The 42,686-nt window shown below is 34.3% G+C and carries 35 protein-coding genes and 1 pseudogene; 26 read left to right on the plus strand and 10 right to left on the minus strand.

Annotated features, from left to right (window positions below; translation table 11 throughout):
• Positions 1 to 156 precede the first annotated feature (156 nt).
• Both KO502_RS01390 and rpsT read right to left on the minus strand, forming a co-directional pair.
• Complete coding sequence (locus KO502_RS01390; protein ID WP_216020762.1) at positions 157 to 2,079, minus strand: PKD domain-containing protein; 1,923 nt, start codon at positions 2,077 to 2,079, stop codon at positions 157 to 159.
• A 222-nt stretch (positions 2,080 to 2,301) separates the two neighbouring features.
• Positions 2,302 to 2,562: a 30S ribosomal protein S20 gene (gene rpsT / locus KO502_RS01395; protein WP_101342964.1), complete on the minus strand. Its 261-nt coding sequence runs from the start codon at positions 2,560 to 2,562 to the stop codon at positions 2,302 to 2,304.
• A gap of 333 nt (positions 2,563 to 2,895) precedes the next feature.
• Between rpsT and murJ the strand changes: the two genes are divergently transcribed.
• The 22 genes from murJ (at position 2,896) to KO502_RS01505 (ending at position 28,571) form a co-directional block, all read left to right on the plus strand.
• The gene (murJ, locus tag KO502_RS01400; protein WP_216020763.1) at positions 2,896 to 4,521 is read left to right on the plus strand and encodes a murein biosynthesis integral membrane protein MurJ; all 1,626 of its coding nucleotides are present in this window, start codon (positions 2,896 to 2,898) and stop codon (positions 4,519 to 4,521) included.
• A 319-nt stretch (positions 4,522 to 4,840) separates the two neighbouring features.
• The gene (gene ribF, locus KO502_RS01405; protein ID WP_216020764.1) at positions 4,841 to 5,761 is read left to right on the plus strand and encodes a bifunctional riboflavin kinase/FAD synthetase; all 921 of its coding nucleotides are present in this window, start codon (positions 4,841 to 4,843) and stop codon (positions 5,759 to 5,761) included.
• A 166-nt stretch (positions 5,762 to 5,927) separates the two neighbouring features.
• On the plus strand, positions 5,928 to 8,789 hold the full coding sequence (ileS, locus tag KO502_RS01410; RefSeq protein WP_216020765.1) for an isoleucine--tRNA ligase: 2,862 nt from the start codon (positions 5,928 to 5,930) through the stop codon (positions 8,787 to 8,789).
• 127 nt (positions 8,790 to 8,916) lie between these two features.
• Complete coding sequence (lspA, locus tag KO502_RS01415) at positions 8,917 to 9,459, plus strand: signal peptidase II (RefSeq protein WP_216020766.1); 543 nt, start codon at positions 8,917 to 8,919, stop codon at positions 9,457 to 9,459.
• A gap of 2 nt (positions 9,460 to 9,461) precedes the next feature.
• The gene (gene fkpB / locus KO502_RS01420; protein ID WP_216020767.1) at positions 9,462 to 9,899 is read left to right on the plus strand and encodes an FKBP-type peptidyl-prolyl cis-trans isomerase; all 438 of its coding nucleotides are present in this window, start codon (positions 9,462 to 9,464) and stop codon (positions 9,897 to 9,899) included.
• Between the two features lie 495 nt (positions 9,900 to 10,394).
• Complete coding sequence (tsaB, locus tag KO502_RS01425) at positions 10,395 to 11,117, plus strand: tRNA (adenosine(37)-N6)-threonylcarbamoyltransferase complex dimerization subunit type 1 TsaB (protein ID WP_216020768.1); 723 nt, start codon at positions 10,395 to 10,397, stop codon at positions 11,115 to 11,117.
• A gap of 30 nt (positions 11,118 to 11,147) precedes the next feature.
• On the plus strand, positions 11,148 to 11,816 hold the full coding sequence (locus tag KO502_RS01430; protein ID WP_216020769.1) for a M50 family metallopeptidase: 669 nt from the start codon (positions 11,148 to 11,150) through the stop codon (positions 11,814 to 11,816).
• Between the two features lie 60 nt (positions 11,817 to 11,876).
• A complete protein-coding gene (locus tag KO502_RS01435) occupies positions 11,877 to 12,848 on the plus strand; it encodes an alpha/beta fold hydrolase (protein ID WP_216020770.1) in 972 nt (323 codons plus the stop codon).
• 140 nt (positions 12,849 to 12,988) lie between these two features.
• Positions 12,989 to 14,644, plus strand: a complete 1,656-nt coding sequence (fadD, locus tag KO502_RS01440; RefSeq protein WP_216020771.1) for a long-chain-fatty-acid--CoA ligase FadD — start codon at positions 12,989 to 12,991, stop codon at positions 14,642 to 14,644.
• Between the two features lie 585 nt (positions 14,645 to 15,229).
• On the plus strand, positions 15,230 to 16,963 hold the full coding sequence (locus KO502_RS01445; protein WP_216020772.1) for a hypothetical protein: 1,734 nt from the start codon (positions 15,230 to 15,232) through the stop codon (positions 16,961 to 16,963).
• Between the two features lie 140 nt (positions 16,964 to 17,103).
• Positions 17,104 to 17,931: a thioredoxin domain-containing protein gene (locus KO502_RS01450; RefSeq protein ID WP_216020773.1), complete on the plus strand. Its 828-nt coding sequence runs from the start codon at positions 17,104 to 17,106 to the stop codon at positions 17,929 to 17,931.
• Between the two features lie 263 nt (positions 17,932 to 18,194).
• Positions 18,195 to 18,632, plus strand: coding sequence for a type II secretion system major pseudopilin GspG (gene gspG, locus KO502_RS01455; RefSeq protein WP_216020774.1), 438 nt, complete (start codon positions 18,195 to 18,197; stop codon positions 18,630 to 18,632).
• Positions 18,607 to 20,334 carry a GspE/PulE family protein gene (locus KO502_RS01460; RefSeq protein WP_216020775.1) on the plus strand — a complete coding sequence of 576 codons (1,728 nt, stop codon included), beginning with the start codon at positions 18,607 to 18,609 and terminating at the stop codon, positions 20,332 to 20,334. Before gspG ends, KO502_RS01460 begins: the two co-directional genes overlap by 26 nt.
• A complete protein-coding gene (locus KO502_RS01465; protein ID WP_216020776.1) occupies positions 20,331 to 21,530 on the plus strand; it encodes a type II secretion system F family protein in 1,200 nt (399 codons plus the stop codon). The genes KO502_RS01460 and KO502_RS01465 overlap by 4 nt, the downstream gene beginning before the upstream one ends.
• 12 nt (positions 21,531 to 21,542) lie before the next feature.
• Positions 21,543 to 22,082 carry a prepilin-type N-terminal cleavage/methylation domain-containing protein gene (locus tag KO502_RS01470; protein WP_216020777.1) on the plus strand — a complete coding sequence of 180 codons (540 nt, stop codon included), beginning with the start codon at positions 21,543 to 21,545 and terminating at the stop codon, positions 22,080 to 22,082.
• Entirely contained in the window at positions 22,082 to 22,537 is a 456-nt protein-coding gene (locus tag KO502_RS01475) for a prepilin-type N-terminal cleavage/methylation domain-containing protein (protein ID WP_216020778.1), read from the plus strand. Before KO502_RS01470 ends, KO502_RS01475 begins: the two co-directional genes overlap by 1 nt.
• On the plus strand, positions 22,485 to 23,243 hold the full coding sequence (locus KO502_RS01480; RefSeq protein WP_216020779.1) for a prepilin-type N-terminal cleavage/methylation domain-containing protein: 759 nt from the start codon (positions 22,485 to 22,487) through the stop codon (positions 23,241 to 23,243). The genes KO502_RS01475 and KO502_RS01480 overlap by 53 nt, the downstream gene beginning before the upstream one ends.
• A 65-nt stretch (positions 23,244 to 23,308) precedes the next feature.
• Complete coding sequence (locus KO502_RS01485; protein ID WP_216020780.1) at positions 23,309 to 24,163, plus strand: type II secretion system protein GspK; 855 nt, start codon at positions 23,309 to 23,311, stop codon at positions 24,161 to 24,163.
• 76 nt (positions 24,164 to 24,239) lie between these two features.
• Positions 24,240 to 25,436: a hypothetical protein gene (locus KO502_RS01490; protein ID WP_216020781.1), complete on the plus strand. Its 1,197-nt coding sequence runs from the start codon at positions 24,240 to 24,242 to the stop codon at positions 25,434 to 25,436.
• Positions 25,429 to 25,977 carry a hypothetical protein gene (locus tag KO502_RS01495; RefSeq protein ID WP_216020782.1) on the plus strand — a complete coding sequence of 183 codons (549 nt, stop codon included), beginning with the start codon at positions 25,429 to 25,431 and terminating at the stop codon, positions 25,975 to 25,977. Before KO502_RS01490 ends, KO502_RS01495 begins: the two co-directional genes overlap by 8 nt.
• The gene (locus tag KO502_RS01500; RefSeq protein WP_216020783.1) at positions 25,970 to 26,467 is read left to right on the plus strand and encodes a hypothetical protein; all 498 of its coding nucleotides are present in this window, start codon (positions 25,970 to 25,972) and stop codon (positions 26,465 to 26,467) included. The genes KO502_RS01495 and KO502_RS01500 overlap by 8 nt, the downstream gene beginning before the upstream one ends.
• Positions 26,454 to 28,571, plus strand: coding sequence for a hypothetical protein (locus tag KO502_RS01505; RefSeq protein WP_216020784.1), 2,118 nt, complete (start codon positions 26,454 to 26,456; stop codon positions 28,569 to 28,571). Before KO502_RS01500 ends, KO502_RS01505 begins: the two co-directional genes overlap by 14 nt.
• Positions 28,572 to 28,981: 410 nt before the next feature.
• Here KO502_RS01505 and tnpB read toward each other — a convergent pair whose 3' ends face one another.
• A complete protein-coding gene (gene tnpB, locus KO502_RS17285) occupies positions 28,982 to 29,248 on the minus strand; it encodes an IS66 family insertion sequence element accessory protein TnpB (RefSeq protein WP_216020895.1) in 267 nt (88 codons plus the stop codon).
• An 80-nt stretch (positions 29,249 to 29,328) separates the two neighbouring features.
• Between tnpB and KO502_RS17290 the strand changes: the two genes are divergently transcribed.
• The 4 genes and pseudogenes from KO502_RS17290 (at position 29,329) to KO502_RS01530 (ending at position 35,155) form a co-directional block, all read left to right on the plus strand.
• Positions 29,329 to 31,230: an acyltransferase family protein gene (locus tag KO502_RS17290; RefSeq protein ID WP_354668291.1), complete on the plus strand. Its 1,902-nt coding sequence runs from the start codon at positions 29,329 to 29,331 to the stop codon at positions 31,228 to 31,230.
• Between the two features lie 306 nt (positions 31,231 to 31,536).
• Complete coding sequence (locus KO502_RS01520) at positions 31,537 to 33,483, plus strand: acyltransferase family protein (RefSeq protein ID WP_216020785.1); 1,947 nt, start codon at positions 31,537 to 31,539, stop codon at positions 33,481 to 33,483.
• Between the two features lie 5 nt (positions 33,484 to 33,488).
• Positions 33,489 to 33,671, plus strand: a pseudogene (locus KO502_RS01525) (ATP-binding protein); the annotation flags it as partial.
• Positions 33,672 to 33,736: 65 nt separating this feature from the next.
• Positions 33,737 to 35,155 (plus strand): BspA family leucine-rich repeat surface protein, encoded by a 1,419-nt coding sequence (locus tag KO502_RS01530; protein ID WP_216020786.1) that lies wholly within the window; start codon positions 33,737 to 33,739, stop codon positions 35,153 to 35,155.
• Positions 35,156 to 35,282: 127 nt separating this feature from the next.
• Here the strand turns inward: KO502_RS01530 and KO502_RS01535 are convergent, their stop codons facing one another.
• From KO502_RS01535 to KO502_RS01565, 7 genes are all read right to left on the minus strand, one after another.
• A complete protein-coding gene (locus KO502_RS01535; RefSeq protein WP_216020787.1) occupies positions 35,283 to 35,993 on the minus strand; it encodes a WecB/TagA/CpsF family glycosyltransferase in 711 nt (236 codons plus the stop codon).
• Positions 35,986 to 37,008, minus strand: a complete 1,023-nt coding sequence (locus tag KO502_RS01540; protein ID WP_216020788.1) for a hypothetical protein — start codon at positions 37,006 to 37,008, stop codon at positions 35,986 to 35,988. The genes KO502_RS01535 and KO502_RS01540 overlap by 8 nt, the downstream gene beginning before the upstream one ends.
• Entirely contained in the window at positions 37,001 to 37,786 is a 786-nt protein-coding gene (locus KO502_RS01545) for a glycosyltransferase (protein WP_216020789.1), read from the minus strand. Before KO502_RS01545 ends, KO502_RS01540 begins: the two co-directional genes overlap by 8 nt.
• Positions 37,783 to 38,934, minus strand: coding sequence for a hypothetical protein (locus KO502_RS01550; RefSeq protein WP_216020790.1), 1,152 nt, complete (start codon positions 38,932 to 38,934; stop codon positions 37,783 to 37,785). Before KO502_RS01550 ends, KO502_RS01545 begins: the two co-directional genes overlap by 4 nt.
• A gap of 8 nt (positions 38,935 to 38,942) precedes the next feature.
• Entirely contained in the window at positions 38,943 to 40,142 is a 1,200-nt protein-coding gene (locus tag KO502_RS01555; protein WP_216020791.1) for a glycosyltransferase family 4 protein, read from the minus strand.
• A gap of 70 nt (positions 40,143 to 40,212) precedes the next feature.
• Positions 40,213 to 41,166, minus strand: a complete 954-nt coding sequence (locus tag KO502_RS01560) for a polysaccharide pyruvyl transferase family protein (RefSeq protein WP_216020792.1) — start codon at positions 41,164 to 41,166, stop codon at positions 40,213 to 40,215.
• Positions 41,167 to 41,418: 252 nt separating this feature from the next.
• Positions 41,419 to 42,686 (minus strand): flippase (locus KO502_RS01565; RefSeq protein ID WP_216020793.1); only part of this gene is annotated, 1,268 nt, incomplete at its 5' end.

Consider the following 42,686-nt stretch of genomic DNA (forward strand, 5'->3'; position numbering starts at 1 on the left):
ACCTAAACAAATTCGCCTTGTTATTGCACATCGAGCATAGCTCTGAGTTGGGAAGAAATTTAATCAAATTGGTATTACACTGATTAATTTAAAGCATGAATAAAAAAAGCTTAGTGATTAAAATCACTAAGCTTTTTATGTATCAATTGTTTTAGATTATTGATTATCGATAAATTCAGTCACATCAGGCAGGCTAGTAAATGCTATTTCGTCATCGGTGTCTAATGTACAATCAAGAGCTTCTTGGTGAGTTTCTTCTACGCATACATTCATATAACCTAACTCATTATTAAAAGCCAAGCGTCTTATGTGGTCACCATCGTTATCTAGAGAAAGCACGCCACTTTCTAGAACAGTAAAACCTATACTCGTCAAGTCAAAGGTATCGTAGTACCATTCCCCATCTTCGTATTCAGCGACGTAAAGAGTTACACCATTAAGTTCTTCTTCTGTAAAGGCAAGCTCTGTCTTATTCGGCTCTGTAATACCATCACTTTGAGCCTCTATAAATTCAGTTACAGCAGAAAGACTAGTAAATGCTCTTTCATCATCGGTTTCCAATGTACAATCAAGTGCTCCTTGATGAGATCCTTCAATACATACATTCATATATCCGATATCATTATTAAAAGCTAAACGTCTTATATAATCACCGTCGTTGTCGAGAAAAATAACACCATCATCTAAGATGGTAAAACTTATACTCGTTAAATCAAAAGTATCGTAGTACCAAGCCCCATCTTCGTATTCAGCTATGTAAAGAGTTATGTCATTAAGCTCTTCTTGCGTAAACGCATGAGCTTCTTCATTTGATAAAATAGAAGCTGCGCCTAAAACGGCAAAATCAGCACTATCATTTTGTTCATCAGGTGTGATTACTTGAATTAGGTGATCTAAATTTGTATTTTCGTTGTTATCTAAACGTGTAATAGTCCATGTCCATTGATCTCCATAACTATCTGATTCTACATAAACTACTTCACCATTAGCGTTAATACTCCATGTGATAGGATTAAAATCACTATCATTAAATTTAATAGTACCAACACCAGCAGTATTAAAAATAACAGTATGCTCTAAAAATAAAGCATTAGAGGCAATATAATTACCTGCTATATGGTAGCTTTTACCAGCAATCTCAGTATTGAAATATTTATCTCCTCTTGTTAGGTTTTCTGAAGAGGTTGATTCATCATCTTTTAACGTAATATTTAATGTTGTCTCAGAAATGTCTGAATTTGAATAAAGTGTTTCTTGAAAGTGGGCAATAGCGTCATCGGTGCTAATAAGCGTGTTTATCGTACTATCATCTTGACCAGCGTTCGCTATTAATGAAGTAATAGCAGGTAAAGCTTCAAACTCTGATTCAGAGAGTGAAAAGTCAACAGGTGTTGCGACTGAAATGGCAGTATCTGTTATCGTTAACCCATTAGCTGGGTCACTATCTTGATCTAACGTTTGCAGTAATCTAATAATATTCACAACGGTTGTATCATTAGTTTTATCTGTTTCTGCTAAGTCTAAAGGCGTTACTGTACCTTTTGCGGTAACAGCTGGAAATTCAAGATCTCCAATAAAAAAAGTAACTGTCTCTCCTGGCAAGTAATTATATTCACCTAAAGAGTTTGTTACTCCTTCAAGTGTTTCTGTACGATAACCAATATTAATAACAGCACTATCGAGGAAAACTCCAGTACTTTTAGTTAAGGAAATAATATTAACAGTGTCAGCGGTACTATCTTCGGTACCATCATTAACTATTAATTGTGCAGTGTAAGAACCATCTATATCTACTGTAAAGCTGGGGGTTATATCGGTAGAATTTATTAATGTGGCTGTACTGCCAGAAGGTATATTTACCAGTGACCATTGATAAGTGAGAGTATCTGTATCGGCATCTGAGCTGTCACTGCCATCAAGTGATATAACGTCACCAGTCGTTGCGTTTTGATCTATACCGGCATTAGCAATAGGTGCTTTATTTTGAGGAGTTTGTTCTTCATTTGACTCATCGGAGCTAGACCCCCCACAACCAGATAAAACAGATATTAATACTAATCCTTGCAATATTTTTAACATATTCTTCTCCATACATTTTATTGAATAATAATAAATTAATACTAGTATATAAAAAGAATAGATTATATAGGAAGAATTGGTGTATATAATTACAAGAATAATGAGTTTATGAATATAAAAGACATAAAAAAACCGACATAAGTCGGTTTTTAAATATTTTGTATTATCAAATAAATTAATAATACAAAGCGTTATTCATAATAACTACAGCGAAAGCAAAAATTAAAGTGCTTTGATTGCTGCGTTTAAACGGCTCTTAGAACGAGCAGCTTTGTTTTTATGAATAAGACCTTTACTTGCGTAACGGTCTAAAACAGGTGTAGCAGCAGCGAATTCTTTTGCTGCAACTTCTTTGTCACCAGCTTCAATAGCTGATAGTACTTTTTTAAGTAAAGTACGCATCATTGAGCGACGACTTGCGTTATGTTGACGGCGCTTTTCAGATTGTCCTGCGCGCTTCTTAGCTTGCTTTGAGTTAGCCAAGGTGATCTCCTAAAAGATTGATTATAAGCTTAAATTTAAGGCGACGAAATATGCCTGTTTTTTAGCTGGTTGTCAAATGTTTTAATTGTTTAATTTACGCAAAAGGATAAAAATATCGCTAGAGGGCTTATAAAAGCAATTAAAAAGAATATGGTCGATGTTTACGACTAAAAAATAGTCGATAAAAACAAACACGTTGTGAACAGCGTAAGTATACATTGTTTAAATAGGTAAAATCATCACATAATACGCATTATTTATTTTTGTTTGTTTACTACATATTAAAATCACCCATAAAACAGTTTATAACTTAGTAAGCTATAGGATTATTTCTTGAGTAAAAAATTAATTAAATCGGGACTCATTGTCAGTGTAATGACTTTAGTGTCGCGGGTTTTAGGATTAATACGCGATATCGTTATTGCTAATGTGATGGGCTCTGGGGTGATGGCTGATGTTTTTTTATTCGCCAATAAAATCCCTAATTTTTTACGTCGTCTGTTTGCTGAAGGAGCTTTTGCTCAAGCATTTGTACCAGTATTAAGTGAATATCAGGTAAAAGATGAATTACATGCCGAGCAAGCGCAAACTCAAAACACCTTTGATGAAACACGTTTATTAATTGCACAAGTTTCAGGAACATTAGGTGTTATTGTTACCGCGGTTACCTTATTTGGCATGCTCGCCTCGCCACTATTTGTAATGCTGTTCGGTTTCGGTTGGTTTATCGATTGGTTTGAAGAGGCTCCTGGCGGTGAAAAATTTACTTTAGCGCACAACCTACTAACTATTACATTTCCGTATTTATGGTTTATTAGTTTTACTGCGCTCTCGGGTGCAATACTCAATACCATGGGGCGTTTTGCTGTCTCTGCTTTTACGCCAGTTTTACTTAATGTTGCCATTATTAGTATGGCTATTTATGGTGCTCCTTATACGCAAAGCCCTGCACATGCATTAGCATGGGGTGTGTTTTTAGGTGGTTTAATTCAATTTATCTTTCAAGTGCCTTTTTTGTACAAATCAGGCATGTTGGTAAAACCCAAATGGGCTTGGCATAGTGCTGGCGTAAGTAAAATTCGTAAATTAATAATCCCTGCGTTATTTGGTGTGTCGGTTACTCAAATTAATTTATTACTTGATACTTTAATTGCTAGTTTTTTAATTACCGGTTCAATCAGTTGGCTGTATTATGCAGACCGATTACTTGAATTTCCGTTAGGGTTATTTGGTATTGGTATTGCCACCGTTGTCCTGCCGAGTTTGGCGAAATTACACAGTAAAAATAATCCTGCAGAATTTAGTGCAACGCTTGATTGGGGCCTTAAAGTGGTTAGCTTGTTTGGTTGGCCGGCACTTGCCGGCTTAATGGTTTTAGCGCAGCCAATAATTATGGTGCTTTTTATGCGCGGAGAATTTAGCCAGCAAGATGTACTGCAAGTCTCTATGGCATTATTCGCCTATCTTTCTGGCCTATTAAGTTTTATGTTTATCAAAATATTAGCGCCTGGCTATTACGCCCGTCAAGATACCAAAACCCCCGTAAAAATAGGAATTATTGCTATGCTTGCTAATATGGTTTTCAATTTAATGTTGGCACCATTTTTTGGTTATGTAGGTTTAGCCATTGCCACAACTATGTCGGCAACCTTAAATGCCTGTTTGTTGTATCGTGGCTTAAAAGCGCAAGGGGTTTATCAATTATCAGCCCCTACTATTATTTTTATGGCTAAGTTGATAATTAGCGCTGGCGTGATGGCTTTAGTAGTTGATCAATTATCGAGTGATTTTGATGTTTGGTTGGCAATGAATTTTTTCGAACAGGTACAACAGCTTACCTTATGTATTGTGGCGGGTATTGGCAGTTATTTAGTGATGATTATTCTATTGGGCGTACGTCTTGGTGATTTTAAAGTGTTAATAAAAAGCCCGCAGAAGCAGTTAGACATAGAGTCATAATTAGAATCGAGTGGCGACCAATCATTAATTAATATTTAGCTATTACTTCGTCAATATACGTATTGAAATAAAACAGTTTAAATAAGCATAAAAAAAATGCGCTAACTACTGATTATTCGTACGTGCTGGTATATAATTCGTCGGTTTATTTTATGCGAGTGTCAAAATTGACATTCGTCAGAGGCTTATTTAGCCGTTTTATTAGTGGAATTTTACAGTGTTCAATGGCTGAAAACTCGTTTTTTTCGGTGTTTTTCCTATTGATTTTAATATGTTAATTTTTCCATGCAGTGTGATAATGAAGGCAGAATAATAGCTAATGCAGTTAGTTCGCGGGTTACATAACATTCAATCAGCAGATCATGGTTGTGTATTAACTATTGGTAATTTTGATGGTGTGCATTTAGGGCATCAGCAAATAATAACAACACTGGTAGAAAGAGCTAAAGCCTTAAATTGTGTGGCGGCGGTGTTGGTTTTTGAACCACAACCGCAAGAGTTTTTTGCCCCAAATACGGCTCCCGCACGATTATGTAGATTACGTGATAAATATAATTTATTAGCAAAACTGGGCGTACAACGCCTTATTTGCGTCAACTTCAATGCTAAGTTTGCTAACCAAAGTGCCGAGTATTTTATTGATAATTTACTGGTTAAAAAGTTAGGTGTTAAACATCTTATTGTCGGTGATGATTTCCATTTTGGAAAAAATCGTAGCGGTGACTTTTCCATGCTTTGCAGAGCTGGAGAAAAACACGGCTTTGCGGTAACCGATACAAAAAGTTTTAAAGTACTTGATGCACGTATTAGCTCAACAGCTATACGGCAAGCACTAGAAGATGATGATTTAGACACTGTTAAACAAATGTTAGGTAGAGAATACGCGATTATTGGTCGAGTATTTCATGGCGACAAACGTGGTAGGCAATTAGGCTTTCCTACCGCTAATGTTTTGCTAAAAAGAACTGTTTCACCACTTAACGGGGTTTTTGCCGTTATGGTAAAAACACTACAAGGTGAGTTTAAAGGTGTTGCCAATATAGGTGCAAGACCAACGGTTGCCGGTATTAGACAGCAACTAGAAGTACATATATTTGATTTTGATAACAATATATACGGACAAAACATTGAAGTGACAATAAAACAGAAATTGCGCTCAGTGATGAAATTTGAAAGCCTTGAAGCGCTAACTGCGCAAATACATCAAGACAGCGAACAAGCAAAACGAGTACTGGCTTAGCCGTTACTTAAACAATTGCAGTAAATTGTTGCTTTAATAGCACGTTAGCAATTGTAATGATTAGAAACAAAGAATTAAATTCACATAAATTAACAGTTATAAATCTGGTTGATCTTTATAACTACTTATTACATTTGTCAGCCAACATAAACGGATAATGATTTAAATGAGTGATTACAAACAGACCCTGAATTTACCAGCCACTTCTTTCGCGATGAAAGGTAATATGGCTAATCGTGAACCTAATATGCTCAAAGATTGGGCGGCTAAAGATCTTTACGGCAAAATTCGTGAAGCTAAAAAAGGCAAAAAGTCATTTATTCTTCATGATGGCCCTCCTTACGCTAACGGTAATATTCACTTAGGTCATGCTGTTAATAAAATTTTAAAAGACATTATTGTTAAATCAAAAACCCTATCAGATTTTAACTCGCCTTTCGTACCGGGTTGGGATTGTCATGGTTTACCTATCGAATTAATGGTTGAGAAAAAAGTCGGTAAACCCGGTCATAAGGTTAGTGCGGCTGTTTTTCGTGAAAAATGTCGTGAGTACGCGGCTAAACAAGTGAACGGTCAACGTGAAGACTTCAAACGTTTAGGTGTTTCAGCTGACTGGGAAAACCCATACTTAACGATGAACTTCGATACCGAAGCGAATATCATTCGTTCGTTAGGTAAAATTGTTGAAAATGGTCATATTCATCAAGGCTTCAAACCTGTGCATTGGTGTACAGACTGTGGCTCGGCTTTGGCCGAAGCTGAAGTTGAATATCAAGACAAACAGTCTCCTGCTATTGATGTTAAATTTACAGCCTTAGATCAGTCTATCAGCAATAAATTCTCTCATCCTGATGGTCATGAAGGTGAAGGCGAAATTGCTTTTGTTATCTGGACTACAACACCTTGGACTTTACCTGCTAACCGTGCAGTAGCACTTCATGCTGATGTTGAATACACACTAGTACAATGTGAAACATTATCTGCGGGTGAAGAAGGTAAGCAACGTTTGGTTATCGCATCAGATCTCGTGACTTCTTGTATGGATCGTTTTGGTATCACTAAATACCATGCGTTAGGCTTCTGTAAAGGTGCTGATTTAGAGTCGCTACAAGTTCAACATCCGTTTTATGACTTCTCTGTACCGGTGATTTTAGGTGAGCATGTAACAACTGATTCAGGTACTGGCTCTGTGCACACTGCTCCTGGTCATGGTGTAGAAGATTTCGTGGTTGGTAAAGAATACAACCTCGAGGTAGCTAACCCTGTTGGCGCCAATGGTGTTTATTTAGATGATACGCCATTACTTGCTGGACAACATGTGTTTAAAGCTAATGCGAGCGTTGTTGAATTATTAAAAGAAAACAATGCCTTGATACATCATCATGCGATTGAGCATTCTTACCCGCATTGTTGGAGACACAAAACGCCAATTATTTTCCGCGCTACGCCGCAATGGTTCATTTCTATGGATCAAAAAGGTTTACGCGATGCGTCATTAAAAGAAATTGAACAAACACAATGGATCCCTGATTGGGGTCAAAGCCGCATTCAATCAATGGTTGAAGGTCGCCCTGACTGGTGTATTTCACGTCAACGTACGTGGGGCGTGCCAATGGCATTGTTCATTCATAAAGATACTGGCGCGTTACATGAACGTAGCCTTGAACTGATTGAAGAAATAGCACAACGTGTTGAGAAAGAAGGTATTCAAGCGTGGTTCGACCTAGAGGCGCAAGAGCTTATCGGCGATGATGCTGAAAACTTTGTTAAAGTGCCAGACACTCTTGATGTATGGTTTGACTCAGGTACTACGCATTTCTCAGTAATTAATGAGCGTGCAGAATTTGATGGTATTGCTGACTTATACCTTGAGGGCTCAGACCAACATCGTGGTTGGTTTATGTCGTCAATGATCTCTTCAGTGGCTATGACCGGTGAAGCGCCATACAAAGAAGTACTTACTCACGGTTTTGTAGTTGATGCTAAAGGTCACAAAATGTCTAAATCAATAGGCAATGTGATCACTCCAGGCGAAATTACCAAAACTTTAGGTGCCGATATTTTACGTTTGTGGGTTGCATCTGTTAACTACACGCAAGAAATCACAGCTGGCGATGAAATATTTAAACGTCAAGCTGATGCTTACCGTCGTATTCGTAATACTTCACGTTTCTTATTGTCTAACTTAAATGGCTTTGAACCAGCTAATCATTCAGTTGCGTTTGATGACATGGTAGCACTTGATCGTTGGGCTGTTGAAAAAGCTGCACAATTACAAGAAGAGATTATAGCCGCGTACGATAAATATGAGTTACATGTAGTTGTACATAAGCTTATGAATTTCTGTACTAATGAGCTAGGTGGCTTCTATCTTGATATCATCAAAGACAGACAGTACACAGCGAAGAGTGATTCAAACGCACGCCGTTCATGTCAAACTGCAATGTATTTAATTGTTGAATCAATGACCGCATGGATGGCGCCAATACTGTCATTTACTGCACAAGAGGTTTGGGAAGCATTACCATTGCCTGTAAGTGGTGAGCGTGATGATTTTGTATTTACCGGTGTTTGGTTCGATGGTTTAGCAAAACACCTTGCTAATAGCAGCTCAGAGAATGAGCTTAATAATGCATATTGGTCAGAATTACTGAATGTTCGTGGTGAAGTTAACCGTGCCTTAGAGCAAGCCCGTAAAGAAAAAACAGTGGGTAAAGCATTAGAAGCACAAGTGACTTTATACGCAACGCAAGATTTAGCTACTAAGTTAGCTAAATTAGGTGAAGAACTACGCTTTGTATTAATTACTTCAAAAGCCACTATTGAAACAGTTACCGCTGCACCTGAAAACGCACAGGCAACTGATATTGACGGTTTGTGGTTATCTGTTGCCCCTGCAGAAGGTGCTAAATGTGACCGTTGTTGGCATGTAACCACTGACATTGGCGAAAGCGAAGCGCACCCTGAATTATGTGGTCGTTGTATTACCAATGTTGATGGCGACGGTGAAGTAAGACAGTTCGCCTAATTTACTTTGTTAGTAAAACCAAACATTCACTTACAGAATGTTTGGTTTACTTGACTGACTAGCTTAATGACTTAGGTTAAGCTAATCAGTACAAAATGATAAGTAATTACCTACCTAATTCCGCTAGATGAGATTACCTTCAGTGAAAAAATTATTTAAAGATACTGGTTTAAGTTGGTTATGGTTAACCATACTCTTTTTAATCATCGATCAAGTAACAAAACAATGGGTCGCTAATACCTTTGACTACCGCGAAACTTTAGCCGTATTCCCTTTTTTCAATCTAACGTATGTTCATAATCCAGGTGCAGCATTTAGCTTTTTAGCTGATCAAGGTGGTTGGCAGCGTTGGTTTTTTACCGCTATTGCTAGCATCGCAAGTATTGTCTTTATTGTGTGGATGGCAAAAACCCCGAAACAACAAAGTTTATTATGTATATCATTTGCATTTATTTTAAGTGGTGCGCTTGGTAATTTAATTGATCGAGCAATGTTTGGCTACGTAATAGATTTTCTCGACTTTTATTGGGGCGATAAACATTTTGCAGCTTTTAATGTTGCTGACTCGGCTATTTTTGTTGGTGCTGCATTAATGATCTTTGAATCCTTCACTAATAAAGAGTCTAGTAAAGAAAATAAAACAAATAACTCAAATAAGGCGGAAAGCTAACAATGACCGGCTCAACTCAAATTCAAAGTGACTCTAGTATTCTTGTTCATGTAACAATGAAACTAAGTGATGGCTCGGCGGCAGACAGCACTAAAGTAAATAATAAACCTGCTAAAATAATCATGGGTGATAACAGCATTTCACCGGCATTTGAAGCTGAATTATTAGGTATGAAACAAGGTGATTCAAGAGAATTTACTTTAGAAGCTAAAGACGCTTTTGGTGAGCCAAACCCGGATAACATTCATTACATGGATGCAGATAAATTTACCGCAGAAGTACCGGCTGAAGTAGGCAATATCATTACTTTCTCACAACCAGGCGGTGAATTGCCGGGTATGATCAAAGAAGTGAATGGTACATCGGTGACTATTGATTTTAACCACCCTCTAGCAGGACAGACTGTAACCTTCGTCATCGACCTAGTCGAAATACTATAATTTATCCGCTTAAATACTCTTTTTCTTTGTTGCAAAGTATTCACATAGAAAAAACTATGCTTCATACTTAGCGCCTCGAGAACGAGCATTTAATTCGAATAAATGTTTGTTCGCCTAAATGTCGTTTTTCGGCGTTGCTTGGCGCTCGCATAACTTTTTATTCTTATAGTAAAGTATGCGTCGCTTCAAGCGCCTTGAAAAACAAAATTTATTTCGAACAAATGTTGTTTGGTTTGAAGCTGTTTTTATAAATTAAAGACCCTAAATTCGCGTCGTCATCCCCGAGATGTCTTGTCGGGGATCCAGGTTCTAATCGGTTGTTAATTAAATGCTTTGCAAAAGCTACTTTATAAACTAACAGCTCTAAAGTCGCGTCGTCATCCCCGAAGTGTCTTGTCGGGGATCCATGCTCTTAAAGGTAAACGTTAGAGTAAACCACAGTAAGTATATCGATAGTTTATTTTTACTCGAATCATTCTATAGGAAATTAGTATTGTGAATTATTTAGCACTTGATGCTTCCACCGAAGCTTGTTCTGTTGCATTAGAAGTGAATGGGAAAATGTATTCTCATTTCGAACTTTGCCCGCAATCGCATAGTTTACAATTGTTGCCTATGATTGATGGTTTATTAAAAGAAGCAGGAATAAAGTTAGCTGATCTTGATGGCCTTATTTTTGGTCAAGGGCCAGGTAGTTTTACTGGCGTTCGCATTGGTGTTGGTGTTGCACAAGGTTTAGCTTTTTCGGCTAACTTACCTGTTGTAGGTGTATCTAGCTTGCAAGCTATGGCACAGGCGGCTTTTATCAAACAGGGTGAAACTAAAGTTATCGCGACAATAGATGCGCGTATGGCTGAAGTTTACAATGGTTATTTTGAGCTTGATGAACATAATATTATGCAAGCACAACTCGCCGAAGCGGTAACGCCACCAGAGCAATTTGCTGAGCATTTAGCTAAGCAATTACCTCGTGTGATTAACGATACGTTTTATGCGGTGGGTACTGGTTGGGATGCATACCCAACTGAGTTAGGTGAAAAATTACTATCATTAAAAACCAATCAAGCAAGTCCTGAAATATTATTTCCTAGTGCTGAGGCTATGTTAGTTATTGGTAAAGGAAAGTTAACACAAGGGCAGGGCGTATCAGCAGAAAATGCTCAGCCAGTTTATGTACGTGATACTGTTTCATGGAAAAAGCTTCCAGGTAAAGAATAATCATTTACTCAGTTATTTAACGGAACAATAATGGCCAATAATTCACAAATCACCAGTGCCAGTTTTTGGCAAAAATATCAGCTATATTTCCTCCTCATTGCCGCTGTTGTCATTAGACAAATCCCTATTGTTTCTATTCCGCTTAATTGGTTAGAAACTTATTTTCATGAAATTAGCCATGGTATTGCTGCTTTACTTACTGGCGGTGAAATTATCAGTATTCAATTATTCTCTAATGGCTCAGGGCTTTGTACAACAAGAGGTGGTATTGGTTTTTTTATTACCTTTTTTGGTTATGCTGGCGCTACATTGTGGGGTTGGTTGCTGTTTAAATTAGCTAAAAGTCATCAACGAACGGCACAAATAATCTCAGCCTTAATGATTGCGCTGTTGGTTGCTTCAATTATATTGTGGGCAAGGGATCTTTTAACTATCATCATTATTGTGTGTTTAGTGATAATTTTTATTTTCACTATAAAAGTACGCCGCTTACATTACTTGCAATTATTGTTAAAATTTTTCGGTTTAAGTATTTTATTAAATAGCTTATTTAGTCCAATCTATTTATTCGATGGGCGCGCCTTAGGTGATGGTGCTGCATTAGCATCAATGACTTTTATCCCTGAATTTATATGGGTGATAATCTGGTGTGTGATAGCCCTTGCTGCACTTTATTCGTTAATTAAATCTAATAAATAAGTTACATTGAATAAAATTGACTCCTGAAAGTTCAACACGCCCTAATCTAAGGTTTGATTTATGGTTAGTAATACAGACGTTAATTCGGAACAACTAAACAATACTCAGATTGAAGAAATAAGCTATCAACTTGATGACATCAAACTTACTGCCCTTGCTTGCGGAAGTGAAAATCATCAACCTATATTATGTTTACATGGTTACCTCGATAATGCGGCTAGCTTTTTGCCATTAATGCATGAAGTTACACAAGCAAGTATGCACGAAACCATCCCTAAAAATAATCTACTAACTAACAGGCGTATTATTGCTTTAGAGTGGCCAGGTCATGGTCACTCATCTCATCGTTCTAATGGCGCGCATTATCACTTTGTCGATTATGTAAGTGACTTACTTGCTTTGTTTACACTGAATAATTGGCAGGCAATAGATATTGTTGCTCATTCTATGGGCGCTATGATCGCAAGTGCGTTTGCCGCAGCGTTTCCTGAAAAGGTTAAATCATTAACACTAATAGACTCGTTTGGTTTTGTTTGTGCACCTGTAGAGCAAACAACTAAGCAGTTGCGCGAAGGATTATTGAGTCGTTATCAATCACCAGTAAATAAACGTGTTAAACCTACTCGACAGTTTACCGAGGCAATAGCTATAAAAGCGAGAATGCAGGTTTCAGACTTACCAGCCAAATATGCAAGGTTAATTGTACAAAGATCATTAGTGTTAGTTGAAGAAAATGGAATTAAAAGTTTATACCGTTGGCGTTCAGATCCGCGTTTGCGGACAATCTCGCCTTATCGATTAAGTTTAGCGCAAGGCCAACAGTTATTTAGTGATATTAAATGCCCTATACAATTAATATATGGTGATCATGGCATGAAGATGGTGGCACAAGGTTTAGATAATTTCTCAACTACGCAAAAAAAAGTAACCACTATTAAGTTAGCGGGCGGTCACCATGTTCACATGGAGCAAGCGAAAGCATTAGCGACTATGCTTAATAGTTTCGTTAATCGCATTAGCCGCCATGTGTAAATTATGCTTTAATGATAAAAATTTGATAAAACAGTTTCTTACAATAATAATAACAAAAGCGTTTATATAATAAGTGTTGCTAAAATATAAAGTAAATCTACATCATAAATAGCAACATAATCACCTATGAGGAAGCCACCGTGGAAAAAATCTGGTTAGATAAAAGTTATCCTAGTGATGTGCCATTCGAAATAGATGCAGATAAGTACCCATCTATTGTGGCTATGTTTCACAAATATACGACAAAGTTTAGTGATAAAACCGCTTTTATTAATATGGGAGCATCTATTACTTACACTGAGTTTGCAGTTCAAGCAACGGCTTTTGCTGCGTATTTACAACAAGACTTAGGTTTACAAAAAGGCGATAAACTGGCCATTATGGTACCTAACTGTTTGCAGTACCCAATTGCTTTATTTGGTGCACTTTTAGCTGGTTTAACCGTTGTAAATGTAAATCCCTTATATACCTCACGAGAGCTAGAGCATCAGTTAAAAGATTCTGATACCAAAGCGATAGTTATTATCGAAAATTTTGCGAATACACTTGAGAAAATTGTTGCAAACACGGATGTTAAACATATTATTGTGACTTCACTTGGTGATCGCCTAGGTATGCTTAAAGGTACTATAGTTAACTGTGTTGTTAAGTACGTTAAAAAAATGGTACCGGCTTATCATCTTCCTCAAGCTGTGCTATTTAATACCGTGTTAAAACGTGGAAGTGAATTAACATTTGAGCCAGTTACACTAACTGGCAACGACCTTGCCTTTTTACAATATACCGGTGGTACAACAGGTCCTTCTAAAGGTGCGATGTTAACGCATCGAAATATGGTGGCCAACTTATTACAGGCTAAAGCCGCTATCAACCCCATGTTAAAAGAAGGCGAAGAAATAGTGGTAACAGCTTTACCGCTTTATCATATATTTGCATTAACAGCCAACTGCTTAACTTTTATTACTTTAGGTGGTACCAACTTATTAATTACTAACCCTAGAGACATGCCCGCTTTTGTTAAAGAATTGTCTAAACATCGCTTTACTGCAATTACCGGAGTTAATACGTTATTCAATGGGTTATTAAATACTCCAGGTTTTAGTGATATTGATTTTAGTACATTAAAAATGTCTTTAGGCGGTGGTATGGCTGTACAGCGGCCTGTGGCTGAACGTTGGAAAAAAGTTACGGATACACGTTTATTAGAAGGTTACGGATTAACAGAATGTGCACCCTTAGTAACTATCAGCCCATACACACTCACTGATTACGATGGTAGTATCGGACTTCCTGCTTCATCTACTGATGTTAAAATTATGCTTGATGACGGTAGCGAAGCACCAATAGGCGAGTCTGGTGAAATGTGGGTTAAAGGCCCGCAGGTAATGTTAGGCTATTATAACAGTGAAGCCGCTACCGCTGAAGTATTAAAAGATGGTTGGTTCGCTACTGGCGATATAGCAAAAATGGACGATAGGGGCTTTTTTACCATTGTTGATCGTAAAAAAGATATGATTATTGTATCCGGCTTTAATGTTTACCCAAATGAAATTGAAGAAGTATTAGCCATGCACGATGACGTACTAGAATCAGCGGCAATTGGTATTCAAAGCGAGGGCAGTGGCGAAATAGTTAAAGTTTTTGTGGTCAGTAAAACAGATGATTTAGATGAAGAGACTTTGATTAAGCATTGTCGTAAATACTTAACAAGTTATAAAGTACCTAAACTTGTAGAGTTTCGTAAAGAGTTACCTAAAACTAATGTAGGTAAGATTTTACGAAGAGAATTGCGGTAATTTGTGATATTGTCTTTCAAAATAAAAGACTTTTAAAATAGTCGTTAACTGTACGATAGTGCTATTTTTTTTACTTCAAGTAGTATTATGATTAATTTATTATTTATTTACTCTTGATTTTATGATTGTTAATAATAAAATAACATGATAGTAAACAAGGGTTTTGTGCTTTTTTTGCTCGTTTTTTTAGTTGTTACTTATATTTATAGATTAAATGGAATATATATATTAAATAGTTGACAACACATTGAGTTACCATTACATTTGTTGCTGTTGTAACTATAGAGACGGAAGAATTTATAAATTCACTTTTTATAGTTCGTTGTGTTAATTTAAATGCCCTTAAGTATTTTAGGTTTAGCAATTTATTAATAAATGGAAAAGGCATGCCAATTATTTCTTTTTTGACGTTTTGTTAAAATAAGATAACTGGGGCAGGCTAATTACCGCGACTTATTTCAAAAAACCTCAACAGAGTTAATAAAATAAGTACAATGTATAATAGTTTTAATTTAATAAAACGCGTTTGATAAGTCATATTTCAGCATTGGTAATATGATAAACATAAAATGGAGTAAACTAGAAATGAAAAAATTTAATTTAGCAGCGTTACCTTTAGCGGTAGCTGGTGTTTTTGCATCAACTTCTGCTTTTGCTGGTACTGAAGCTTGTTTTGAAGTATACAAAACAACAAATGATGCTGCGGGCGTAGTTGAAGCTCATGATATACTATATACACCTGCAGCTTGTACTACAACTCGTACAGTAGCAGGTGCTACATCATTAGCATCAGTTGTAAATACTTCAATCGCATGGGAATTAACAGGCGACGTAGATGTAGATTTAGAAACTACAGGCGCTCTTCCACGTAGCGTTATTGTATATATCCCTACTACAGATATTCCACCAGCTTCACGTATTACTATGGAACTTTCTGGTGCTGATTTCGGTACAGCTAACGCTAACCAAATTTATTTAGTAAGCAAAGATTTAGCTACAGGTGAATACCAAACAGTAGCCTCTTCTGATGGTTCATTTAACGACACTTCTAAAGTTGAGTTTTTAACTAAAGCTGGTGTAACTATCGGTGCTGGTACTCGTTTGATGTTATCTCAAACTAACCCTGAAGGCGTAGCTGAAGACGGTACTTTAATTGAATCTATTGCGATTCATATTGAAAACGATGAAACTTGTAATATCGACCCTGAAGTGACTATTAAAGCTATCAGCGCATTTACTGATGCGGGTACTATTATTGCCGGTGGTAAAAGTTCAAACACTGGTGCAACAGCTATTGTTGACATTAGCGAGCAGTTTGAAATTGTTGTAAGCCCACAAGCAACAAACGAAATTTTAGTTGATGCTGAAGATCCTTCTTTCCGTCAAGAATTTGTTGTAGAGCAAAATGGTTCTGGCGATTGGGTTGGTCAAGTAATCTCTACAGATGGTTCTATTGATACATCAGCATTCTGGGAAACTAGATTTGTAAACAACCATGACTCTCTTGATCAAGCTGTAGCTGTACATGCAGATGACGAAGTTATCTTGTCTACATATACTACAGCTCCTACTGGTGATGGCGTTACATTATCTTTATTAGCTAACATCGGTGATGGTGCGTTTGATAACCTTGGTAATGGTACTGTTTTAGATGCTGCACAAGCTGACCACATTACTATTGCTGCTGACACTGATGTTCAATTAGTTGATATTGAAGATTTAGGTACTGACTTAATTCCATTAACTGAAACGTCAATGTCTTATGACATCGATGCTGCTGAATTGTTCCCAAGTGATGCTGACACAAATGTATTTGTTGCTGCTCGTTTAATGAACTCTGATGATGAAGTAATGGAGTTTAACTACGAAGTTAAGACTACTTGGAGCATGGACTTTAACAACTCTGCTTATTTAGATAAGAACGGTTGTGAAACACCTACTCCATTCGAAGTTGGCGTTAACGGTGCTGTATTAAAAGTTCCTTACGCTTTAACTGACGCTAGCTCTGGTTTTGTTCGTATTACAAGTGAACATACTACAGAAGCAACTATTTTCATGGATATCTTCGATGAGTCATCAAATGAAGAGAAAAATGTTAACTTAGGTCAAATTGCTCCTAAAGCTTCTAACGTATTAAGAACTAGTGACTTATTAGCTGCTGCAAAATCTGCAGGTTATGCAGGTACTGGTAGTCGTCATACTATGACATTTACTGTTACTGCACCTAAGAACAAAGTTCACGGTGTATCTGTGCAAACAGTTCCTGGCGGCGTTGACCGTGTATTACCAGTTCTTGATCAAAACGATTGGTCTGAGTAATTATCAAGTTGTTTAATAACTTACCTTTATAGATAAGTTATTAAAATAACTGATAGAGATTGAATAAAAGCCTCCTTTTGGAGGTTTTTTTTTATTATAATTTTTATTTTTTCATATATTAAAAATCATTAAGGAATATTATGCGATTACTCCCTTTAATTACGATAGCAACGTCAATGTTGTTAACGCTTTTGGTTAGTTCTTGTGGTACTGAAAAAGATAATGTTGAACAAGACACTGCTTCCATGACTGAAGCACAAAAAATAGAGGTATTAAAATCTCATATTGAACACCTTACTAAACAGATTTCGGTACTTAATCGTAACCAACAAGCTATTGCTGATAAATTAGGGATAACTAAAGCTAGTAGCCCTTCGAGCTCAACAAACCCTAATCAACAACCTACTATTGATATTAGTACGAGTGCGAGTGTAGGTGACGCTAATGCCAAAGTGGTAATGGTTGAATTTACTGATCTACATTGCCCATTTTGTAAAAGGTTTCATGATGAGCGCTTACCTGAGTTAACAAAAGCGTATATTGAAACAGGTAAATTACGTTTTGTTGGTAAGAATTACCCTATACAGCAGTTACACCCAAATGCCGCTGTAGCTGCATTTTCACTAGAGTGTGCTCGTGAAGAAGGAGCTTACAAAGAAGCAAAAGCATGGTTGTTTGCTCGTGGTAAAAATTTCACTAAAAATAATATCACAGAATTTACCACAGCTATGAAGCTAGACAATGATAAGTTTAACCAATGTGTTGGCTCTGCAAAAACAGCTGAACAAATTAATAATGATATGAAAATAGCAAGATTAATTGGTATCAAAAGTACACCGTCGTTTGTTATTGGGTTAGAAAAAGATGGTAAACTTGTTGACTGGAAAATTATAACTGGCTCGCAGCCAATGGAAAATTTTGCTAAAGCCATTGACGAATATACAGAGTTAGCAGAAACTGAAAGTTAAAATTAACTTGATATAGTTGAGCAGATATAAGTATGAATATCTGCTCATTTATAAGTATTTATCAAATAATACCAATTTTACAAACTAAGTGATCATTTATAAGGGCTAAAAGCACTAACTACAGCGTTATTTATTTAATAATTAGAACAACTAGTTATGTAAATAAATGCCTTGTATTTAATGATTTTATCTCCGTCTAAAATAGAAAACTTAATTAATGAAACTGGTATAAGAATTAAGTAGTTGGTATTGTTGGAGTTTTTATGTTGTCAGAAAATAAAGTAAAACCTATTTTAGCTTGTGGTTTAACAAGAAAAAATAAAAGTGGCTTTACTTTGGTTGAGTTACTTATTGTTATGGTTATTTTAGGGTTACTAGCCTCGCTGGTTGCTCCTAAGATGTTTGGTAAAATAGGCTCGTCTAAACAAGGCACGGCTAAAACGCAAATGGAATTGTTTTCAACATCGTTAGATATGTATCGCCTTGATTTAGGTAACTATCCGGCAACGCTTGATGAATTAAGATCGTCAGATAAAGCTAATTGGCAAGGCCCTTATTTACCCAAAGATATTCCTAATGACCCATGGGGTAATAGTTATATCTATAAGTTTCCTGGTGACAATGGTGAATATGATTTAATAAGTTATGGTAGTGACGGCAAAGAAGGCGGTACTGATGAAGCCAGTGATATCAGCTATTAACAATGCTAATAACGGTAACAACGTGAGTAAAATTGAATACCTAACCACGGTATTAGGTATTGATAACAACAAAATAGCAGAAGCAACTAAACTACAACAAAATTTAGGAACAAGTTTAGAACGTACCTTACTGTCTATTGGAGCGTTAGAAGAAAACCAACTGCCTTATTTATATGCCAAATTATATAACGCTACAGTCTTATCATCAAAAGCAGAAGTATTAGATAGCGAAAAGGTAGCGTTATTATTACCAAAAATAAATAGTGAATTTTTGTTGTCTGCCGGTGCTGTTCCTGTAGCGCTTGAAGCAAATACTTTATCTTTGGCTATTTCTACCTTAGAGCATTGGTCATTAGTTGACTATTTACGTCTATTACCGTTTGAAATTGATTATTTATTTTGTACAAGTAAACAACTCGATTTATTAAAAGAGCAGTATGAAATAAACTGGCAAACAGCTAAGCATAATCAAGTTGGCCAACAATATGTTGGTGAGGGCGAAATAGAGCGACTAAAAGAGCTTGCTCAAGGCGCACCTACTGTTTCTTTCGTTAATCATTTAATTAGTGAAGGAGTAAAGCTAGGGGCTTCAGATTTACATATTGAACCCGTAGCAAGCCGTTATCGTGCTCGTTATCGCGTTGACGGTATTTTACATGAAGCTGATGCTATTCCACAAAATTTACAGCTTGCGGTTATTTCTCGAATTAAAATCCTTTCAGGTATGGATATTGCCGAAAAACGTCGCCCTCAAGATGGCAAGATTGAAACCAGAGCCAATAATATTGAATTAGATATACGTTGTTCTTCTTTACCGCTTGGTGAGGGGGAAAGTATGGTAATGCGCTTTTTAATCAAAAGTTCAGTGCAATATGATTTAGCTACTTTAGGTTATGAAAGTGATTTAGCTGAACGTATACAAGCAGATTTAAAAAAAACGGCGGGTGTTATTTTAATGACGGGGCCTACAGGCTCTGGTAAAACCACAAGTTTATATTCCTACCTTAATCAACTTAATCGTCCTGAAGTAAAAATAATTACTTTAGAAGATCCGATAGAATATCAGTTAGAAGGCATTAACCAAGTACAGATAAATAATGATATTGGTTTTGATTTTGCTAAAGGTTTACGTAGTATTGTTAGACAAGATCCTGATGTAATTATGGTTGGGGAAATACGTGATAATGAAACAGCAAGAATTGCTTTACAGTCAGCATTAACAGGACACTTAGTTTTTAGTACTGTACATACTAACGATGCAGCGACTGCTTATACTCGATTACTTGATTTAGGTGTGCAGGAATATTTACTTAATGCGGCACTCGTTTCCATTTTAGCACAACGTTTAGTACGTAAGCTTTGTAGCTGTGCACAATTAAAGTCACCTGAAGAAATAGCCGCATTAACACAACAATATGATTTGTCTACCTTAGCAGAAAAATTTAATGTTGATGATATTGAACTTAAAAATGTGGTGGGTTGTGATAAATGCGGACATACGGGCTTTCAAGGTCGTGTTGCTTTATTAGAATATTTACCTTGCGATAATGAAATAAAGCAAATGCCTAAAGGAGAAAACTTCTTTAAAGATGCCGCTGAGTATATGCAAAGCAATAATTTGCGAAGTTTAAAACAAGACGGTTATTTAAAAGCAATTAAAGGTCAAACTACGTTAGAAGAAGTATTGCGGGTAGCAGGATGAGTCAAAAATATAAGTATAAAGCGCTTACTCATTCTGGTGATAAGGTAAGTGACTATTTATTTGCGGTTGATGAATCAGCCGCACGTAGTGAACTAAAAAAACAATCCTTAATTGTTGTCTCGGTTGAGCTTGATGCAGAAAAGAGTTTTTTTAGTAATAAAAAAAATGCAAGTGCGTCAGATGTTGAGCAATCTACTAATCAGTTAGCAACGTTATTAGAAAATGGTTTGAGAATAAATGATGCCCTAGAGGTGTTAATTGATACTGCACCTTCTGAAGCTTTAGGTAAAGTTTGGCATGAAGTATTTATTGATGTCCAAGCTGGTACTCCTTTATATAAATCATTACAAAAATATCCTGAGTTGTTTGATGTGCTTTATCTTGAAATGACCAATATCGCTGAAAATACAGGAACACTGCCTGCTGTTTTTCGCAGTTTGGCTGACAACTTGGCTTTTCAACGCGATTTGAAAAGTAAAACAATTCAGGCATTAACTTATCCGTTAATTATTTTTATGGTTTGTCTTTGTGCTGTTTTCGCCATTTTTAACTTTGTTATTCCTAATATGGAGAGTATTTTTACTTCTGCTACGGAGTTGCCTGGTTATACTCAATGGTTGTTAGAGAGTAGTCGCTTTGTTAGTCAAAATAATTTATTAATATTTATTTTAATGGCTGGGTTTGTATTGACCCTTATTACGCTATGGAGACAAGAATCAACTCGGCAAACCTTAATACAGTGGATTTCTGTTATGCCTTTATTGGGGGGGATGATCGACAAAGCTGAGCAAATTCGTTTTTCTTCTGCGATGACGTTAACTCTGCAAAGTGGTTTGAATTTATCTGAGTCATTAGCATTAAGTATAAAAACACTTAATTCGGCTGTTAATAAACAACAATTAGAATTAGCAAAAATTAAGGTAGATGCAGGCTCACCATTGGCTGAAAGCCTTTCTTCTAGTTATTTTTTAGATAGAATTTCTTTATCACTTATTAAGGTTGGTGAACAAAGTGGTACTCTTGATAGCTCTTTTGCTGAAGTTACACGTAGATCTAAAACTAATTTTGAGTCATGGATGATTAAATTAACGTCTTTATTAGAGCCACTATTAATTCTCATTATGGGGGGGATTGTTGGTGGTGTCGTTGTCGTTATGTTATTAAGTATTGTCTCTGTTAATGATATTTCATTATAAAAGGCTTAACTAATGGCTCATAACTTAAAAGCTTATCAAAAAAATATCGGTTTTACATTAATTGAGTTGTTAGTGGTTATGGTGATTTTAGGTATTACCTCTAGCCTAGTTGCCCCTGATATGTTTGCTATTGTTAAACGTAGCCAAGCTAAAACTGAACTTGAAAAAATTAAAGCAATAGCGGCTCTGAGTATCGAGCGAAGTTTTTTTTCATCGAGTAAAATAGCTATAAAATTTAGTGAAAATAAAGTGACTTTTTCTCAAAATGATAATGCTGTTGTACCATCAAATAAAACATTGAAAACGATAGAAAGTAGTTTTTTTACGTTTGCAGATACAGATATTGTTATCATCAATGGTCAATGGCAAGGTAATGAAGCAGTTAAAATAACAAAAAGTCCTGAAAATAAATTACAAGAGTTTGTATTAATTGATATGTCTCGCTCTTTACTTGGAAAAGTAAACGCTAGTGAAGTGGGCAATATTGAAACAAATAATAGCAATACTGAAAATGTTGATAGCTTAATTGAAAGTAATGAAGTTGATTTATAATGAATAGTAAATTTTCAGTTAAGATGAAGCATAAATCCACCGGAATGACCTTAATTGAAGTTCTTATTGCTTCTGTTATTCTCTTTGCAGCAATAGGTACAATCTCAGGTATACATAGAGTCTTAAATCATTACCAACGGCAAAACCTTGCTGATTATGCATTATTACTGAATCAGCAATCGTTTTTTGATTACCTTTCTTATTCATTAGGTCAAAAAATAGTATCAGGTACTTATAATATCAATGAGTATCAACTGGTGTGGCAAGCAAAGTTGAAAGATCGCGCACCTGTGATCTCTCAATTTGATCCCGATGGTCTTGCGGAAAGTGCATTTTCAGAGCGAGGCCACATTACACTTTATCAAATAACCTACCACCTTAACAAATATCCGGAAAAATCCTTTGAAATTACTTTATTCACCACTGAAGACATTCAAGCATCAACAGGGTTTTAGTTTATTAGAAGCGCTTATCGCTTCAACTATATTTGCTGCGGTATTATTAATAGCCTCATCGGCTTTTAAGTTTTTTATGTCGATGAGTTCAAGATCTGTTAATAGTGAGCAAGTTATGCAAGAAACTATGAATTCAATACAGCTGAGGAATGCCATTAAAGGGTTACATCATTATTATTTACGTGAAAATGCTATTAGTTTAAAGGATGCAAAACCTTTTTTCAGGGGTAATGAAGAAGGGTTTACAGGTATTACTCTTGACGGCATAAACTTTGTAAATCAACCAGTGCGCATAACGTTGTCAATACTTAATAATGACAACAATATAAGTAATCTTGTTTATTGTGAATACAGTAATAAGTTAACTTTTCCTACTGCTGATATAACGGCCAAATGTGATCAGCCAAAAGTGTTAGCGGCTAATGTTACTGACGTTGCTTTTGATTATTTTGGCTGGTCATCACGGGATGCGCTTTATAACCTTAGTGGAACCATAGGAAATACGGGTACGAGTAGAAAAGGCTGGTTGAAATTATGGCGAGGAGAGCTACAGGGATTATTACCTCAGTATATACGTGTTGTTATTCGTTATAACAATGAAATTAATAATACAAAACCGTATCAACCAACACAATTATGGTTTCAAATTACAGATGCTGATCCTGTTCAGTTTAATGTCAATGGTTCAAGTAGTAATGAGTTTTAATTTTTATTTATTTAATAGTAAGTTATTTTTATATGGGTGTTTATAAGTGATAGGTAGTATTTATTATGGGTAATAGAACACGTGGTGCTGCACTTATTATCGTTCTTTTTATTGCCGCTATATTAGGGAGCATGGCTACCCTGATGATTGTAAAAACCAAACAACATATAGAACGAATTACCATTGCTAAAGACTTTATGCAGGCTGAACGGTTACTGATTAGTGATATGAGTGAGTTGATTTTTGTTACCCAAACAACTCCGTATGCCATTTTTGGTGACAATACAGACTTTACTGTTTTTAATACTTTACCAAAAAATATAAATTTACAAGGTGTACCTTTTGTTTTCCAAAATTCTGAATTTAGACTTCAAGATATGGGCGGCTTGATTCCTCTTCTACCATTTGATAAAACTTTATTTATACGCTATTTGGAGCATTTAGCTTGGCCTGATAGTCAAATACATCAATTTATTGATGTAATGCAAGATTGGCAAGATAATGATGGCTTTACACGAATAAATGGCGCAGAATCTTTTTCTTACAATGTTTTTGGTTACCCTTTAAATCAACCGTTACAGTCAGTAAATGAGATTGCCTTATTTGCCAACATAGAAAGCAAATATATTAATAGGCTAATTAATGACAATAATGTGACTTTGTTTGGTGCCGGAGCCACTACACTTGGTTATGCGCCTGATGACTTGTTGCCTGTTTTTAATACAGAGTTTGACGCTAAGTTAATACAAAAAACTCGAGATGAATCGCGAAAAAGTGATGATGCACTTTTGCCGAATCAATATCCTACCGGTAACTGGGTAATCAAAATTAGTACTAGCTATGGACAAGCAAAATCGAGTAAGATGCTGCATTTGGTTAGGCGCTTTGGCGAACTCAGACCTTTTGTTATAAGTCGTTAAAAAATATTAACGTTAAAGTGAATGTACCTGGGTTTTGTGTAGTTTGATAAAGGTTAAAATGTTAAAAGGTTACCACTTGATTGGTCAAGATTTATTATTGAGACAAGGTTCTTTATTCTGTTTGCCTTTTGAAAAAGAGGAAGAAGGAAGCAAGGAGCACAAAGATGATTTGATTACTCGAGTGCGTTTTTCTTGTTCTTTGACTTATGTTGCCCGCAACTCATACTGGGAAGGGATTGTTCAATATCCTACCACTAACCTTGTAGAAGTGTATAAAATAGTAAAATCTGAAATAGGAAATATTTCGCCTGTATCAGGCCATACCTTTGCTTATATTATCAATTCATCAAAAAAACAGACTACGGTATTATATTGTTGCTTTTCTGAAGAGGTTATCGCGAGTGCTGAGTCTTTAAATTTATGGCGACTTTTACCCGAGAGTCTTGTTTATTATCGTCATTTCTATGGAAAATCTGGTGTTTACTTAGCAAACCTAAATTTATTACCTGTTAATCATATTATAAAAGAACAAAACCGTAGCGATAATAAGTTAACGCAAAGTAGTGATATATTAATTAAAATAGATGGTGATACTTGTTCGTCTCTTCCTGTTGACCAAACTAAAGCGGATATGTTTACCGCTGCCATGATAGATGACGCGCAGATTATCGAAAAAAGTGAAATTGAAACCGTTTTTAATAAGTTTAACTTACTTAAAGCTATTGATTTTGCGGTTCAATGTATTTTATTTATTATAAATTTCTTTAATGAAAAAGGGCATTTAGCACGTTATTTTAGTATCGCGATCGTTACTTTTATTTTTACTTTTATGCTTGGTAAATCTGCTGTTTTAAATTGGCATAATAATTACCTAACCGACAAAGTAGCTGATGCAAAAAATGTAGCAGCACAAGCACTTAAAGTAACTAATGAACTCAATAGTATTAAAAGCGATATAGATAAAATAGATGCAGTGTTGGCGTTACAGCTTTCTAAACAAAAAGTCTTAAGATTATTAGCTAGCTTAGTTACCGAAGATAATGCGTTAGTTTTTTCAACAATAGATATTACTCCTGGTGAAATTCAATTACGTGGAACAGTTAAAAATTCAGCTAATTTACTTACAGCGCTATCTAAAGTTAATGGTTTTACTGAAGTAGAGTTTAACGCACCACCTGCCAGTTTAAAGGATGCTCAGGAAAGGTTTTTTATAAAGTTACGTTTCGATAACAATATAAATAAAGCAAAGTTAAAGAGTGAATCTAATGAATAAAAAGCAAGTCACTTTAATTATTTTAGCTTTATTGATATCAATAAAATTTATTTATTTACCTTGGTCTGAATGGACCAGTGAAATAGAAGATTCAACGGCGCGACTAAGTGCATATAATGCGAAGCAACAGTTGGTTATAGAAAATGAAGTGTTAACTCGAGAGCAACTTGAGAAACATAAAAGTAATTTTGTTCAGTTTATTAAGCCATTACCTACTATAAAAATAGGCGATAAAGCCAATACACTTTGGTTTTCATTACTTGATTCAGTTAAAAGTAAAGATATAAAAATTTATAATCAACGTGTTAATTTTGAAGAGTATGTTTCTGATGATGTAGGTTACGTAACGGGCACACTTTATATATCTGGTGAGCCGATAGATGTAATAAAAGCGATATTAAAATTAGAAGAACAAGGACCTTATGTTTTTTTAGAGCAAATAAAGCTTAATGGAAAAATAAGTAGAAAAGATGAAAACTTAGTCGCTCAACTTTACCTTAGGCAGTGGTTTTTAAAGCGAGATGAGGTGACTAATGATTAAAGCTAATAAACAAACCTTATTATCTATAGGTGCAGGTTTTCTATTAGGTGTTGTGTTTTTGGTAATTAATGTATTATTTACTGCTTTGGAACGCCCATCCTCTACAGCAAATAATTTAAAAGAAAGTATATTTTTACCAGATAATGACGTTAAAAATAATGAGGACTTATTAGCGATAATACTTAATTTATTTGCTTTTAATGTAGATGCTATTGAAACTGAAGACGTGTCGTTAACGCTTGAAAATATTAGTGTAAAAATTGTAGCGCAGTCTAAAGTCGGAGATGAAATACATACCTTGTTAGAGGTTATTACCCCAAAAGAAACAAAGCGCTTAGTAGTAACCACTGGGACTATTGTTAAAGGGTTTTTGATTAAATCTATCGATAATAAAGAAATTATATTAGTAAAAGATGATAAAGAATATACAGTTAAGCTGTTCCACCCTAAAGAACTCAACCAAAATAGAATAACAAATGATCTTAAGTAATAAATTTAATACCTATCAACTACTAATCATTGCTTTGTCTTTAGTATTAAACGCATGTAGCTCTACGGTAGAAGATACGCCAGATGATGAAGGTTTTGTTAAACCTGACTCTTTATTTATTGAAGAGTCTATTGTTTCAAAATCACCGGAAAGTCGAAGTGAATTTTCAGCTAGCGAGGTTAACGAAGATACCAAAGGTAACCCTAAAGTTACTTTGTCTACAGAGGCAGTCGCTAATGTTAGTGGTTTTGGGGTACTGGATAAATCAGCTAAAACAGCACCAATATTTAAAGATGATGAAAAGGTCTCTTTAAGTGTAGATAATATGACAACAGTTGAGTTTATTCATTATGTTTTTGATGAAGTACTCGATTTAAATTATATCATTTCGACACAGTTACAGAGTGATACTAAGAAAGTGTCACTTAATCTTAAAGAGCCTGTTGAAAAATCTGTACTTTATTCAACCAGTGCTCAGCTGTTAGCTGAAAATGATATTGCGATACTACGTAAAGACGATATTATATTTTTTCAGAACAAAGACAAAAATAAACGATATAACACCGCAGCCGTTGGAATAGGTCGTTTACCATCTGATGTGCCTGATACTACAGGTAAAATTGTTCAAATAATTCCTTATGTTTATACCAATAGCTCTAGTCTTAGTAGTGTTATTACTAAACTTACCGATGTAAGTGTACAAATTGACGCTAGACGCCGCATTGTTATGGTGGAAGGTACTGAAAAGGAGGTACTAGAGGTAATGCGTGTTTTACGCATGCTTGATGTACCTACTTCTTCTGGCGTAGAGATTAGGTTGGTAGATCTTGCTTATATAGCTCCAGGTGATTTAATTGAACAATTAAATGACCTATTAGAAAGTGATGGTTTTAAGGTTGGTAAAGGGCAAGATATTACTTTTGTTAGTATGCCGCGCTTAGGTGCTGTTGTTGTTTATGCTGTAAGTGAAAAAGCAATTGAACGGGTTGAGTTTTGGAGCAAGAAACTTGACATAGCTATTGCAGGTGATGAACCACAATTTTATGTTTATAGACCACTGTTTAATAAGGCGGCTGATTTAGGTGCGTCATTAGGCCCTATAATATCTTCAATATTAGGTACGGGGCAATCGAGTATCCCTCCGTCAGCAACTAATGCTAATAAAGAAGGTAGCAATGCTAATGCAACTAATTCAACTAACTCGATGTCGGTTGACGAAGTACAAAACTCATTAATATTTTATACAACAGCTGGCAAATATAGAAAGGTATTAACTTTACTCGAGCAGTTAGATCATTTACCTGGGCAAGTAATATTGGATATTGTCATTGCTGAAGTGACTTTATCTGATAATGTTTCATCAGGCATTGACTGGTTTTATAACTCCAAGGGGCATCCAGAAGGAGACAGTCTCTTAACAGCAGACCTGAAAAGCTCGGCAGGTAGTTTTAGTCTTTCTGCGGTAAGTGGAGATTGGAAAGCAGCCTTAGCCTTTTTAGAGCAGAAAACTAAGGTAAGGGTACTTGCCAAACCTTTTTTAATTGTTAAAGATGGTGAATCCGCATCGATTAACTCGGGTGATCAAGTTCCAACTATTACTCAAACAAGTACAAGTGATACAGACAATGTAACTAACTCGGTACAGTATGTAACTACGGGTATACAGGTTTCGGTTACACCAACAATAAATGCAAAAGGCTTGATTAATTTAGCGATATCTATGAGTAGCAGTGCATCTAAAGCTACCGATGGCTTTGAAGTTTCTACACCCACCATAACTAATAGAACAATTTCTACTAATATCTTTAGTTCTGATGGTCAAACAGTGGCCTTAGGTGGCCTTATTAGAGAAGATCTTGATGGTACGGGTAATCAAGTACCTCTGTTAGGCTCTATCCCCTTGTTGGGGGGGTTGTTTAGCTCTGAATCAGATTCATATTCTCGATCTGAATTAATGATGCTAATAACTTCAAAAGTGGTTAGAAATGTAGATGAAATTGATGAATTTAAAGATAATATTTTAGACTTATATAGTTTTCCTTTGGCTAAAAGCCCATTAGATAAAGTTGTAGATAGCGAACAAGAGGTTAATCTAAGTCAATAGGCTACTTAAAAGTAAATATTTATCTACTTGTGTACATAGCCTAAATGGGTTGTAAAAAAGGAGTATCTGCTTTAAACAGGCACTCCTTTTTTATTTTTAGTTTCGTCATCTTAGGTATGCGCCTAGCGAGCACACCTATTTTTTGAAAACCCTGGGTAATACCAATCTCACAAACTAAGTTATCATTTATACGGGCTAAAACCACTAACCACAGCGTCATTTAATAATTATAACAACTAGTTATGTAAATAAATGCCTTGTATTTAATGATTTTATCTTCGTCTAAAATAGATCACTTAATTAATGAAACGGGTATAACAAGTTCTCGATATTGGGCTTGGTTGGCACAGTCTTCAAGCCATGAAATAATCAAAGGTTATGTGTTGGTATGAGCACTATTAGCTGTTTGGTTAAGCAACCAACTTTTCCACCTTACCACAAACGGTTCGACCGAGTTTGGGGCATTTGAATTTGTGATCATCTAATCCCTTATACCACAACACAAAACCTGTGCTATCCCAATACAACAGTTTGAGCTTGTCCCAACCTTTATCACTAAACACAAACAGTGCGCCACTGAAGACCGGCAATTCGAGCTCAGCCTCGACTAAAGCTGCCAACCCATTAATTGATTTACGAAAATCGACGGCTTCGGCACATAAATAGACGATATCTATTGAGTTTTAATCACTTGTCTTGTCTTGTCTTAGCATTAGTATAAAATACGCCCAAATATTTAATTAGTTGGTTTAGGCTTGTGCAGTTTAGAAAAGATATAAATGGTTTAAGAGCCATAGCAGTAATAGCAGTTGTGCTATTTCATTTTAATGCTAGTTGGATGCCCGGCGGTTTTTCTGGCGTAGATGTGTTTTTTGTTATTTCTGGTTTCTTAATGACAGGGATAATATTCAGAGGTATTAAGCAAGAAAATTTTTCTATATTGAAGTTTTATGTTGCAAGAGCTAACAGGATCATACCAGCGTTAGCGGTTCTTTGTCTGGTTTTGTTAGTATTCGGTTGGTTCTACCTTACTCCACTTGATTACAAAGCATTAGGAAAGCACGTAGAAAGTAGTATGGGGTTTTTCTCCAATATTACATATTGGAGAGAATCTGGCTACTTTGGCGCAGCTTCACAAGAAAAATGGCTTTTACATACTTGGTCTTTATCTGCTGAATGGCAATTCTACATAATCTATCCATTAATCCTTGTTGCTATGAGAAAGTTTTTGTCTTTAAAAGCCATGAAAGCGACGGTTTTAGTTGGGACGGTGTTGGGCTTTATCTTCTGTGTTGTAGCTACTTATAAATGGCCTAATCCTGCCTATTATCTATTACCTACCAGAGCGTGGGAAATGATGATTGGTGGTGTTGCATATCTTTATCCGTTAAAACTGACAGAGAATAGAAAGAAAGTTTTTGAATGGGTTGGGTTAGCATTAATAATTTTATCTTATTTTTTTATTTCAAAAGAAAACTTATGGCCAGGTTATTTGGCTTTAATTCCTGTTCTTGGTGCGTTCTTGATAATCCAAGCTCAAAGGAATGACAGTACTGTAACAGGTAATATTTTATTTCAATCATTAGGTAAATGGTCTTACTCGATTTATCTATGGCACTGGCCTCTTGTAGTTGCAATATACTCATTTTCTTTAAATGAACAGTTTATATATTTAGGTGTTTTTCTCTCAGTATTCTTAGGTTTTCTCAGTAATAAGTATATAGAAACTATTAAGTTTAGAAGTAATTTTGGTGGGATATTAAGTTATTTAAAATGTAAACCTATTTATCTTGTTCTCATAATGGTGATGTTAGGTTCTTATACCTATTTATCTGATGGAATTAATCTATCTATAAGAGCTATAACTACAACAGAAGAAGCAAAATATATATATAAATATCACAGGGATAACTATAGTAAACATCTTCCCGAGGCGTATAGTCAACAATGTAATTTTTTTGATGGTAAATCTTATACAGCAAAAAAACATGATATACCTGATGAATGTATAAATAATGGGAAGGGTGGGATCTTTATCTGGGGTGATTCACACGCACAAGCTTTATCTTATGGGGTAAGAAAAGCATTTTCAGATATTAACATTAACCAAGTAACAAGTTCTGGTTGTAGACCTCTAATACAAGATGATCTAAAAACTACTGGTGAGTTTAAAATATCTTGTGATAGATCTAATGAAAAAGCAAAAAATCAAATATTAAAGATCAGGCCTGATGTTATTTTACTTGCTCAGAGAATTGGGCATGATGAAAATGACTATAATGAAATATTAAAATACATAAAAGATAATAATATTAAATCTAAGTTGGTTTTAATTGGTCCAGTCCCACAATGGGAACTAAGTTTGCCTAATGTTATTGCAAAAAGACATTTTGATAATCAAGAAAAATCAATAAATGATTTTTCTTTTGTAGGAGAAGTATTACTTATAAATAAAGAACTACATAGGAAATATGATTATTCTGAAATTGAATACATATCTTTGATCGATCAATTATGCGATGGGAATTATTGTTTAGCTAAGGTTGATAATGATAATACGCCTTTAGTTTGGGATTATGGTCATTTGTCTCTTGAAGGGTCAAAGTTTGTTGTTAGTAATTTTGTTAAAGATAGAATAACTCCTTATTTAAGTAATTAATAATCTTAAGGTCTTACATTTTGAAATAGAATGTTTTTTACTTTGAACATAATATTAATTTTTACTATCTTGTTAATCCTAATGTAGCTAAAAATTCATTGCAAGTGTATAAAAAAACATAAAAAGCCTCCTCATTAATATTTTAATGGGGAGGCTTTTTTGTATCGTAATTAATGTGAAGTGACATAGTCAATCGGTAATCCATTCGTTTTCGCGGTTATGGCTAAATGGTATTTCTCTTACCTTGTTATTAGTATAAAATCACCCCCCCAATCTTTTAATAATTAACTAATTGAGTGCTGTATTTTGCAATTTAGAAAAGATATAAATGGACTTAGAGCTATTGCAGTTATAGCTGTTGTGCTATTTCATTTTAATGAGTCTTGGATGCCTGGTGGTTTCGCAGGAGTAGACGTGTTTTTTGTTATTTCAGGATTTTTAATGACTGGAATAATATTTAGAGGAATAGAACAAGAAAACTTTTCTATTTTAAAATTTTATGTTGCCCGCGCAAATAGAATAATTCCTGCATTAGCTGTTCTCTGTTTAGTTTTATTAGTATTCGGTTGGTTTTACCTTACTCCACTTGATTATCAAGCAGTAGGCAAGCACGTAGCTAGTAGTATGGTATTTTTATCTAATATTATTTTGTGGAGAGAGTCAGGTTATTTTGATGCTGCATCGCACGAAAAATGGTTGTTACATACTTGGTCTTTATCTGTTGAATGGCAGTTTTATATAATATATCCATTAGTACTTGTTGTGATGAGAAAGTTTATATCAATAAAAGCAATGAAAAATACTGTTCTACTCGGAACAATATTGGGCTTTATTTTCTGTATTCTTGTTACTTACATATGGCCTAAGCCGTCATACTTTTTATTACCTACCAGAGCGTGGGAAATGATGATAGGAGGTGTCGCATATCTTTATCCTATAACTATAAAAGAAGAAAGAAAAAAACTATTAGAATGGCTTGGTTTAGCGTTAATTATTACTTCTTATTTTTTCATATCTAAAGATAACCCTTGGCCTGGTTATTTAGCTATATTTCCTGTTTTTGGGGCGTATTTAATAATTCAAGCGCAACGTAATAATAGCTTTATTACTAGCAATATAATATTTCAAAAGTTAGGAGCATGGTCTTACTCTATCTATCTATGGCACTGGCCGTTAGTTGTTGCTATATACTATTTTTCATTAAATGAAATATATATTTATCTTGGTATTGCACTGTCAGTATTTCTTGGTTTTTTGAGTAATAAATATATTGAAAAAATTAAGTTTAGAAATAATTTTGGTAATTTATTTTCTTATTTAAAATGTAAACCTGCCTATATGGTTGTTATTGTTGGTGTAATAGGAAGCCTTGTATTAAAAACTGTTGGTTTCGAAAATCACTATCCTAAAAATGTGATTATAGCGTCTAAAGAAGAAATGAATATGAATCCCCGTAGGGATGAATGTCATATTACTACAGGAAAAGTCCCGGAATGCATTTATGGTAGTGGAAAATTAGGTGTAATTGTTATTGGTGATAGTCACGCTCAAAGTATCGTTAGAAGTGTAGAAAAAGCACTAGACAATAGAAGCGTAATGGATTGGACTATGGCCGGTTGTAGAACTATTGAAGGGATTTATCATATTCACAACAAAGAAGTACCTGATTATTCTTGTGGTGATTTTATATCGTATGCGTTAAGAGAAATAGCTAACTACCCTCAAATACCAATCATTATCGATAACCGTTATAATATATTACTTTTAGGACCTAATGAACCAGAACTTCAAGCAAGGAGTATGGCTGTAAAAGAGATGATCCTTGCTAGCAAAGACATAAAATCTCGTAATAGTCACTATCACAATGTAATGAATAGTGCGTTTATTCAAACTATTTGTAAGCTCTCAGAAAAGAACCCTGTATTTATATTAGAACAAACACCTGAATTAAAGCATCACGTCCCGAAAACTATGTCAAAGGAGTTTCTTGAAGGAAATAATGATTTTAGAGTAAAAATTTCAATTAATGAATACACTGAACGTAACCATCTTTTTAACTCTCTTATCTTGGAATTAGAATCAAAATGTAAAGTAACTAGAATTCCTGTTAAAGATAGTTTATGTGAGAAAGACTACTGTTATGGCGATGTTGATGGAAGACCACTTTACTTTGATGATGACCATTTAAGTGAGTTTGGGGCATCGAAATTAATCCCAATATTTAAAAGTATTATTACACCAAAGCTACCATAAAGGTTAGTTTGTTGATCACATCAAACCAAACTTTCAGTGAATGGGGTAGTATATTCGGCGATAACATGATGACAGTTGCGGCTATCGATAGACTTGTTCACCACAGTGACATCTATAAAATCGAAGGTGAAAGCTACCGTAAAAAACAAGCAATAAAATTAAATTCAAATACCGGCCAAGTTAGTTGACGTCTAATAGTAATTAAAGTTTGAAAAGGTATAATTTAAAAAACGTACTTATTTATGGAATATATATGAAATGCATAATAGTGTTTATTATTAGTTTACTAACAATTTCTTGTGGTGATTCAGGTACACCTATTAATGGAGATTCATCTACTGATGTTGATTCAAGTGTAAAAGCTTACTTATCAGATAATGGTATAACAATTATTGCGTCTGAGTTATCGGAAGTTGGTGATACAGAGGTTATTAATGAGCATATCTATACTATTGTTGATAACAGCAAACTTCGCAGCATGCTTTATTATGAAGAAGATGTTTCTTATGCCGTAACCACAAAGGTAACGGATATGAGTGGAATATTTCGAAATGTGGATTTCAACTCAGATATTAGCTCATGGGACACGTCAAATGTTACTGACATGAGTTCTATGTTTGTCCTTTCCGAGTTCAATCAAGATATTAGTTCATGGGATACCTCAAATGTTACTGACATGAGCAATATGTTTGAAGGTTCATTATTCAATCAAGATATTAGTTCATGGGATACCTCAAATGTTACTGACATGAGTTATATGTTTGAAGATTCATTATTCAATCAAGATATGAGTTTATGGGACACATCAAATATTACTAACATGAGCAATATGTTTGAAGATTCATTATTCAATCAAGATATTAGTTCATGGGATACCTCAAATGTTACTGACATGAGCAATATGTTTGAAGGTTCATTATTCAATCAAGATATTAGTTCATGGGATACCTCAAATGTTACTGACATGAGTTATATGTTTTCCAATTCAATATTCAATCAAAATATTGATTCATGGGACACATCAAATATTACTAACATGAGCAATATGTTTGAAGATTCATTATTCAATCAAGATATTAGTTCATGGGATACCTCAAATGTTACTGACATGAGCAATATGTTTGAAAGTTCATTATTCAATCAAAATATTGGTTCATGGGATACCTCAAATGTTACTAATATAAGTTCTATATTTTCCAATTCACAATTCAATCGAGATATTGGTCTGTGGGATACATCAAAAGTTATTCGTATGAGGTATGTTTTTTCTTTTTCTAAATTCAATCAAGATATTAGTTTGTGGGATACCTCAAGTGTAGTTTATATGGAAAACATGTTTTATAACTCATTATTCAATCGAAATATCAACTCATGGGATGTGTCAAACGTGACAGATATGCGTTTTATGTTTGCCAACTCACAATTTAATCAAGATATTTATATGTGGGATATTTCAAAAGTAGTGCTTATGAAAGCCATGTTTTTAGAGTCTGTATTTAATAAGCCCATAGGTATATGGGATACATCAGGGGTAAGGGAAATGCATGCTATGTTTAGGTCTTCACAATTCAATCAAGATATTAGTTTATGGGATGTATCACGTGTTTCTACTTACAGTGGCTTTAGTCTATATTCACCTTTAGAAGATAGGTATAATCCATTTTTTCAGTAGTTTCTTTATACTTTTGAATGAAGTGGTCAAGTGAAATTGGCCACTGTTTTAGAGTTTAACCGGTAATCCCCCATTTTTAATGGAGATCAGAAGTAGGTGCTTTTAGATGTCCGCTTTTAATATTACTCTAACTTTTATAAAGTTCTTTTCTGGATTTACAGGCTTGAATTATATATTTATATAAGAATATAGGATAATCTTTTAATAATCGTTTACGTACATGCTGATGCATAATAGCTCTTTGTAACCATCGTAAACCTAAATGTTTTACTATAGGGAAATAATAATCAGCTTTTATTGATGTTTGGGTGATAAAACCGCCACATGTGAAACCAATAAATGGCGTAACTAGCATTTTCTTACATTGTACTAAAAAGTCTTCCTGTCTAGGGTAACCCATACCGCAAATTACTATATTTGGTGCTATTTTATTTAACTCTTTAAAAATAGCGTTAATACTATTTTCATCTGTAAAAAAACCAGAGTAACAATGAAATTTTAATTCAGGATATTTAATGGTTAATTTCTCTTTAAAAATTAAAGCCTCTTGCTCTGAACCTCCAACAAAAGCGATAGTTTTCTGTTCTTTTTGGGCATGTGACAATACTTCTCCAGCGAGCGAGCTAAAATCAAAACTAAGACGTTCTATTTTATCTTCACGAAAAAATATATTATGTAATCTAGTAAGTAGTAGACCATCGGAATATATAAGATCGAAATCTTTTCGATTTACATAATTCAAGAAGCTGTGAAAAGATATGGGGTTGACAAAAGTAATCAGATTAGTTTTTTTTACATTATTTAATGTGTTGAATAAATCTATTTTTTTACTAAACATTGGTAATTCTCATTCTATTGATAAATGAGGAGAGTCGATTAAAGCTATTTGTTTGATCAAGTGCGAGTAACTCAAAAAGTTGATAGGTTTTAACTTGATTAGTCTGTAAAAAACACTTTGCATTTTCAATGTTTTTAACATACTCAGTTTCTTGATGTTCAGAAATAAACAAGCCAAAATTAGCTAATTGATCAATTGAGTATGTACTTATTAATAGCTGAACAATCCCTACATTAGCATTGGTAACAATACATGAATTGGTTGCTAGCGATTCAGCAAGTACTAAAGAATAACTTTCGCTATCGGATGGTAAGAAAATAATGTCGGCATTATGATATTTTTTATAGACCATAGCATAATCCAAAATTTGTTCTCGACCATAGATAAACTCGATTGTACTATCTTGTTTTAAAGCAGTGGAAAACCTGTCACCTTTGTCGAAACGGGTCGGGTCGTGGGCAAATAATACTTTGGTTGTATTCTGGTTTTGTATCTTTGCAGTATCTTTTTTTATTGGAAAACGTTTTTGATCAACTCCTAAATATGATAAACGCTCAAAATCTACTTTTGCAAGTGATACGCCTTGATAACTTGAAAGGCATACTACCTTAGAGCTGAATAAATAAGGAACTTTATACCACCAAGAGAAATGCCTTAAATATTCTTTTATTTTAATATGACGAAAATGCTTCATACAATATTTTAAGCCTAAAATATGTTCATGTTCGTGAAATAAAAATATAATTTTTACACCTTTGAATTTATATCTTATAAGTAATGGTAAAAATAGCCAGTACGTAATCGCATGATTTACAATAATTATATCATCACTTTGAGGTAAACTTCCTTTGAGTTTTTTATATGAGTGGAGCAACGAAGAAAAATTAGAATTATCTAGAGTAATAATATTAGTAAACTCGAATTTTTCAGCGATTTGTTGTCCTAAATCGTTAATGATTGAAGACCATGCAGCATCAGATTTCTTTTGTTTGTAAGTAAAAATAATTTTAGACATTGGATAATAACCTCGACTTGATTCTTCTATAACTTGCTAATATTGGAGACCCATCAAGTAGGTTAACAATTTTATTTTTTAAATAAAAAATAGGAAAATAACCAAGTAAAATAACAGTATAGGTATAATTATTACTAGAATAAAAGATACATATTCTATCTAGATAAGATTGTAAGCCTTTTTGGCAACTAATACCTCCTAAGTCACAGTTTGCGACAGTAAAACCTAATTTTTCAAACCTACTTTGAGGACTATTAAATAGCCGCCATGTTAGATCGAAATCTGCACTAATCTTGTAGTTTAAGTTGTATTTTTTAATGCTTTTTAATGCACTTGTGGAGTAAAATATAGCTTGATGAGAAAAACAATTATGTTTTAAAAAGTTACTTTTCTTTTGCATATTTGCAATAAATGCAAAGGACTTTTTATTATTTAGATAAAAATCCGCATCACCGTAATAGGTAACCATTTCATCAATATTAAGTGATAAATAAAGTGTTAATGCTTGTTCAGTAAAGTAATCACCTGAGTTCATGAAAATAGTGTGTAAGCCGGTGCTATATGAAATGCCTTTATTCATAGCATCATAAATACCTAAATCTTTTTCAGAAATAAGGGTTACTTTGAGAGTTGAGGTATTACAAACTTTTTTTATCTCCGGAGACTCACTCCCGTCTATAACGATGACTTCTAGATATTTCCCTGTAATTGATTTTAGTGTTTTCTTTACTTCTGATGGGTTGTTGAAGCAAACAATAATTATACTTAATTTAATCAAGCTTTCTCTCTTTTATTTACATATAGACACAATAGTATTAACGAGGCATATCCATATATCATGACATAGGGACGTTGTAATAACAGTACAATCATACCTAAATGTATAATAGATATTCTCCTTCGTTTACTGAATAATACTTTAATGGATAACAAAGTTAATACGGCGTAATAGGGGAGGGATAAAAGCCCTAAAGTAACGAAAGGATACAGAGGGTTCTCCCCAAATTTTCCATAATTTTCTATACAATACATTGGATAGAGTAAACAGTCAGAATCTAATCCGTACAAATAATGCATTTTTTGTGTTAATAATATTGCATTGTAAAATAGTTCTGAGCGATTATCGCCGGCTAATTTTCCATTAGTGAGCTCAAACCTTGAAATAAATACGGCTTGAAAATAAGGGTTATCCCATAGCATAATTATTAATAAAAATATTGTAACTAAGCCTAAAGCAATAATTATTAATTTTTTATATAAGCGTGCTTTAAAAGCGACAAAGTATATTATTATAAATAATATATGAGCTAAACTTAAAGTAATTAGACCAAGTAACAATAGTAACCACGTTTTTTTCTTATCTAAACATAATACCTCTCGGCAATAACAAGTAGCACAAATAACAAAGGATAGAGCTCCTGGCTCATCAAATATCCCCGAAGGACGAATGATATTTCCAATAGTGAAATTAGTGAACGTAGTTAGATAAAGAAATGATGTTCTACCATCAGGGTTTGTTATATTAAATAACGGTTCTCCACCTAGGAGAGCATATATAAACCCTAAACAGGAAAAAACAACGATCATTAATAATATGTTGCTTAAAGTCTCCACCATATATAACCTATCTGCAAATGTTGTTTGCGAAAGACAGATCAGAGCTACAACAAAGTACAACCCCAGAAAACTGAGTTTTGCTTCAGTCCAATATAGACCGAACATAAAAGAAAGAAAAATTACTATTAAGCTAAGATATACTTCATTTGCCTGTATTGTTATTGGTTTACGTCTTAGAAAAAGCAAACTAATTCCAATAAATGACAATATAAGATAGATTATATTTCCTTTTAAAGTTACTAAGCTGCTAACTACAGGGGCAAGCGCTAGTAGAATAGATAGGGTGATCAATAAGGCATAACTAGGCATATTATGTATTAATCTTTTTGAACCTGTTGGTATAATTTGATATACCTATTCGCAACGATATCGCTGTCAAAAGTTGTCAAAACTTTATCTCTTGCATTTGAGCATAATTCACTATATTTTTTGTTGTCTATAACCCACTCAATACCATTTGCTAAGTCTTTTGTATCATATGGCTTTGCTAAATAGCCATCTTTTTTATGGCTTATTAAGTCTGAGTTACCACCAATATCAAAACTAACTACCGGTGTACCACAAGCTAGACTTTCCATAATAGCATTTGATAAATTCTCTTGTAAGGACGGGACTATCATTACATCGACAGCACTATAAAGAGTTATCAAACTAATATCATCAGATAAGTTGCCAGTATAATGAACGTTACATCCCAAACTCTGTGGTTTTAATGGTGTGCTAGCACCAAAAATTACAAACTCAATATCTGTTCTATTTATTAAATTTAAGGCTTGAGTTAATTCATTAAAGCCTTTCCTTGGATCACTTGTTGCCCCCATTGCGCCAAACAGAATCAATTTTTTAGTTGCAGGTAAAGACCACAGGTTTCTTGCGTTTAACTTCTCACATGGTTTAAATACTTTAGTGTTAATTGGATTAGGTAAGTTTAAAACTTCTTGATTAAGGAAAACGTCACTTTTTCTAGCGCAATCTTGAAGCCACTTACTTAAGCCTATAATGGTCATGTTTCTTATTTTAGAAAATGTTTTTTGTTTTCGGTTTAATATATAAAAGTTTAATTTATTCTGGTACTTACTGGATAAAGGTTCTTGATAATGCCATCCCCCACTTAACGGCCACATATCATGTAAACTCCAAACAATTGGTGCTTTGATTTTTGATAGGTCCTCAATCCTGAGCATTCCGTCGTTTATCCAATGCAGATGAACTATATCGGGTTGTAATTGATTTATTTTATTGATTATATTTCTTGAAGGTAGCCAAGCAACACTAAATAAGGTTTTTGTTTTATTTTTAAAAAAACGAAAAGGGATAGAGTCAAGTGTAGGTCTTAATGTATTCAATATTTTAATTAATTTTGAATCGGGTCCAATAACAGTATAGTCGTCACTAACTTTACATTGTACAAGCATCTGACTATCTATGTTTTGATTTAATAATGCTTTATGCAGACGGTATGCTGCTCGAGCAGCGCCTCCATTGATGTCAGATGTATTTACTATAACTATTTTCATATGTGTTTTATATATTAAATTATATCGTTAATTATGACCCTTAATTTACGTCAAAGGTTAACTTTATGAATTACTCAAATTGAGCTTTCCATTTATTAATATTATCTTCGGGTAGCTTAATATCAGCTCTAATTTCTTGATTTATTAAGGCATCCAAATCATCGATCTGAGTTCTGTCTATTACTTCTAAATTAAAATCACGTGATTTTTCTAATGCTCTATTATCGATGCCAATAATAACCGTACGTACTTTTAATTGTAATGCTCTAATCCCTGCATGTAGACGAGTTCCTATATAATCGACATCAGGTTGACAGAGTGCGTTATTTAAACTCTCAAGGTTAGGGTTTAGTATACTAACATCACGACTAAATGATGAATAAATAGATTGTAAATATTGTATGTCACCACTTCCTTGGGGCCAAAAATATACTGTCGAATAGTTTTTTAATAAGGTATTGACCAGTTTTATGTCTTTTTCAGGTACTTGGTTATAATCCGTTAGTGTTAAAACAACTGTATCACCCTTCATTGTTTTTATTTGGCTACAATGCTCTGGGGTTAAATTCCACATAGTTGCACAACTAGTGTTCAATACATTTTTTATCCCCATTTTTAATAATTGGTTTTTAGTATATTCATCACGTACTGAATGAATCATATCTTTGTGAAGCACTTTATTCCAAACTTTCCTAGTATAGTAGTTTGGAGTGTTTTGATATTGCCACCAACCAACTCCCATCAAAATAGAATTATTTAAATAATTTATGTCTGATAGTCGAAATTTCCATTGCTGATACTTTAATAAATTTGATGATAAGAGATTAGTACCACCTACTAAAGAGTATTCGGACGCTCTTAATAATCGACGTCCTTCTTTACCAATATAATCATGTGTCGGCAATGTGATAATTTGTTTTGTTGGTACTATTTTATCCACCTGTTCTCTAACAGCATCCATAATAATAAAGTCACCAACATTTTCCGTTGCGATACTGGTATCAAATAGAGTAACTAATTTCACTTAATGGAACCTTATATAATAAATTTAAAATTGAGAGCGCTAATACGCTAATATAATCGGACTGTTTGTAGTAATGTTTCAGTATTTTTAGGGCAATACTAATTACTTTAATATCAAGTCCGTTAAATTACTGCTCGCCTGTACTGGTTAAAATAAGTAAATTCTGCGTTGTTCTCAATCGCAATAATCAGCTATTGCTCAACCAAGCACCTTGTCTTTAAATATTTTTCTTACGCACAGCTAGACCAGAAATTATTGGGATTGGTATAACTTGTTTATTTTTCGAAAAGGCAATAGTAAAGCTTTACTCTGAATTTGGAAAGTCATAAATAATTTTTTATGTGTGAGATTAAATAGATAAGAGGCTGTAAATTGAGCTATTAATGTTGAAATAGCAGCACCTTGTATGCCGTATTTGGGGATAAATATATAATTTAGAACTATATTCACGGTTGCTCCGATAATAGCTCGGTAGAATAAGAACTTTTGTAAGTTTTCAGCAATGAACCATTTAGTACTTGCTAAACCTAAGAAAATAAAAATACCAGTCCAAATATGAATAACTAAAACTCCAGCAGAGGCATTAAATTTAACACCGTAAAGAAAGGTAATAAGATCTTCTGCTAGAAAAGTTATAGGTAACGCTATTACTATCGCCAACCAAGCCATTAAATCATATAATTTCTGTAAACGTTGTTTATATAATATATCTGAATTTTTTTTTGCATTTAAAATTGCAGGGAAAATAGACGCAGATATTACCATAGGAATAAAATACCACGCTTCACTAATTCTGACTGCTGCGGCATACTGCCCTACATCTTCAGAAGTAAGTAAAAGTTTAATCATTACTTGATCAATATTCATATATAAAGAGACAACAAGCCCACTTAGTATTAGAGGCCAACTGTTTTTTAACAGAACAATCATGTATTTTGCACTATATGCCCAGTGAAAAATTGATAGATTGTTTTTATAGTAAAATAGAATTAAGCCGCAACTTAAAACAAAACTATCAAATAAAAATACATAAGCAAATGCTTCTAAAGGGGCCTTCAGAAGGATTAAAGATATTTTGATTAATGAAGACAATAATAAACTAATTATATTGCTATAAACGACAAACCTACTAAGTACCTGACTTTGAAAATAAAAGTCTATTACATTAAAACTCTGAAAAATTGTCGTACAAGCAATAATGAAAACTAGAGTCGTTGTTTGATAGTCATTTATATTAAAAATTAATGATACGCCTATCATGATTAAAACCAATGTAGCACCTAATAACTTAAGAATAAAAGCGGTTCCTAATACTTTATCTCTTCGTTTTGGGTTGTTCACTAGTTCTTTAATAACAATGCCGTCTAGACCTAAAGTGGCGATAGCTAAAAATAAACCAACAAAACTTTGCGCATAGCTAAACAAACCAAAATCTTCTGGTCCTAAATATCTTGCAACCCATATTCCTATGATAAGCGCTACAAACATTCTTAATATTTTTTCACCAAGGAGCCATGAAG

Origin of the sequence: Colwellia sp. E2M01 (assembly GCF_018860585.1) — a bacterium.
Classification (GTDB): Bacteria; Pseudomonadota; Gammaproteobacteria; order Enterobacterales; family Alteromonadaceae; genus Colwellia.

Coding starts and splice junctions, on each gene's coding strand:
- KO502_RS01390 (WP_216020762.1), bottom strand. CDS start 2,079: ATGTTAAAAATATTGCAAGGATTAGTATTAATATCTGTTTTATCTGGT.
- ribF (WP_216020764.1), top strand. CDS start 4,841: ATGCAGTTAGTTCGCGGGTTACATAACATTCAATCAGCAGATCATGGT.
- ileS (WP_216020765.1), top strand. CDS start 5,928: ATGAGTGATTACAAACAGACCCTGAATTTACCAGCCACTTCTTTCGCG.
- lspA (WP_216020766.1), top strand. CDS start 8,917: ATGAGATTACCTTCAGTGAAAAAATTATTTAAAGATACTGGTTTAAGT.
- fkpB (WP_216020767.1), top strand. CDS start 9,462: ATGACCGGCTCAACTCAAATTCAAAGTGACTCTAGTATTCTTGTTCAT.
- KO502_RS01430 (WP_216020769.1), top strand. CDS start 11,148: ATGGCCAATAATTCACAAATCACCAGTGCCAGTTTTTGGCAAAAATAT.
- KO502_RS01435 (WP_216020770.1), top strand. CDS start 11,877: ATGGTTAGTAATACAGACGTTAATTCGGAACAACTAAACAATACTCAG.
- KO502_RS01445 (WP_216020772.1), top strand. CDS start 15,230: ATGAAAAAATTTAATTTAGCAGCGTTACCTTTAGCGGTAGCTGGTGTT.
- KO502_RS01450 (WP_216020773.1), top strand. CDS start 17,104: ATGCGATTACTCCCTTTAATTACGATAGCAACGTCAATGTTGTTAACG.
- gspG (WP_216020774.1), top strand. CDS start 18,195: ATGTTGTCAGAAAATAAAGTAAAACCTATTTTAGCTTGTGGTTTAACA.
- KO502_RS01460 (WP_216020775.1), top strand. CDS start 18,607: ATGAAGCCAGTGATATCAGCTATTAACAATGCTAATAACGGTAACAAC.
- KO502_RS01465 (WP_216020776.1), top strand. CDS start 20,331: ATGAGTCAAAAATATAAGTATAAAGCGCTTACTCATTCTGGTGATAAG.
- KO502_RS01470 (WP_216020777.1), top strand. CDS start 21,543: ATGGCTCATAACTTAAAAGCTTATCAAAAAAATATCGGTTTTACATTA.
- KO502_RS01475 (WP_216020778.1), top strand. CDS start 22,082: ATGAATAGTAAATTTTCAGTTAAGATGAAGCATAAATCCACCGGAATG.
- KO502_RS01485 (WP_216020780.1), top strand. CDS start 23,309: ATGGGTAATAGAACACGTGGTGCTGCACTTATTATCGTTCTTTTTATT.
- KO502_RS01495 (WP_216020782.1), top strand. CDS start 25,429: ATGAATAAAAAGCAAGTCACTTTAATTATTTTAGCTTTATTGATATCA.
- KO502_RS01500 (WP_216020783.1), top strand. CDS start 25,970: ATGATTAAAGCTAATAAACAAACCTTATTATCTATAGGTGCAGGTTTT.
- KO502_RS01505 (WP_216020784.1), top strand. CDS start 26,454: ATGATCTTAAGTAATAAATTTAATACCTATCAACTACTAATCATTGCT.
- KO502_RS01530 (WP_216020786.1), top strand. CDS start 33,737: ATGAAATGCATAATAGTGTTTATTATTAGTTTACTAACAATTTCTTGT.
- KO502_RS01535 (WP_216020787.1), bottom strand. CDS start 35,993: ATGTTTAGTAAAAAAATAGATTTATTCAACACATTAAATAATGTAAAA.
- KO502_RS01540 (WP_216020788.1), bottom strand. CDS start 37,008: ATGTCTAAAATTATTTTTACTTACAAACAAAAGAAATCTGATGCTGCA.
- KO502_RS01550 (WP_216020790.1), bottom strand. CDS start 38,934: ATGCCTAGTTATGCCTTATTGATCACCCTATCTATTCTACTAGCGCTT.
- KO502_RS01555 (WP_216020791.1), bottom strand. CDS start 40,142: ATGAAAATAGTTATAGTAAATACATCTGACATCAATGGAGGCGCTGCT.